The following is a 48,115-nucleotide window of genomic DNA, read 5'->3' on the forward strand; positions in this document are numbered from 1 at the left end:
CATGATGATGTCGGGCCGGAAATCCTGGATCAGCTGCACCTGCTTTTCGGTCTGCCCGCCCGACATGGGCACCACGGTGCAGCCCGCGCGCTCGGCGCCGTAGTGCGCGCCCAGGCCGCCCGTGAACAGGCCGTAGCCATAGGCCACATGCACCATGTCGCCGGGCCGCCCGCCCGCCGCGCGGATGGAGCGCGCCACCAGGTTGGCCCAGTTGTCGATGTCATTCAACGTGTAGCCCACGACCGTGGGCTTGCCCGTGGTGCCCGAGGAGGCATGCACGCGCGCCACCTTCTGGCGCGGCACGGCGAACATGCCGAACGGGTAGTTCTCGCGCAGGTCCTTCTTGGTGGTGAAGGGAAAGCGGGCCAGGTCGGACAGCGTGCGCAGGTCGGACGGATGCACGCCCTTCTCGTCGAAGGCGCGGCGGTAGTGCGGCACGTTGTCGTAGGCATGCTGCAGCGACCAGCGCAGGCGCAGCAGCTGCAGCGAGGCGATCTCGTCGCGGCTGGCGGTTTCGATGGCGTCGAGGTCGCCGGGGGCGGGGCGCTGCTGGGACATGGCGGACCTCTTCAGGCGGGCTCTGTCAGGCCGGGCACGGTGGGCCGGCCCTTGAAGCTGTGCGAGCGGCCACGTAACAGCGCGATCACTTCCTGGCGCTGGTTGGTGACCTGCACGTCATAGACGCCGGTGCGGCCTGCGCGCGAGACTTCGCGGGCCTGGGCCGTGAGCACGTCGCCGGGCCGGCCGGGCGCGACGAAGTCCACGCTCAGGCCCGAGGCCACCGTCATCTCGTTGCGCGCATTGCAGGCATAGGCAAAGGCCGTGTCGGCCAGCGCCGTGATGAAGCCGCCGTGGCAGATGTCGAAGCCGTTGAGCATGTCGTCGCGCACGGCCATCTCCATGCGCGCCGCGCCGGGGGCAATGTCCGTGATGCGCAGGCCCAGGCCTTGCGCGGCGCGGTCGCGCGCCAGCATGCCGTCGCGCACCTGCTCGGCCAGGCGCTGTGCGGCTTCGTCCGGGGTGTGGTTGTCTTGCATGGCGCCGCTCCTCAACGGTCCGAGAACACGGCAGCCCGCTTGCCCAGGAAGGCGGCCACGCCCTCCTGGTAGTCGTGGGCCGCGCCCAGCTGGCCCTGCTGGCGCGCCTCGCGCGTGAGCGCATGCTCGTAGTCCAGCAGTTGGGCCGAGTCCATGGCCTCCCGTGTGCGCGCCAGGGCCCGCACGGGCATGGCGGCCAGGCGTTGGGCCAGGGCCTGGGCCTCGCTGCGCAAATCGGCATCTTCCACGCAGCGCCAGATCAGGCCCATGCGTTCGGCCTCGGCCGCAGGCAGCTTGTCGCCCAGCAGCGCAAGGCCCAGGGCGCGCGCACGGCCCACCAGGCGCGGCAGCAGCCAGGTGCCGCCGCAGTCGGGCACCAGGCCGATCTTGGCAAAGGCCTGGATGAAGCTGGCCGAGCGTGCGGCCAGCACCAGGTCGCAGGCCAGCGCGATATTGGCGCCCGCGCCTGCGGCCACGCCATTGACGGCGGCCACCACGGGCACGGGCATGGACTTGAGCCGCAGGCACAGCGGCTGGTAGCGGCGCTCGATCAGGTCGCCCAGGTTCTGGTCGGGCGCGGCCTCGGGGTCGGACAGATCCTGGCCCGCGCAAAAGCCGCGCCCCGCCCCCGTGAGCACCACGCAGCGCACCGTGGCATCGCCGGCGGCCTGCTCCAGGGCCGAAAGCAGCTGCTCGTGCAGCTGCGCGTTGAAGCTGTTGAGCGCGTCGGGGCGGTTCAGCACCAGGGTGCGGACGGCGTCTTGCTGCTCAACCAGAACCAGCGATGGGGGCATGAAAGTCTCCGTGGCCTGTCTGCCGTCTTTATGCGGCAGATCAAACATAATTTACCGAATGGTCGGTAAATGTTAGTCGCCAGACCCTTTCCACCACAAGCGCCCAGGCACCGAGGAAACCCCTAGGCCCCATGAAAAATGACCCCCACGCTGCCCCCCGAGGGGGCGTTTTTCATCTTGGGGCGGCCCGGCGATGAAAAAAGGCCCGCACGGGCCATTTTTCTTGAAGGTTCAGGGCTTGAAACCCGAGCGCTGCACCACCGGCGTCCACTGCGCGCGGTAGGCCTTGAGCATCTCGGCCGTCTGCGCGCTGCTGCTGGAGACCGGGGTGAGCCGGCTGGCCTCGAATTTCTGGCGCGTGTCGGGCTCCTTCATGATCTCCTGCACCATGCGCGACAGGCGCTCGGCAATGTCGGGCGCCATGCTCTGCGGCGCGAACAAGGTGTTCCAGCCCATGCCCGACAGGTTCAGGCCCGATTCCTTGAGCGTGGGTATGTCCGGCGCCATGGTGCTGCGGCGTTCGCCCGACACGGCCAGCACGCGGATCTTGCCGGCCTCGTGCTGGGGCAGCAGCACGTCGAAGGTGTCGATGGCCAGCGGCACCTGGCCACCCACCAGGTCGGTCAGCAGCGGGGCCGAGCCCTTGTAGCCCACGGTTTCGGTCCGGACCTTGGCGGCCTCGCCCAGCATCAGCGAGAAGAAGTGCGGCAGGCTGCCCGTGGCCGGCACGCCCACGTTGGCCTGCTGCGGATTGGCACGCAGCCAGGCCAGCAGGTGCGACAGCTGCCTGACGGGCACGGCACTGGCCACGGCCACGCCGAATTCGTAGCGATTGACCTCGCTGACCGGGCGGAAGTCCTTGTCGGGGTCGTAGCCCGAGTCGGGGAACACCAGGGGCGCCACCAGCATCACGGCCGGGTTGGCCAGCAGCAGCGCGGGCTGGGAGGCCGGCGCGTTCTTCACATACTGGGCCGACAGGCGGCCGCCCGCGCCGGGCTTGTTCTCCACCACCACGGGCGAGCCCACGCGCGCCTGCAGCTTGTCGGCAACGATGCGCGCCACGCGGTCGGTGGCGCCACCGGGCGGGTAGCCCACGATGATGCGCAGCGGCGCCTTGCCCGGAAACAGCGGCTCGGCCGCCGTGGCACTTCCAGCCAGCCAGCTGGCGGCCGAAACAGCCGGGGCCAGGGCCAGGATCTGGGTCAGGGTTCTTCGCTGCATCGCAAACTCTCTCCTTGCATGGACGGATTCCCGTGCGGAACGCACGCCGCACAATGTAGCGGCCTCAAAAAGCCCGTTGCCGCCGATATTGACCAGGGTTAACCCGAGGCAAGACGCCCTGCGCTGCTCGGGCATCGCGACAGCCTGGCGAAGCCGACTCGGCGACAATCGCCCACCATGAGCTTCGCCCCCCTGACCAACGACACCTTCCTGCGCGCCTGCCGGCGCCAGGCCACCGACTACACGCCGCTGTGGCTGATGCGCCAGGCGGGCCGCTATCTCCCCGAATACAAGGCCACGCGCGCCCGGGCCGGCAGCTTCATGGGCCTGGCCACCAACGTGGACTACGCCACCGAGGTCACGCTGCAGCCACTGGAGCGCTTCCCGCTCGACGCGGCCATCCTGTTCTCCGACATCCTGACCGTGCCCGACGCCATGGGCCTGGGCCTGTCCTTTGCCGAAGGCGAAGGCCCGCGCTTTGCCAAGGTGGTGCGCGACGAGGCCGCCGTGGCCGAGCTGGCCGTGCCCGACATGGACAAGCTGCGCTATGTGTTCGACGCCGTGACCAGCATCCGCCGCGCGCTCGATGGCCGCGTGCCGCTGATCGGTTTCTCGGGCAGCCCCTGGACCCTGGCCTGCTACATGGTCGAGGGCAAGGGCAGCGACGACTACCGCCTGGTCAAGAGCCTGATGTATGCGCGCCCCGACCTGATGCACCGCATCCTGTCCGTCAACGCCGACAGCGTGGCCGCCTACCTCAACGCCCAGATCGATGCGGGCGCCCAGGCCGTGATGGTGTTCGACAGCTGGGGCGGTGTGCTGGCCGACGGCGCCTTTCAGGAATTCAGCCTGGCCTATACCAAGCGCGTGCTGGCCGGACTCAAGCGCACGGGCGTCGATGGGCAGGACGTGCCGCGCATCGTCTTCACCAAGGGCGGCGGCATCTGGCTGCCCGACATGAAGGACCTGGACTGCGAGGTGCTGGGCCTGGACTGGACGGCCAACCTGGCCCGCGCCCGCGCCATCGTCGGCGGCGAGGTGGGCGGACCCGGCAAGGCGCTGCAGGGCAACATCGACCCCAATGTGCTGTTCGCACCGCCCGAACGCGTGGCCGAGCAGGCGCGCGCCGTGCTCGACAGCTTCGGCGCTCCGCACACCGACAGGACCACCACGGGCCCCACGCACATCTTCAACCTGGGCCACGGCATCAGCCAGTTCACGCCGCCCGAGCATGTGGCGGCGCTGGTGGAGACCGTGCACAGCCATTCGCGCGCCCTGCGCCAGCGCTGAGCGAGCCGCCTCCCCGCCCCCGCTTCTCCCGAACCCCAGGGCCGGACGCCAGCGCAGCGCCGGCCCCTGCCGGGGCCGCCAACGGCCCGGCAAGGCCCCGCTGTCCACAAGCCGGGTACCCGACAGCCGCTTGCTGCACAAGATGGCCACAGACCATCTTATGCACAGAAAAATCCGAGCGAGGCCCTAGGAGTTGCAGTTGTCATCCGCGCCTGCACGCCGGCGACATATCGATATAAGCCATTGTTTTTGAATAAATTTTTTGATAGCAACATTTTCAGCATGCACCGATTGGCAAGGCCGGATAAGCAGGTGCATGCCCATAGATCCGAATAATCCCCACAAAGTTATCCACAGAAATTGACGATATACCCAGAAACCCGCAGTCACCGGCCGGGGCGTCTGGTGTAGAACGCCGCACCCAGGCTCCGGGCAGCGCCAAAGGCTTATGCTTGGCGGCTTGGTTGCCGCAGGCCCTGCCGTGCGGCGCCCGCGTTTTCAGGCCCCGCTTTCCCCGCATTCGCATGTCCCTCCCCGCCCACACCGTCCATGTCGCCGTCCAGACGCCGGCGCACAGCGCCGTGGGCGAACTGCTGAGCTACACCTGCGACCAGCCCCTGGAGGCGGGCACCCTGGTGCGCGTGCCCCTGGGTCGCCGGGACCTGCTGGGCGTGGTCTGGGACGCCCCGCCCCGCCCCCCCGCCATGCCCGAAGGCGTGGAGCTGCGCCCCGTCGCCGCCGTGCTGCAGGGCATTGCGCCGCTGCCGGCCGCCTGGCGCCGGCTGGTGGCCTTCGCCGCCTACTACTACCAGCGCAGCGTGGGCGAAATCGCCGTGACGGCCCTGCCCCCGCAACTGCGCGAGATGACGGCCGAGCAACTGGCGCGCCGGCTCAGGCCGACCAAGGCCGCGGCGAAGAGAGCGGCCAAGGCTGCAAAAGAGGAACAGGCGCAACAGGCGCCTGGCACTGCGCCTGCATCAGCGCCTGCACCGGCCCCGGCCGCCGCAGACATTCCCCCCATCGTCCTCAGCGCCGAGCAGGCCGACGTCTTCACGCAGATCGCCGCCCATCCCGGCCCCTTTCTGCTCTTCGGCAGCACGGGCAGCGGCAAGACCGAGGTCTATCTGAGAGCCACCCAGGCCGCGCTGGATGCCGACCCCGGCGCCCAGGTGCTGGTGATGGTGCCCGAGATCAACCTCACGCCCCAGCTGGAGCAGCGCTTCACGGAGCGCTTCGCGCCGCAGTACGGCGCCGCCTGCGTGGTCAGCATGCACAGCGCAATGACCAACCCCCAGCGGCTCAAGAGCTGGCTGGCCGCGCACACCGGCGTGGCGCGCATCGTGCTGGGCACGCGCATGTCGGTCTTCGCCAGCCTGCCGGGCCTGTCGCTCATCGTGGTGGACGAGGAGCACGACGCCAGCTACAAGCAGCAGGAAGGCGCACGCTACTCGGCGCGCGACCTCGCCATCTGGCGCGCGCGCGATACCGGCGCCAAGGTCATCCTGGGCAGTGCCACGCCGTCGCTGGAGAGCTGGCACGCCAGCCGCCCGCCCAATGCCGACGAGCCGCAGGGCGGCCGCTACCTGCGCCTGCACATGCCCAGCCGCATCGGCGCGGCCGCCCTGCCGCGCGTGCGCCTGGTGGACATGGGCCAGCAGCCGCGCAAGGCCGTGTTCTCGCCGCCGCTGATCGATGCCATCACCGAGCGCGTGCAGCGCGGCGAGCAAAGCCTGGTGCTGCTCAACCGCCGCGGCTTCGCGCCCGTGCTGTTCTGCGCCGACTGCGGCTGGAAAAGCGACTGCCCGCACTGCAGCGCCCACCAGGTCTTCCACAAGGCCGACCGCACGCTGCGCTGCCACCACTGCGGCTACACCCAGCGCGTGCCCATGGCCTGCCCCGGCTGCGGCAATCCCGACATCCTGCCGCTGGGCAAGGGCACGGAGCAGCTGGAGGAAGAACTGGCCCGCCTGCTGCGCAATGTGCAGCGTCCCGACCGCGAGCCCGCCCGCGTGGCGCGCATCGACGCCGACACCACGCGCGCCAAGGGCGCGCTGGAGGAGCAACTGGCCCAGGTGCATGCGGGCGACATCGACGTGCTGGTGGGCACCCAGATGGTGGCCAAGGGCCATGACTTCCGGCGCATCACCCTGGTAGCCGCCGTGCAGCCCGACAGCGCTCTTTTCTCCAGCGACTACCGAGCGCCCGAGCGCCTGTTCAGCCTGCTGATGCAGGCCGCCGGCCGCGCAGGACGCGACGCACACTACGTGGCCGCCCAGGGCAGCCACCCGGAGATGTGGATACAGACGCACGACCCGTCCCACCCCGTCTACACCGCGCTGCGCTCGCACGACTACCCGGCCTTCGCCGCGCGCCAGTTGCGCGAGCGGCGCGATGCGGGCATGCCGCCCTTCGCCTTCCAGGCCATCGTGCGGGCCGATGCGCGCACCCAGGAAGCCGCCCAGGCCTTCCTGTCCGCTGCGGCCGAGGCCGCCCGCCAGGCCGGCCTGCCCCATGTGGACGATGTCTTTCTCTACCCGCCCATTCCCATGTCCGTGCAGCGCGTGGCCAATGTGGAGCGCGCGCAGATGCTGATCGAGTCGGCCCAGCGGCCCGCCCTGCTGCGCTTTCTCTGGGCCTGGCAGACGCACCTGCACTGGATCAGGGCACAGCCCGGGCACCGCGCCCTGGTGCGCTGGCTGGTGGACGTGGACCCGCTGGCCATCTGAGCGTGGCACGGCCTTTGGAACGGCCCCAAAAAACCTCAAGCCTTTCAGGCCTTGGGCGCAATCCCGTAAAGCGTTCACCGCTCCTTTTTCGGAAGCGCTTTTAGCGCATTCGCCGCGCCGCTCCCATCGGGATTTGCGCTGATGCAGGCGGGGCATGTTTATTGCATCGTGCCGCATTCAGCCCACAAGGCTGGATCATTCAATGCCTTTCCAGGAGCGATACATGCCGTTCACCCCCTTCCGTATGACCTTGATGGCCGTCGCGCTTGCGCTGGCAGGCTGCGCGTCCCAGCCCGGCGCCAGCCAGGCCCCCGCAGCCGCAGCGCCCGCCACGGCGACCGCCCCTGCCCCCGCTCCCACCGCACAGGCCGGCAAGCCCAACGTGGTCGTCCTGGCCACGGGCGGCACCATTGCCGGCGCGGGCGCCAGCGCCGTCAACAGCGCCACCTACACGGCCGCCAAGGTGCCCGTGGACAAGCTGCTGGCCGGCCTGCCCGAGCTGAGCAACATCGCCAACGTGTCCGGCGAGCAGGTCTTCCAGATCGCCTCCGAGAGCTTCACCAACAAGGAACTGCTGACGCTGGCCCGCCGCGTCAACGAACTGGCCAAGCAGCCCGGCGTGGACGGCATCGTCGTCACCCACGGCACGGACACGCTGGAGGAAACCGGCTACTTCCTGAACCTGGTGGTGCCCACCGACAAGCCCATCGTCATGGTCGGCTCCATGCGCCCCGGCACGGCCATCTCGGCCGACGGTGCGCTGAACCTGCTGGGCGCCGTGGCCACGGCCGCGTCCAAGGACTCGGCGGGCAAGGGCGTGCTGGTCAGCATGAACGACAACATCGACTCCGCGCGCGATGTCGCCAAGCTCACCAACATCAAGACCAATGCCTTCGCCAGCCAGTGGGGCCCGCTGGGCATGGTGGTCGAGGGCAAGACCTACTGGTTCCGCGCCCCCGTCAAGCGCCACACCAGGGGCAGCGAGTTCAACATCGAGCAGATCACCGACCTGCCCGCCGTGGACATCGTCTATGGCTACGGCAACGTGCCCGCCACGGCCATCGACGCGCTGGGCAAGGCCGGCGTCAAGGCCATCGTGCATGCAGGCACGGGCAATGGCTCGGTGGCCGACCGCATCGTGCCCAAGCTCAATGAACTGCGCCAAAAGGGCGTGATCGTGGTGCGCAGCTCGCGCGTGCCGGCCGGCTTCGTGCTGCGCAATGCCGAGCAGCCCGATGACAAGTACGACTGGGTCGTCGCCCATGACCTGAACCCGCAGAAGGCGCGCCTGCTGGCGGCCGTGGCCCTGACCAAGACGCAGGACACGAAGCAGTTGCAGCGCATCTTCTGGGAGTACTGATAGCACCCCCTGAGGCGCTGGCGCGCCTTCCCCCTCTCTACCCGCTTCGCGGGGGAGGGGGACGACAGCCTCGCTGCGGGGCGGCCCTTGCTTGCTGTCCCTTGCTTTGGGCCTCGCCGGTTTTTTGCGCTGCGCCCACATGGCCCGGTCCATTTTTGGCCGGGCTTTTTCTATTGCCGCTTCTTAGTTCGATGTAAACAGCGGGGTCAGGGGGCCTTGGGCGATGTGGCAGTGCGCCTGTTCGAGGGCCTGGGCGAAGGCGTCGGAGCGCAGGTAGGCGTATTCGACGGCGCGCTGGGCGCCTATGGCGTCGCCCTGGACGGGGGCGGTGGCGGGGTGGCACATCATGAGGCTGCCGGGCTGCAGCTGGGCCAGCCATTGGGCCATGTGGCGGCCATAGCCTTCGGGCGTGGGCTGGTCGAAGGCGTAGACGCCGCCGAAGCCGTGGTTGAGCGGCACGCCCTGGCGGCGCAGGCGGCGGGTGGTGGTCCAGCCGCCCAGCAGGGCGATGATGGCGGCCTTGGGGTCGCGCCAGAGCTGGCCGGCCGGGGTGGTGGAGCGGACCCAGGGCAGGTCGTCGGCGTTGTCGCCATAGCGCTGGCGCAATTCCTGCACCAGCGCGGCGCGCACGCCGGGGAGCTGGTGCACGTGCTGGTGGCCGTCGATGAAGTCGGGGGCCATGCCCAGCGCGTCCTCGAAGGCGTCGAGCTGGCGGCGCCAGGCGTCGCGCATGGCGGCGCCGCCGAGTGCGCCGGCATAGGCGCGCGCGATCACGGCACCGATGCCGGCGGCGGGCTGCAGGCCGTGGCCTTCGGTCAGGTTGAAGTGCAGGCCCAGCGACAGGCGCGGGCGCAGCGCGGGCAGGCGCCTGGCGGCCTGCCTCCAGTGCGGCGAGGTGGTCATGCAGCTGGTGGCCGACAGCCGGCCCTGCAGCGTGAGCTGCTCCACGGCTTCATCGACCAGGGGGTGCAGCGCATAGTCGTCGGCGCACAGGACGACGGTTCTGGCCGAGGCCTTCTCCCCGTTGTTTCTGGCAGGTACGGTGTTCATGAGGATTCCTTGCGGCCGGGGGCCGCAAAGGCCCAGAACTTGGCGAAGACGAAGGTGCCCACCGCCACCAGCACCAGCACCAGGGCCAGGCTCCAGAAATAGTGCCAGTGCAGCCAGTGCAGGGCCACCCAGTACAGCAGCTCGTTGGCCACGAAGGAGGCACAGGCCACGGCGAAGTACTTGCCGGCCACGGCCCAGCCTTGCGCCCCTGCCTGCACGAAGGTGAACAGCGCATGGCCGTTGTAGCTGACCACGAAGGCCACGAGAAAGGCCAGCACGTTGGCATGCAGCGGCGCCATGCCCACCCGTTGCACCAGCAGGGCGACCACGGCCAGGTGCGTGGCGGCCGCGCAGCCCCCTACCAGCACGAACTGCAGCGCCTGCGGCAGGCGGCGCAGTTGTGCGATCACGTCGTGCATGGCTAGTCCCGTGGCGCCAGCGGGCTGCGGTCTTCGTCGCGCGCCAGCAGGTAGGTGGGACGGCGCTTGACCTCGTCATAGATCCGGCCGATGTACTCGCCCAGGATGCCGATGGACATCAGCTGCACGCCCGAGAACAGCATGATGCTGGCCGCCAGCGTGGGCCAGCCGTCCAGCGGGTTGCCGAAGATCAGCGTCTCCATGGTGATCCACAGGCCGTAGAGCAGGGCCGCCAGCGAGATGATCCCGCCCACCACGCTCCACACGCGCAGCGGCAAGGTGGTGAACGAGGTCAGCCCCAGCAGGGCCAGCGAGCCCAGGCGCCGGAAATTGAAGCTGGACGCCCCGGCCGTGCGGTCGGCCGGCACGAACGGCAGGGCCGCGGCCTTGAAGCCCACCCAGGCGTACAGGCCCTTCATGAAGCGGTGGCTCTCCGGCAGGGCCTTGAGCGCGTCGGCCACGCAGCGGTCCAGCCAGCGGAAGTCGCCGGCATTGGGCGGGATCTTCACCAGGTTGCCGGCATTCATGAGCCGGTAGAACAGGTTGGTGCCCACGCGCTTGGCGCCGCTTTCGGCGCCCCGGTCGGCGATCACGCCATAGACCATGTCGTAGCCGGACTGCCACAGCTCGCACATCTGGGGCAGCATCTCCAGCGGATGCTGGAAGTCGGCGTCGATCAGCACCACGGCGTTGCCGCGCGCATGGTCTATGCCGGCCGACAGCGCCGCCTCCTTGCCGAAGTTGCGCGACAGCGCCAGATAGCGCACGGGCAGTTCCTGGGCCATGCGCAGCGCGATCTCGTGCGTGGCGTCACGGCTGCCGTCGTTGACGACGATCAGCTCGTAGTCGGGCGTCAGCGTGCGCACCGTCGCGTCCAGGGCGCGCAGGAACGCCTCCAGGTTGCCCTCTTCATTGTGGGCTGGCACCACGCAGCTCAGCCGCAGCGGGGGGCGCGGCAGCATCCCCTTGGGAGCGGCCGGAGCAATGTCAGCATGCAATTCGGTCATAGGCCAGCATTGTCAGCGGGCTGGCTGCCCGCGCGCGGCAACACGTCAAAAACCGCATAGGCATAGGGACTGGGCCGAGGAAAACGCCAGCCCGAGCGTTGCACCGTGAGCACACGCGCCTCCTGCGGCAGGCCCAGCTTCGCCAGCCAGGCCTGCGCCTGCTGCTCGCAGTCGCGCGATTTCGCGGTCGGGCCGGGCTCGCTGGCCACCGGGCCGCGCGGGCACAGCAGCAGCCCGGGCTGCTGGCGCCAGTCCGGCAGCGCCAGCACGCGCGCATATTCGCTGTCGGGCAGGCCGGGAATGGTGCGCAGATGCGGCTGGGCATAGAAAGACAGCATGGCGTTTTCCGCCCAGTCGCCGCCCACCCACTGCAGCGGCTGCTGCGGGTGGCGCTGGTTCCAGGACAGCACGATGGCCTGCGCCGCATCGGCCGCAGGGCGGTAGTAGTCGGAGCCGCTCTTGCGCGCATTGCCCCAGCCCACGGCCAGCCCGATCACCAGCACCACGGCCATGCTCGGCCACCAGGCGCGGCGCAGCGCGGCCAGCGCGGCCTGCGTCACGGCGGGCGCCTCGGCGTCCAGGTTGCGCAGCCACAGCAGCACGAAGGCATAGCCGATGGGAATGGCCCAGGGCGTGGACAGCTCCACCACGCCGGTGGCGCCAAAGCCCAGCGTCGCAAGCCAGGGCATGAGGGCCAGCCAGAACAGCGTGTCGCCGCGCCCCTGCCAGCACCAGCTGCGGCGCAGGAAACGCGCACTCCAGCGCAGCCAGCCGCCGCCTTGCTGGCGGGCCTGCATGAAGCCATACACCAGGCACACGGCCAGCCAGGCCGGCAGCCAGTAGAAGATGGGCGCCAGCGCAAAGCGCAGCACATAGCCCCACACCACCTGCCCGCCGCCCTGGTCCATGGCATAGCCCAGCGTCACCCACTGGTGGTGGGCAATCCAGGCCACATGCGGCGCCAGCGCCAGGCCAAAGGCTGCCAGCGCCACGTAGGGCCGGGGTGTGAGCAGCCACTGGCGCCCTTCACGCACCAGGAAGATGGGCAGCAGGAAACCGGCCAGGAACACGCCGCTGTAGTACTTGCTGAGCATGCAGGCGGCCGAGACCACGCCCAGCGCCACGCTGAAGGCCACGCCGCGCGCGCCCTTTTCCTGCCAGCTGGCCAGCAGCAGGGCCGCCGCCCAGGGCCACAGGGACAGCAGCTGGCTGTTGGCGTTGAACTTGCCGGCCAGCGTGGTATACGGAAAGCACCACAGCAACAGGGCCGCGCCCAGCGGCGCCAGGCGCGCCAGCCCCAGGCGCCTGCCCAGCACGTAGACGCCCCAGATGCCCACGCCCACATTGGCATAGGACAGCAGGCGATAGAAGCCGTCGTTCTGCGGGAACACCATGAACCACAGGCCGACCACCCAGGCGAAGAACGGCGGATGCTTGTGCGTGCCCAGCTGCAGCGGCTGGGCCCAGGCATAGTTCTCCAGCATGTCGTGGTAGCCGTCCAGATTGCCATTGGCCAGCCAGGACACCAGGGCCCAGAGCAGGCAGGCCAGCGTCACCATCCAGAGCAGGGCCGCGCCCGCGGGAACGCCTGCCGGGGCAGAGGGGGAGGATTTCATGCGATCCCGTCGAGGTGGTGAAAAAACATGGGCGGGATTGTAGTGAGCACCAGCATGCCCGTGCGCCCCGGGCCTGCCGCTCAGGTGTGCCCGGGGCCTGCTCAGGTCATCAGCGCCACGGCGCCCGAGAAGCTCAGGAAGGCCAGCACCGTGGACACCAGGATGATGCGGGCCACGCGCCCGCCGTGCGCCCCGAAGCGCTCGGTCAGCAGCGATACATTGCTGGCGCTGGGCAGCGCGGCCAGCAGCACCAGCGCCACAAAGGCCTCTTCGCCGAGCGGCAGGCCCAGCGCCATGGCCGCACGGGCCACGGCCCAGACCAGCAGCGGGTGGACCAGCAGCTTGGCCAGCGCAATGGGCACGTAGTCGCGCGCGGCCACGCGCTCGTGGCTGTTCATCTGCGAGCGCGCCAGCACGGCGCCAATGGTGAACAGCGCCACGGGCGAGGCCGCGCCCGCCAGCATGGCCACGGTGCGGTCGATGGGACCGGGCAGCGTCCAGCCTGCCCCCGAGGCCACGCCACCCAGCACGATGGCCCAGGGCATGGGATTGGCGGCCATGCCGGCAAACGCCCTGCGCAGCGCCACGGACATGCCATGCCCGCCCGGCAGCCCCAGGCGCGAAAGCGCAATGCACAGCGAAGTGGTCACCACCATGTCGATGGCCATGGTGACGATGACCGGGCCCGCCGCACGCTCGCCCAGCAGCGCCACCAGCATGGGCACGCCCATGAAGCCGGTATTGGGAAAGGCCGCCACCAGCGCGCCAAAGGCCGCATCGTTCCAGCCCACGCGCCGCACGGTCAGCGCCACGGTGGCGCCCACCATCAGCAGCGCGCACAGCAGGTAGACCACGGAGACGCCCACATCCAGCAACTGTGCAATCGGCGTCTGCGCGCCAAAGCGGAACAGCATGCAGGGCAGCGCGAAATACAGCACGAAGGCATTGAGCCCCGGTATCGCCGCCTGCGGCAGCACGCCACGCCAGGTGGCCGCAAAGCCGCAGGCCACAAGCGCGAAGAAGGGGAAGGTGATCAGCAGAACGGACAGCACGCGGCGATTCTGGCAGCAAGCCGGTGCCGCTGCCGCGCGCCCGTGTCACCGCGCGGACGCCGGGCGAAAAAAAACCTGCCGGAATACGCATCCGGCAGGACGGGCGTGAGCGCAACAAGCGCGTGCGCTTACAGCGCCAGGTCCTTCTCGACGTCCTGCACCTTGCGGCGGGCCAGCGCCAGATTGGAGCGGCTCTTGTCCAGCACCAGGTAGAAGAACACACCTTCATGGGCGGCCACGGGCCGGATGATGTGGTACTGGTGCGTCAGGGTGATCAGGATGTCGTCGATGGCGTCATCGAGCTTGAGCATGCGCATGGTCTTGAGCTTGGCGCGCACCACCTCCGTGTTGCCGGCAGCGGCCAGCTCCATGTCGAGGCCGGAGCCCACGCTGCCCATGAGCATGCCGCTGGTGCTGTCCACCAGGGCCGCGCACAGGGCGCCATCGATGCCCAGCAGGCCGTTCAGAGAATCATGTATCGAAGCCATATGCCACCTTTTCAAATAGCAAGGGCAGGCTGTGCGATGGACCACCGCGCCCGCTCCTCGGGGGAAGAAAACCAAACTTCTGCAGCGGATGCCGCGGATCAGGAACGGGACAGTTCGGAGGCCACTTCGCCCGCCGCCCACAGCGCGCGGCCCAGCAGGGCGCTTTGATCGACCACCATGCACAGGATGGCCGGCTGGTTGCCGGCCACGGCCTGGAAGAGGACGGTGCCCAGCTCGGTCTCGAAGGTCAGCCGCCGGCAGGACTTGTGGCCTATCTCGGTGGCCACGGCCCTGGCCATGGCCATGAGCGAGCCCGCCATGGCCGACAGGCGCTCCGTCGGCAGTTCGCTCCTGACCCGCAGGGAGGTGATCTCGAAGCCGTCAGGCGTGCACAGCAAGGCGATGTGCACGCCCTCCAGGGGCGCCACCACGCGGTGGAGCACATCGCTGCCAGCTTCGATCAGAGAGGGAGGAATCCGGGGAAGCGTTGGTGTCTTCATACCTGACTTTGCAAGGAAAGCAAGGAAACGAGCACCCCCAGCGCATCCAGCAACTGCTGCCGGTCACGGGGGTCCGCCTGGATGACAGGCACTATACCGTGACCTCTGTCCGCCAAGGCGCTGCTGAATGCTTCCTGCTGTTGCTCGCTGGCATCACGGCAACTGACCACCACCACCAGGGGCCCGGATTCCAGAGAGGCGATCTCGGCCAGGCACTGCGCCGCGTAGTCCGGTGCGCTGGCGTCGCAGACATCCACCATCAGCAGCACGCCCACCGAGGCATTGAGCACCCAGCGGCGCACGAAGTCGAAGCGTTCCTGCCCCGGGCTGCCCACCAGCTGCAGCCGCTCTCCACCGCCCAGGTCGATCTCGCCGAACTCGGCACCCACCGTGGTGAACTCCTTGGAATGGGAGGCCCGGTCCAGATTGGGCACATCCGCCGCCGCCATCAACGCGCCGCACAGGCTGCGCAGCGCCGTGGTCTTGCCTATGCCCATGGGGCCCACCAGGCTCACCCGTACCAACCCGGCAGCAGGCTGCGCGTTCATCCACAGGCTCATGCCACTCCTCCGCGCCGGATCCAGCCGGCCAGCTTCTGCACCCACTGGCGCGGCAGGCCGGCCACCGCGTCAGGCGCCTGTGCGCGGCTGCGGCGCAGCGGCGGGAGATCGTATTCGCGCGCGGGCCGCAGGCTGCACTCCAGCAGGCTGCGCAGCCGGGGATGGCGCAGCAGTTCGGCCACGGCGCGGGCCTGCATGCCGCTGTGCTCGCACAACAGGGCCACCTCCATGGGGCCACGGCACAGCATGGCCAGGGCACGCAGGCATTCGGAGTTGTTCCACGGCGCGGGCAGCGCCACCCAGGCCTTGAGCTGGAAGCGGTAGCGGCAGTCCACGCCCTGCTGCTGCAGATCGTCCAGCGCCCGCGCCAGCGTATGCGACGTCGCCACCTGCTGGCGCACCGTCCAGTCCATGAGGAAGACGGCCGCCCGGTCCAGCATGTCGATCAGGTCGGACAGCGTGAAATTCATGTCCAGATAGGTGGCCAGTCGCTGCTGCGTGCGCTCCAGGTGCTGTCCCTGGGGCACTCCACCCACGTAGACCACGCAGGGCATCCACCCTGCAGCCTCGGGCGCGGGCATGTTGCCATCCACGACCAGCACCTGGGCGCTGACTAGGGGCACCTGCCGCCAGCCGCGCAGCGACTTGCGGGACGCCACGGCGAACAATGCCTCAAAACGCTGCTTGAGCAGAGGAGACCACAGCTCGGCAGCCAGGCCGATCTCGTCTGTAGTGCGAGCCATCTTTGACACCTCACCGGATAGGAACTGAAATGGACAAACCAGATTCGCCCGTGACAGAACATCGGCGAAGACTGATATTTTGGATAGTTTTTACACATTACTCACTTGATTTAATGTGAACTTTTCTATTTAGACCAACGCCGCCACAGTACGGACCAGAGTGGCCGCGAGATTTGTCGCCGAATTCCAAGGGTGCTTACACATGGCCTGATGGCCTCGATCCCCGAAGCGGTATGCTCCCGCTTCCCTCACTTTCACGCCTTTCCCCGCGCAACGCACCCATGTCCGCAGGACTCAATCTGGCCCAGCTCCAGGCCGTCCACTACACCGAAGGCCCCTGCCTGGTTCTGGCCGGCGCGGGCTCGGGCAAGACACGCGTGATCACGCACAAGATCGGGCGCCTGATCGAGATGGGCATGGCGCCGCGCCGCATCGCGGCCATCACCTTCACCAACAAGGCCGCAGCCGAAATGCGCGAGCGCGCGGCCGGCCTCATCGGCCGCCAGGCCAAGGACGTGCTGGTGTGCACCTTCCACGCCCTGGGCGTGCGCATGGTGCGCGAGGACGGCCATGTGCTGGGCCTCAAGCCCCAGTTCAGCATCCTGGACGCCGACGACGTGACGGGCATCCTCAAGGACTGCTCGGGCGGCACCACCGACCTGGCCACGGCGCGCCAGTGGCAGTGGACCATCAGCAACTGGAAGAACGCCGGCTGGGACAGCCGCAAGGCCCTGGCCATGGCCCAGGACGACAACGAGCGCAGCACGGCGCTGATCATGCAGCGCTACGAAGAGCGCCTGACCGCCTACCAGAGCGTGGATTTCGACGACCTGATCGGCATGCCCATGCGCCTGCTCAAGAACCACATCGAGGTGCGCGAGAAATGGCAGCGCCTGCTGGGCCATGTGCTGGTGGACGAATACCAGGACACCAACGCCACGCAGTACGAGCTGCTCAAGATGCTGGTGGGCAGCCGCGCCCACTTCACCGCCGTGGGCGACGACGACCAGAGCATCTACGGCTGGCGCGGCGCCACGCTGGACAACCTCAAGAAGCTGCCGGTGGAGTTCCCGCAGCTCAAGGTGATCAAGCTGGAGCAGAACTACCGCTCCACCTCGGCCATCCTGCGCGCGGCCAACAACGTCATCCAGCCCAACCCCAAGCTCTATCCGAAGACGCTGTTCTCGGAGTTGGGCGAGGGCGAGCCCGTGCGCATCGTGGACTGCGACACCGAGGAGCACGAGGCCGAGCGCGCCGTCGCCCGTATCCAGAGCCTGCGCGCGGCCAGCAACCCGCCGCCGGACTGGAAGGATTTCGCCATCCTCTACCGCGCCAACCACCAGGCCAAGCCCTTCGAGAAGGCCTTGCGCAAGGCCAGCATTCCCTACAAGGTCTCGGGCGGCACCAGCTTCTTCGACCGCGCCGAGATCAAGGACCTGTGCGCCTGGTTCCGGCTGTGGATCAACAACGACGACGACCCCGCCTTCCTGCGCGCCATCGGCACGCCCAGGCGCGGCATAGGCCACACCACGCTGGGCAAGCTGGGCGAGTTTTCCTCGCAGCACAAGCTCAGCATGTTCGGCGCCCTGTTCGCGCACATGCTGGAAGCGGCCCTGCCCAAGAAGGCGCATGACAGCCTGCTGGAGTTCGGCCGCTACATCAACGACCTCGAGTACCGCGCCCGCCACACGCTGGGCGCCGAGCAGTCGCGCGGCTTCATGCTCGACTGGCTCAAGGAGATCGGCTACGAGCAGTACCTCTACGACAGCGAGGACAGCGAATCGGTCGCCGCCGCGCGCTGGAGCAACGTGCTGGAGTTCTGCGACTGGATGTCCCAGCGCGCCGGCGGCCAGATCGAGGATGCGGCGGGCACGACCACGCACACCGAGGTCAAGAGCCTGCTGGAAGTGGCGCGCAACATCGCCCTGCTGTCCACCATCAGCGAGCGCGAGAAGGAGCAGGACATGGTCATCCTGTCCACCCTGCATGCCTCCAAGGGCCTGGAATGGCCGCATGTGATGCTGGTGGGCGTGACCGAGGGCATGCTGCCCTTCAAGCTCGACGACGACAACGGCCGCCAGCAGAAGGTCAGCGACGAAACCGCCCAGCGCCTGCAGGAAGAGCGCCGCCTCATGTACGTGGGCATCACGCGCGCCCGGCGCTCGCTGGCCGTGAGCTGGACCAAGCGCCGCAAGAAGGGGCGCGAGATGGTCTCCACCCTGCCCAGCCGCTTCATCAAGGAAATGGGCCTGGACGCCGCCACCTCGCGCGAGGACCCGCGCGAGAAGCTGCGCCAGCTGCGCGCAGAGTTCGCCCTCAAGGCACAGCAGTCCACGCCCGCCGACTCCTGATTCCAGAAAGACACCGCATGCGTTTTTACCGCCCCGTTCTCAGCCTGGCGCTGGTGGCCGTGACCACCGCCTGCTCCAGCACGGACCTGCAGACCACCACCCGGCCCACCCTCCAGGCCGCGCCCAAGGCCGCCCGCGCTGCCACCGCCCTGCCACACGCCCCATGCCCCGGCGACGAGGAGATGAAGGACAGCCAGCTGCAGGGCGAATGGACGGGAACCGTCGAAGGCCAGTCCCAGCCCGTGCGCCTGCAGCTGGGGCCGCACCCCCAGTGGAAGGGCAACGTCAAGGGCACGATCGCGCGCGGCGCAGACACCCGCCCCATGGTCGGCGACGTGGCCGATGACCACATCACGCTGGAAGAAAGCGCCGACGGCAAGCGCATCACCGCCACCTGGCTGGGCGATGTCGTCGAAGGCAGCTGCGCCCGCGAGATCCGCGGCAACTTCATCGAAGGCGACGATGCGGCGCCCCGGCCCTTCGTGCTGCGCAAGCTCGCGCCGTGACCGGCCCCCGAGCCTGCACACGAGCCCCCTGCTCCCTCTTCACTCATTACCCCTTACTCTTCGCTCCTTCCATCACCGGACCCAAGCCATGACGACTCCTACACACCTGGATCGCCGCAAGCGCCCAAGCCGCACGCCGACACCCCTGCAGTGGGCCCTGGCCATGGGACTGGGCGCCACGCCCTGGCTCGGCGCCCAGGCACAGACCGCGCCCCGCCCCCTGTCCGAGGACGCCTGGCGCCAGTGCGCCGCCACCACGGACAACCAGTCTCGCCTGGCCTGCTTCGACACGTGGGCTCAGCAGCAGCAGCCGCTGACCGCGCCGCCGGCCACCGGCTGGAGTGCTCCGGCCGCCAGCGCCGCAGCCGATCCTGGCGCCCTGCCCACGCCCGCCCCCGTGGTGACGGCCGACAGCGGCCAGGGCCTGGCGCTGCCCACCACGCCCACCAACGGCGGCTGCCGCGACCCGCGCTACAGCGAGCTGTCGCGCTACTTCGAGCTGGAACCGGGCAGCGACTGCGGCACCTTCAGCTTCCGCGGCTACCGGCCCATGTCCGTGTCCGTGGTGACGGCCGACCATGTCAACCGGCAGCCCACCACGCCCGGCAAGGACCCTGCGCAGTCGCAGCCCTACAAGACCGAGGAAATGCGCGTGCAGCTGTCCGTGCGCACCAAGGTCGCCCAGGGCCTGCTGACCAGCAGCACCTCGGCGGGCAAGGACTCGCTGTGGGTCGGCTACACCCAGCAGTCGTACTGGCAACTGTTCAGCCCCGCCATCTCGCGGCCCTTCCGCAACACGGACCACGAGCCCGAGATCTTCTACGTCTACCCCACCGATGCCCGGCTGCCCTTCGGCTGGCGCTGGCGCTACAGCGGCGTGGGCCTGGTGCACCAGTCCAACGGCCAGAGCGATCCGCTGTCGCGCAGCTGGAACCGCTGGTATCTGATGACCGGCTTCGAGCTGGACAACCGCTGGCAGCTGCACGCCAAGGCCTGGCAGCGCATCCGCGAAAGCGCCGAGCACGACGACAACCCGCGCATCCAGGACTACATAGGCCGGGGCGAGGTGAAACTGGGCTGGAACGTCAATGCACAGAACTATCTGGGCTTCACTGCGCGCGGCTCGCTGGGCCAGGGCCGTGGCTCCGGCCGCGTCGAATGGCTGCGCACCCTAGGCGAAGGATGGAACGGTGGCAAGAGCAATTTGCGCCTGCATGTCCAGCTTTTCAGCGGATACGGTGACAGCCTGATCGATTACAACTACAAGCGCACCGTGCTCAGCGTGGGTTTCAGTCTTCTGGACTTCTAGAAGACCGGCCCTCGCGGGGCACGCTTTGCCGCTTGCCCTTCGCGGGGAAGCCCCGTCCCGCTGGCTGCATTGCCAGCGGCCGGGGCCATGCGTCAGAATGCGCCGATGCCCCGGGCCTTTTCAGGCAGGCCCGGAACCCGCCCCAGAACGAACCGCGGAGGTCCGCCATGGATTTGCAATACCAGCTCAAGGCCGGCAGTTACTGCCTGTACGACATGCGCGAGACGCCCAGTGCCATCACGGGCGAGCGCCGCTGCCGGCTCAGGACCGAGCTGGTGGCCATTGCCTTCGACCTGGTCACGGGCCAGGTCCATGAGCATGGCTCGCCCACGCGCATCCATGCCTGGGCGCTGTGCACGCGCAGGCGGCTGCGCGCGGCCGGCGACTGGGACCAGGCCGACAGCATCGTCGTGGTCTCCGGGCCCCTGCCGGTGGATGAGATCAACAAATGCCTGGGCATACGCGGCTACTGCCGCCGCATGTTCCAGCGCCTGGCCAGCCTGCCGCACGGCAAGCTGCAACCCCACGCGCATGCGCACGCTCATGGTGCCTACGGAGCTTACGGCGCCCATGCAGGCCGGCACCAGTCCCATCAGGGCCAGCAACGGCGGGCCGCCTGAAAGCCCGCGCGCGCGGCACCCCCTCACTCGGGACCCAGGTCCTCTTCCCCTTCTTCATCGTGCGGCTCGGCATGCTTGACGATGGTCACGGGCAGCCGGCTGTTGCGTGCCACCTCGCGCGAGACCGAGCCGATCAGCACGCGCCGCAGGCCGCCCTGGCCCAGTGCACCGATGATGATCTGCTCGCAGCCCGTGCTCTCGGCAATGTCGGCCAGCGCGGCGGCGGGCTCGCCCAGGCCGATCTCCACCTCGTAGGAAATGCCGGCCGCCCGCACCAGGGCCACGGCCGGCGCCACCAGGTGCATGCCGGCGTCCACGCTGGCGGCGGCAATCATGTCCGAGTCCTGCGTGGCCAGCTCGAACAGCGAGGCTTCCTGCTGCACATGGGCCAGCACGAAATGCGCCTGCAGGCCCTGGCGCACCAGGGAGATGGCGTGGTGCACGGCATCCAGCGAGGGCTCGGACCCATCGACGGCAATCATGATCTTCAGCATGCGGACCTCCTTTTTTGTAGCTGGCGAATCGCAACCACCCCAGTGTAGACGCGGGCCGGCTAAGCCAGACGGGCTCCGGGGACAGTCACGGAGCGTCCGACACGCACATGCGGCCATCTGGGACAATGGAGGGCTATGCTGCAATTCGACCTGCTCAAGACCGATCCCTCCAGCCACGCGCGCCGCGGCCAGCTCACGCTCAACCACGGCGTGGTGCAGACACCCATCTTCATGCCCGTGGGCACCTATGGCACCGTCAAGGGCGTGATGCCGCGCAGCCTGCAGGAGATGGGCGCGCAGATCATCCTGGGCAACACCTTCCACCTGTGGATGCGCCCGGGGCTGGACATCATGCAGAGCTTCGGCGGCCTGCACGGCTTCGAGAAGTGGGACAAGCCCATCCTCACCGACTCGGGCGGATTCCAGGTCTGGAGCCTGGGGGCCATGCGCAAGATCACCGAGGAAGGCGTGCACTTCGCCAGCCCGGTCAACGGCGACAAGCTGTTCATGTCGCCCGAAGTCAGCATGCAGATCCAGACCGTGCTGAACTCGGACATCGTCATGCAGCTGGACGAATGCACGCCCTACGAGACCAACGGCCACAAGACCACCGAGGCCGAGGCACGCAAGAGCATGGAGATGAGCCGCCGCTGGGCCAAGCGCTCCAGCGACGAGTTCCAGCGCCTGGGCAACCCCAATGCGCTGTTCGGCATCGTGCAGGGCGGCATGTACGAGAACCTGCGCGAGGAATCGCTGCAGGCCCTGGTCGAGATGGACTTCCCCGGCTATGCCGTGGGCGGCGTCTCGGTGGGCGAGCCCAAGGACGAGATGCTGGCCATCATGGCCCACACGCCCCACCGCCTGCCGGCCCACAAGCCGCGCTACCTGATGGGCGTGGGCACGCCCGAGGACCTGGTGCAGGGCGTGGCCGACGGCGTGGACATGTTCGACTGCGTCATGCCCACGCGCAATGCGCGCAACGGCACCATCTTCACGCGCTATGGCGACCTGAAGATCCGCAACGCACGCCACAAGACCGACCACCAGCCGCTGGACCCCAGCTGCACCTGCCATGCCTGCGCAGGCACCAGCGGCGTGAGCTGGGAGCAAGGCGGGCGCGACGGCTTCTCGCGCGCCTACCTGCACCACCTGGACCGCTGCGGCGAGATGCTGGGCCCCATGCTCACCACCATCCACAACCTGCACTACTACCTGAACCTGATGCAGGAAGTGCGCAATGCGCTGGAGGCGGGCAACTTCACTGAAATGCGCGCACGCTTCAAGGCCGAGCGCGCCCGGGGCGTCTGACGCCCCTCAGCCGATTACTCGAGTCGCTCAGATCACTCAGGTCGCCAGGTCCTTGAGCGACCAGGACACGCCGGTCTCGAAGCCGGCGCGCATCTCGTCGGCCACGCGCTCCAGTTCGTCCAGAAACAGCCGCATGGCGGCTGCCTTGGTGTAGCCGATGCGCTGGTACAGGCAGCCGGGCAACTGCGCACCTGCGTCATGCAGGGGCCGCCAGAGCAGGCGGCCGGCCGCCACATCCTCGGCCACGTTGTCGGGCACCAGGAATCCCAGGGCCGTGCTGCCGGCCACCAGGCGCCGCACCATGGGCACGGAGCTGGTCTCCACCAGCGGCCGCTGCTGGTGCAGGGCCGCGCTGTCCATCTGCTCCAGCATGCTGCGCAGCTCCATGCCCGGCGCCATCAGGATCAGCGGATAGTCCACGCAATCGCGCAGGCGCAGCAGGCGCGGCTCGGTGGCCAGCGGATGGCCGGGGGCCATCACCGCGCCCAGCGGCTGGGGCCAGGCGCGCACCTCCTGCACGCCCGGCGGCGGCGGGCGGCGCAGGCAATAGGCCACATCGATCTCTCCCTGCGCCACGCCGCGCAGCAGCTCCTCGCCCGTGCCCGAACGCACGCTGAAGGTGATGCCCGGATAGCGCCCGTGCAGGCTGGCGATCACCAGGGGCAGCAGGTACTCGGCCGTGGCATGGGACACGCCCACGCGCACATGGCCCCGGCGCAGGGCGCGCAGGTCCTCCACCTGGGCCAGCGCGTTGTCGAAGTCACGCTGGCTGCGCCGCACGGCCGCCAGCATCAGCTCCCCGGCCGTTGTCAGCTGCATGCCGCGCGGCAGGCGGTCGAACAGCGGCACGCCGACCTGGGCCTCCAGATTGAGGATTTGCTGGTTCACGGCGGCCGCCGTCAGGTGCAGCGTGACGGCGGCCTTGCGCACCGAGCCACGGCGCGCCACCTCGTCAAAACAGCGAAAGGCCTGGGAGATTGCGGGCATGGCGCGGAGTGTAAATTTTTATCTGACACCTCATCCAAAACAAACAGCTATTCCTGACGCTTGCGACTGCCTAGAGTGGCGCTCATTCCCGGCCTCCTTTGAAAGCAGCCCATGGCAAGCACCGTAGACCAAGTCACCCAGCGCCGCCGCGGCGTCGGACTCATCGCCCACGACCCCGCCCTCTCGGCCGGCGGCTACACCCTGATCGCGCCGCAGACGGCCGACGGCCATGTCTACCTGGTGGACATCGAAGGCCGCGTGGCCCATGAATGGAAGCTGCCCGTGCGCGCGGGCCGGCACGCCGTGATCCTGCCCAACGGCAACCTCGGCTACAACGGCAACCACCCCCGCTCGCCAGACCGCTATGCGCCGTGGTCCATGTGGCATGGCGGCGATTTCTACGAGGTCACGCCGCAGGGCGAGATCGTCTGGCGCCACGAGGACCCGGACCACCACCATGACGCGCAGTGGCTGCCCAACGGCCATCTGCTCTATGCCGCCTGCGCGCCCGTGCCTGCGGGCTTTGCCGAGCGCGTGCCCGGCGGCACCGCGCACGGGCCCGGCGAGGTGATGTACGGCGACGTGATCCGCGAAGTGGACCGCAGCGGCCGCCTGGTCTGGGAATGGAAGGCCTGGGAGCATCTGGCGCCCGAGGACTTCCCCATCCACCCGGGCTTCGGCCGCTACCACTGGCCGCTGGTCAACGGCCTGGGCGTGAGGGCCGACGGCAGCGTGCTCATGAGCCTGCGCACCACCTCCGGCATCATTGCCGTGGACAAGGCCAGCGGCGCGGTGACGCTGCACATTCCACCCTCGGTGGTCTCGCACCAGCATGCGCCCGTGGCGCTGGACAACGGCCACATCCTGGCCTTCGACAACGGCAACTTCCGCGAAGGCGCCCATGTGGCCTTCTCGCGCGTGGTGGAGATCGATCCTGCCGACCACCGCGTGGTCTGGAGCTACCAGGACGAGATGGTCAACGCCTTCTACACCGCCTTCATGGGCAATGCCCAGCGCCTGTGGAACGGCAACACCCACATCACCGAATCGGCCACGGGCCGGCTCTTCGAGGTCACGCCTGCGGGGGAGGTGGTCTGGGAATACATCCTGCCCTGGTTCGCCGAGTACCCCGATGCCGCAGCGCGCCGCACCGGCCCCGGACGGCTCAACAGCGTGTTCCAGACCTGGCGCTACCACGCGGACCAGCTGCCCTGGCTGGGTGCCGCCGGGAGGCTGTCATGAGCCTCAACCGCAGGCAACTGGCGGCCTGGATGCTGGGCGCGCCCTGGCTGTCATCGGCAGCCCGTGCGTCCACGGCGGGGGTCGACGCCTGGCCCAGCCAGCCGCTGACCGTGGTCGTGCCCTTTTCGCCGGGCGGCAGCGTGGACGTGGCCGCGCGCCTGGTCATGCCGCGCCTGGCGGAGCGGCTGCGCCAGCCCGTGGTCATAGAAAACACCGTGGGCGCCTCGGGCACCATCGCCACCCAGCGGGTGATCAAGGCCAGGCCGGACGGTCATACCGCGCTGTTCGGCGTGGCCAGCTGCGTGCTCATTGCGCCGCTGGTGTCGCCAGAGCGCTTCCGGTATGACGGCCTCAGGGAACTGCTGCCCGTGGCGCCCGTGGCCTCTTCGGCCTTCGTGCTGGCAGGCCGTCCCGACCTGCCGGCCACCACGGCGGCCGAACTGGTGCAGTTGTCGCGCCAGCAGCCGGGCCGGCTGACCGTGGGCACCGATGGCGTGGGCACCAGCCTGCACCTGACCGCAGAAATGCTCCAGCAACAGGCCGGCCTGTCATGGACGCATGTGCCCTACAAATCCGGCCCGCAGGCGCTGACCGAGCTGGCGGGCGGGCAGATCGACCTGGCCGTGCTGCCCGTGGCCCTGGTCCAGTCCTTTGTACGCGAAGGCAAGCTGCGTGGCCTGGGCGTGACCTCGCGCCTGCGCGCCGCCACCTTGCCGCAGATACCCAGCCTGCAGGAAACGCCGGTCTGGCAGTCCTTTGATGTCGAGGCCTGGCAGGGCCTGCTGCTGCCGGCCCGCACCGACGCCCGCATTGCCGAGCGCCTGGCCCGCGAGACCGCAGCCGTGCTGGCCGAGCCGGATCTGGTGCGCAAGCTCGCCGACGCCGGCTTCAAGCCCATGGCCATGGAGCAAGCCCAGTTCATTGCCCACCTGGAGAGGGAGAGAAAGCTGCTGGAGGCCACGGTGCACGCCGCCCGCATCCACGGAGCGGGCTGATGCAGCCGCGGTAGCCTCGGTGCGGCAGGTGCGGCCGGCCAGGCCCTACTGCATGGCGCCGGGCGCGGCAAACGAGAAGCTGGCCATCTGCACCAGGGCCCGGCCCCGGGTCAACAGGTAGGAATGCGCAGGGGACTGCGCGCGTGGCTGCAGCCTGAAGAAGGACTTGCCGCCACAGCACTGGCCCACCATCTCGAACTCCGCGCCCTCCAGCCGGCAGCCCACCTGCAGGCCGGGCGCAGGCTCATGGGTGATGGCGGACAGCTGCGACACGCGCAGCAGCGCATCGGGCTCGGGCAGCACGGTGCGTTGGGCACTGCCATCGGCATGCTCCACATGCACGGACCGGCCCGCCAGCGCATTGCGCGGATAGACGATCTCCAGCCCTGCGCATCCACCGCGCAGGCCGCGCTGCAGGCCTCCCTCCATGCCATCCAGGGCGCGCGCCCAGGCCGTGAAGCCCAGCCCGCGCGCCGACCCCGCGATGCGCACGCGCCATGCCAGGCGCAGGGCACCACAGTCCACCGCGGTTTCGTAGAGGACCTCGAAGCGGTCGCCTTTCTCGCGCAAGCTCAGTTCGCCGCTGCCATGCACGCAGCGGTCTCCCTGTTCATCACGCACCGCAAAGGCCACGGAGCGCAGGACCTCCAGGCTGCCGTAGCGGACGCTGCGCAGGCAGCCATCGGCCAGTTCAGCACTGAGCGGCCCGGCCTGCAGCTGGCGGGGCCTGGACGACAAACGCCCTTCCCAACCCGCAATGTCTACGGCCATGTTCCCGGCGATGTTGCCGGCGGTTTCAGCGATCCATTGATTCATATGCACATCCCAGCCCGTCCTGGACAGGGTGCCGATGCTATGGACGATCCGTGCGAATGAATAACGATGTTTTCTGGCACTCGTCGTGAGCTGCACTCACAAGCCACACGCCACAGGCAGTCAGGCAGGCGTTGCGCTGGGGGCCGGCCGGGCCTGCTGCGGCTCCAGCACGGTGCAGTTGCGGCCCTGGGCCTTGCCACGGTAAAGCGCCGCATCGGCACGCGCAATGGTCGCCTCCACCGACTCGCCCGCGCGGTACTGCGCGGCGCCCAGCGTGCAGGTGACGCGGGCGCCCTCGCCCAGGGTCTGCGTCCACGGGGCTTCGGCAATGCGCAGGCGCAGGCGCTCCAGCAATTCGCTGGCCTGGGCGAGGTCGGTGTCGGGCAGCACCAGCAGGAACTCCTCACCGCCATAGCGGCCCACGCCATCGGCACTGCGCAGCTGCGACTTCAGCAGCGTTCCGAAGGCGCGCAGCACGCGGTCGCCGCCCTCATGGCCAAAGCTGTCGTTGATGCGCTTGAAGTGGTCTATGTCCAGCAGCGCCACGCACAGCACCGTGCCACGGTCGTGGGCGGCGGTGCGCACCTCGTGCAGCCGCTCGATCACGCCCCGGCGGTTGCTGACGCCGGTCAGGTCGTCATGGCGCAGCAGGGCCTCGATCTGCGCCAGCGCCGTGGCCAGCTTGTCATTGGCGATGCCCAGCCGGTACTGCATGCTGCGAAAGAAGGTGGCCTGCACGCTGCAGCGCACCACGGCACCGAGCACCACGCCGAAGGCCAGCAACTGGCCTGCAGCCGTGTCCGTGGTCATGCGCATCAGCGGCCCCCGCCAGAGAATGATGGCCGCCACGGCGATGAGCGTGCCTATCCAGGTCAGCCAGAAGCTGGTGCGGCTGCGCGCCAGGAAACCGTCGGCGCTGAAGGCGATCAGCATCACCATGGACTGGAACGCCAGCGCAGGGGCGGCCATGACCATGCCCAGCACGCCGATGATGGACACCAGCTGGTGCGTGAGGAACATGCCGGGATCGCGCAGCCTGTGGCACCAGTCGCTGGCATAGGCCCAGGTGATGAAGCCCATGCCCGCCACCACCCACAGGCCATAGCCCAGCACCACGGCCCAGGGCGCATAGCCGGCCCAGGCATGGCCCAGAAACAGCAGCAGCGCATAGATATGGCTGACCAGCACGGAGATGTGCAGTTGCCAGGTGCGGCGCTTCCAGCGCTCCAGGTGCAGCGCCTCGTCCACCAACGGCGACGCCGGCTTCGGCCCCCACAGGAGACGGTCCGGGAAATTCCGAGAAATGGAGGAAAGCACGGGCATGCGAAGAAGCGCGGCGGGCCGGCGGCCCTCATGGGCGCCCATTGTGACCGCATCCGGGAAATCCCGGGGATTGCATCCTTCTCGCCTAGGAGGTACGTGGCGGCCGCACGTCCTCGGCCACCACGATCTGGTTGCGCCCGCAGGCGCGGCCATGCGCGAGGGCCGCTTCGGCACGCTGCACCAGCCGCTCCGAGGTTTCGCCCGCCTGGAACTCCGCCACGGCCAGGGTCAGGGTCAGCGGGTCCTTGTCGGGGTCGGGGATGGGCTTTTCGCTCCAGTGCTGCTGGCGCACGCCCTCGCGCACGCGCTGCAGCGCCCAGACGGCCTGGACGGAGGCGGTATCCGGCATCACCAGCATGAAGGTGTCATCGCGGTAGCGGCCTATGCCGTCCACCGTGCGCAGGTGGGTGACCAGCAGGCCGCTGAGCATGAGCAGCACCCGGTCCTGCAGCGATGGTCCCTTGTGCGGCGGGTGCACGCCCGCACGCTCCACCCAGGGGTCCAGCTCCAGCAGCACCACACAAAACGGTTCAGGCTTGCGCGCATGGCGTTCGCGCAGGCCATCGACGGCATCCATCAATCGCGAGTAATTGGCCACGCCGGTCAGCGTGTCGCGCCCCGTGGGCAATTGCAGCGAGCCCACGCGGGTCTGCAGCTGCTGCACATCGTCGGCCAGTTGGCCGCAGTAGCTGGACAGCTGCGCCAGTTCCTCGGTGTACTGGCGCTGCATGCGGCTCAGTGCCTGCCACAGGGCCAGCGCATGCACGGCCAGCGGCAGCAGCACGCTGGCCAGCCACAGAATGCGCACGGCGACCGAGCCCGGTGCCATCTGCGGCATGGGCCTGGCCACCACCACGGCGCAGAGCATGGCCAGCATGGCGCACAGCAGCACGATCTGGCCTGCGGGCAGGTGCAGCGCCTGCTCGCGCTCGCCATCCCAGGGCAGCCAGGCGATGGCGGCCAGCCACAGCAGGGCAGAGGCCCAGGCCAGCGAGGGCTGCCAGGCCGCCAGCAGCAAGGCCATCGTGGCCTGTATCCAGCCGTGGCCGCGCAGCGTCCGGGTCAGCGGCAGGCCGGCAGCATGGCAGCGCCAGACCCAGGCCATGCCGGCCAGGGCCGACAGCGCGGCGTAGGCCGCCCAGGCTTTCCATGAAGAAGGGCCGGCCAGCACATGGCCGGCCAGCAGGGCAGCCCCCACGGCCCAGGCCGCCAGGGGAAGAAGATGGGCGGACGCGCCGGCCGGTGGGTGGGCGGGCTGCGCTGGCGTGTGTTGTGGGGGATACGGCAGCTGGCGTGACATGGCATCCTCGCTGAAGACATCTGCGCCCCGGCCGAGCGCGCAAGCCATGGTGTACCACAACCCCGCGCAGCTTCAAGGGTCTTGCCGGCTCCGGCCGACACCGCCACGGCCGTCGCCAGGGCCACTTCAGGCGGGGGTCAGGCGGGCTCAGCCAGACTCAACCCGGTGCCGGCCCGGCCTCCTGCACGGGAGGCAGGGGAGCCACGGCAGGCGCAGCGGACGTGGAAGGCAGCACGGCTCCCGGCTTCCTGCGGTTGCCATCGGCCTGGGTGCCGCAGCTGTGGCAATAGTGCACAAAGGCGCTCTTGCGGGTATTGCAGCTGCCGCAACGGTCGAACAGGCCTATGCCGCAGTGGGGGCAGAAATCGATGGCGCCGTCCTTCAGGTCCACGGGGCGCTCGCAGCCCGGGCATACGCCCTTGGCCAGGCGGGCCAGGGCCACGTCGTAGCCCAGTTCCTGGCGCCGCTGCGTCTCGGGCAGTGACTCCTGCTGCTTTTGCCGCTCCAGGTAGCGGTTCAGGCCCAGAATGGCCGCACGCCCCAGCAGCACCGTCACCACGATGCCGACCACATAGCGCACGTAACCGCCGTAGTCGGGCAGGTAGGGCACGAGTTCGACGAAGAAGGCGAACAGCGCAAAGAAGATGAAGCCCCAGACAAAGGGCCACCAGGTGCTCTTGCGTTGTTTGGCGAACAGCCAGCCGGCCACCAGCAGCAGGGGCAGGGTCAGCGCCAGGCGGTAGAGGAAGACGCGCAGCTCGATGGCGCGCATCTCCTTGCGCCAGGCCTCCATGGCACCGTCGCGCAGCCCGTCCCACTGGCGGTTGGCCGCGTCCAGGCGCTGGCGTGCCTGCAGGCTGGCATCCTGCAGCCGCTCCACGGAGGCGCGTGCGGTGTTCTCTTCCTGCTTGATGGCATCCAGCGCCTGGGTGCGCGACAGCAGCTCGCTGTCCTGCTCGGGCCGGGCCGTGGCGCGGCGCGTGGCCACCCAGTTGTCGAAGGTCTCGCGCGCCGAGCGGTAGCGCGCCTGCGTGGCCTGGTACTTGAGGCGCGCGTTCTGCAGCGCCGTCTCCGCCTTGTCGTGATCGGCATCGGCGGCCTTGATCTCGGCCTTGACGGGCTCGGCCGCAGCGGGTGCGATGAAGTCCTCCACCGTGCGCGGCGACTCGACCTGGGGCAGGTCCCCCACCACCAGGCCGCCCAGGCCGATGAGGAACGAGGCGAACACCACCGCCACCAGCCACAGGCCTCGGCGGAACCATTTCTCGGGCAGACGCAGGGCCTTGCTCATGGGGAAACTCCTGTTTCAGTGTCCTGCGGCCGGGGAAGACCGCAGGCGGAGGAAAAGCCGGCCTGGCTCAGGGCAGCACGCGCACCGGACCCGCCAGCTGGCTGCGCTGCAGCCACTGCGTCACCGACTCCACGGTCACGGTCTCTATGCGGCTGGCATAGCGCTTGTCGTTGGGATGATCGTCGAAGGCGATGTTGGCAGCCGTCACGCGCCCGCCCAGCCGCGACAGGGCGCGGATGACCAGCACGCCGGGCTCGTAGCCCTTGAACTGCAGCCAGGCCTGGGCCTGCTCGCGCCGCTGCACCGTGGCCGGCTCCATGGCGGCGGCCAGGGTTTCGGTGGCCCACTGGTTGGACTGCTGGTAGCGCTGGCCCCAGGCATAGCTGACCATGCTGTAGGGCTCGTGCTGCAGGCGCAGCACGGTCTGGGGCTGGGTCAGAAAGGTCCACAGCGCCTGCTGCACGGCGGGCGTGGGCACCTGAACGCCGGCCTCGTAGCGCCACAGGTCGTCCAGAAAGAACTCGCCCAGGCCCTGGCGGTAGACATGGCCGCCTGCCGTGCCGCATTCGTTGAGCTTGTGCGCCACGCGCCAGGGGCCTTCGGGGGTCCTGTAGGCCCAGCCGTAGTGGGAATAGTGCAGGTCGTACTTGCTCAGGTCCTGGCCCACGCGCGCCAGCAGCACGACACGGGTGCCGTTCTTCGCATATTCGGCATCCAGCGCCTGGGATGTGCGCTGGGCCAGGTCCAGCCCCTTTTGCAGGGATTGGGGGGTGAGGGGCTTGTCCTCGCAGCTGCGCCCTGCATGGGCCGTGCCCAGCGCAGCGGCCAGCAGCAGCACCAGGCAGGCGGCACGGGCCACAGGGGAAGGGGAAAGAGGCGGTTTCATGGCGGGCATCACAGGCGTTCGTTGTGCAGCAGGGCCTTGCCCATCTCGTTGGGAATGAAGGCCAGCACCTTGCCGGCCGCCGAGATGACAACGCCTGCGCCGATCACGCTGCAGGTCAGCACCGTGCCCACGGCATAGGCCGAGGCGGAGGCGCCCCGCCCCACCACTTCCACGCTGGCCTGGGCGCCGTCGGAGGCACGCTCGAGCAGATAGACCGTGCCCGTGGCCGAGGCCTGCACCGCCTTCACGGTCAGCACCGCGCCGCCCACCGACAGCGCGGCCGGCAAGGCCACCACGGCGCCAGCGGCCGTCGAAGCCACCGAAGCCGTGCCCACCACGGAGGCCACGGGCAGCATGGACAGCGCCACGGAGGCCTCGCTTTGCGCATGGGCAGGCGCCATGGCCAGGGCTGCGCACAGCGCACCAGCGGCCAGCAGGGCACGCGGCAGGCGCGCGAAAACGGATTGGTTGACCATCATTGCTTGGACTCCTGGAAATGCGGGGAAGGGGTGGACATCACTCGGCGTCGGCCGGTTGCGCGGCCTCGCGGCGGCCATGCATGCGGGCCTGCGCCAGGTCGGCCTCGTGGCGGTCACGCAGCATCTTGGCCAGCGTGAAGGCGGTAGTGATGAGATAGAGCCAGCTCACGCCCAGGAAGGCCTTGTAGGTCACGTTGATGTCCATGCTCACCAGCCCCCAGCCGGTCAGCGCCATGGACACGGCAAAGCCGGCCCAGACCACCAGCTTCCACATGGGCGTGTCGCCTGCGCCGCTGCGGCCGCCCTCGTTGTCCCGCACGAACTTGGCCAGCACGAAGGCGGCCGAGAGGCAGAACACATAGCCCATCACCATGAAGGCCTGCTCCAGCTGCTCGCCGGGCAGCCATGCCAGGCCGATGGCGCACAGCGAGACCGCAATGCCGAACGACACCCACACCTGCAGTTGCCAGGCCCGGGTATCACGCTGAACGACGATGGGAGAAGAGGACATTTGCCGAGGTGCCCCTCAAGGGCATTGGTTGAACACGGGACGCATGGTGCCCAGACGTAACTTGCGTGTCTGCATTCAACCGTAACAGTGGCTAGACACAGGCCATTGAGTATCTCCAAACGGTACTTTTCAAGTTTTTGACTGTTGTTTACGCCCCAAAAAGTTCCTGCACGTGACACCAGCACACAGAACATCGGGCACGGCACCTGGGCGACAGGAACCCAGCGGCGCGCCACAGACAATGCGCCCACCCCGGCTGCAGTGCAGCGGGCAATCGCACGTTCGCCACGCTGATTGATGGAGATCTCCCATGACCAAACCCTTTGACCTCGTCGTCCACGGCGCCACCGGCTTCACGGGCCGGCTGGTGGTGGAGTACCTGCTCAGGCGCTACCCCGCAGGCAGCGGCCTGCGCTGGGCCATGGGCGGGCGCAATGCCGCCAAGCTCGCGGCCGTGCGCGACGAGCTGGGCGCGCCCGCCGATACCCCGCTGGTGGTGACCGACACCGGCAATCCCGCAAGCCTGCAGGCGCTGATGGAGCAGACCCGCCTGGTGCTGACCACGGTCGGCCCCTACCAGCTCTACGGAAACGAACTCGTGGCCGCCTGCGCCAGCGCCGGCGTGGACTATGTGGACCTGTGCGGCGAGCCAGCGTGGATGCGCCAGATGATCGATGCCCACGAGGCCGCAGCCAAGGCCAGCGGCGCGCGCATCGTGTTCTCCTGCGGCTTCGATTCCATTCCCTTCGACCTGGGCGTGTTCATGCTGCAGCGAGAGATGCAGGCCCGCTTCGGCCAGCCCGCCCAGCGCGTGCGGGGCCGGGTGCGCAAGATGAAGGGCACGTTCTCGGGCGGCACGGCAGCCAGCCTCAAGGCCACCATGGCGGCGGCCGCCGCCCAGCCGGGCGTGCTGGAGCTGCTGCGCAATCCGTTCTCGCTCACGCCGGGCTTCGAAGGCCCGCGCCAACCGTCCGGCAGCAAGCCCATGGTGGACGAGGTGCTGGGCCTGTGGGTGGCGCCCTTCGTGATGGCGGCCATCAACACGCGCAACGTGCACCGCTCCAACTTTCTGCTGGGCCATGCCTATGGCGCCGACTTTGTCTACGACGAGATGATGGTCACAGGTGCGGGCGAAAAGGGCGAGGCCCTGGCCAACGCCGTGGCGGCCGACAAGTCGCTGGGCGCGGACGACGGCCCCCAGCCTGGCGAGGGGCCATCGCGCGAAGAGCGTGAATCGGGCTTCTACGACGTGCTGTTCATCGGCACCGACACGGCCGGCCACAGCCTGCGCGTGGGCGTCAAGGGCGACCGCGATCCGGGCTACGGCTCCACGTCCAAGATGATCACCGAGGCCGCCGTCTGCCTGCTGCAGGACGCCCCGGACACGCCCGGCGGCATCTGGACCACGGCGCCCGCCATGGGCAACGCGCTCATCGCCAGGCTCAAGGCCAATGCCGGCCTGAGCTTCACGGTAGAGGAACAGAACCCCTCTTAAGCCGCCAGCAGCCGCTGCACGCGCTCGCGCAGCAGCGCGGGCTGCACCTCGGCCTGGGCCATGGGCTGGCCCACGTTCAGGCCCACGCGGTTGAACAGGCCACGGCGGAAGGGCCGCACCATGGCGCCGCCCTGCTCGATGCGGCTGAAGTACGAGCCCCAGAGATTGGTCAGCGCCATGGGGACCACGGGCACCTGCAGGCCATCGGCCTGGGCACGCTCGATGATCTTCATGATGCCGCCCCGGAACTCCTGCAGCTGCCCGTCGCGCGTGATGCCGCCCTCGGGGAAGATGGCCAGCAGATCACCCTCGCGCAGCACCTGGGCGGCGCGCTCGAACGCAGCCTCGTAGGTGGCGGGATCTTCCTTCTGGGGCGCGACGGGGATGGCCTTGGCCAGGCGGAACAGCCAGCCCAGCACGGGCACGCGGAAGATGCGGTGGTCCATCAGAAAGTAGATGGGCCGGGGGCTGGCGGCCATGAGCAGCACGGCATCGACAAAGCTCACATGGTTGCAGGCCAGGATGGCCGCGCCGGAGGCCGGAATGTGCTCGTCGCCCTGCACCTTGAAGCGGTACACGAAGCGCGAGGCCACCCAGGCCACGAAGCGCAGCAGGTACTCGGGCACCAGCAAGAAGATGTAGGCCGCCACCACGGCATTGGCAATGCCCGTGATCAGGAACACCTGGGGAATGCTGAAGCCCGCCGCCAGCAGCGCGCCGGCCAGCACGCTGGAGGCGATCATGAACAGCGCGTTGAGGATGTTGTTGGCCGCGATGATGCGCGCGCGGTGCGTGGGCTGGCTGCGCATCTGGATCAGCGCGTACATGGGCACGCTGTAGATGCCGGCCGACAGGGCCAGCATGCCCAGGTCGGCCATCACACGCCAGTGCGCGGGCTGGGCAAAGAAGGCACCCACGCCCATCAGCTCGGAGGCCGGCAGCGCGCGCGAGGCAAAGAACAGGTCCACGGCGAACACGCTCATGCCGATGGCGCCCAGCGGCACCAGGCCGATCTCCACATGGCGGCGGCTGAACACCTCGCACAGCAGCGAGCCCGTGCCGATACCCACAGAGAACACCACCAGCAGCAGCGAGGCCACATGCTCGTCGCCATGCAGCACCTCCTTGGCAAAGCTGGGGAACTGGGCGAGGAACACGGCGCCGAAGAACCACATCCAGCTGATGCCCAGCAGCGAGCGGAACACGGCGGGCTGCTCGCGGGCCAGCTGCAGGTTGCGCCAGGTTTCGGTAAAGGGGTTCCAGTTGATGACCAGGTGCGGGTCGGTGGCCGGCGCATTGGGGATGAACTGCGCAAAGATCCGCCCGATCACCGCCAGCGCCAGGCAGGCCACGGCCACCTGCATATGCCCCACCTCGGGCACGGCCACCAGCAGGCCGCCTGCCACGTTGCCCAGCAAGATGGCCACGAAGGTGCCCATCTCCACCATGCCGTTGCCGCCCGTCAGCTCGCGCTCGCTGAGCACCTGGGGCAGGTAGGCGAATTTCACGGGGCCGAACAGCGTGGAGTGCAGGCCCATCAGGAAGACGCAGCCCAGCAGCAGCGGCACATTGGCCTGGATGAAGCCCCAGGCGGCCAGCGCCATGATGGCGATCTCCAGGTTCTTGACCAGGCGGAACATGCGGGTCTTGTCCCACTTGTCCGTCAGCTGGCCCGAGGTGGCCGAGAACAGCAGGAACGGCAGGATGAACAGCGCCCCGATCACCAGCCCCGCCATGGCCGAAGGCAGCCAGGAGACGCTGAGCTGGTAGGTCACCATCACGGTGAGCGCGAACTTGAAAAGGTTGTCGTTGGCCGCCCCCGAGAATTGCGTCCAGAAGAACGGCGCAAAGCGCCGCTGGCCCAGCAGGGCGAACTGGTTGGGGTGCTCGTGCGCGGCCGATGGCACGGCGCCGGCCGTTGCGGTGGGGGCAGACGGGCTGCCGGTCTCTTGCTGGAACATCTTGTCTTCCCTCAACGGTTGGTGGCGCCGCCGTGGCCGCACGCATCGGCGCACATTGTGCCCGTACTGGCCATGCGCGCCGTGCCGGCCGCACGCAGCGCGGCGATCACGGGCAGGGCGGCGGCCGCCGCCACCACATGCTTGAGGCTGTGGCCGGACACCAGCCCGCCCGTGGCCTCGAACACGGCCGCATCGCCCCACTCCAGCAGCTTGGCCGCGCCATACCAGGCAATCACCACGCCCAGGCGCAGCGCCAGCGCGCCATGGCGCGGCGCCACGCAGGCCAGGCCCAGCACCGCCAGCATGCCGCCGCCCTGTACCAGCGCCCAGGGCAGCAGGTTGCCGCCATGCAGCCAGACCAGCACCGAGGCCACGGCGGCGACCAGCATGGCCACTGCGGCGCGCACGGCCACGCGGTCGGCAATGCGCGATTGCAGCGCCAGCCCCAGCATGCCGGCAAAGGCCATGGACATGCCCAGCCGGTCGCCGGCCAGGGTGGCATCGTGGGGTGCCCAGTGGTAGACGGACGAACCTATGGCCGAACACGCCAGCCCCGTGAAGAACAGCGCGGCCAGCCAGCGCAGGGCCGGCGCCAGCGCCTGGCTACGCCGGTCCAGCAGCAGGCGCGCGCCCGCCACGGCGGCCCAGGCAAAGCCCAGGTTGCTGAGCACATCCAGCGCATGGGGCAGCGCCCCCCAGGCGCGCTGATCGGCAAACGCGTGAAAGTCCTGCGGCTGCGGCACGGCGGGGCCAAGCCAGGCGGCCAGCAGCAGCAGGGCAGCGCCCCAGTACAGCGCGCGCAGGGCGGCGGCCGGTGAAATCGATACGGATGGCATGTGTTGCTCCTCGTGAAAAGTGAGGCGGAGTGTGGCGAGCCATCGGCCCTTCCAGCATCGTTTTTCTGCACCCGCTGCGCAAACCAGCACCTCAGGTATCGATAATCGCTACCCATGAGCACCACCGCCGACCTCGTCATCGCCCTCAAGAAGGAACTCAAGGCCGCCCAGATGACTTATGCCGACCTGGCGCGTGCCCTGGGCATGGCCGAGTCCAGCGTCAAGCGCATGCTGGCCAAGGGCGACATGCCGCTGTCGCGCATCGATGCCATCTGCCGCGCGCTGAGCCTGGACTTCGCCGACCTGGCGCGCCGCGTGGCCGACAGCCAACCGCTGCTGCAGGAGATGACGCCCGAGCAGGAGAACGCCGTGGTCGCCGACCGCAAGCTGCTGCTGATGGCCATCTGCGTGCTCAGCCAGTGGACGCTGGAGCAGATCGTGGCCACCTACCGCATGACCGAGGCCGAAGGCATCCGCTACCTGGCCCAGCTGGACCGCATCGGCATCATCGAACTGCGCCCCGGCAACCGCTACCGGCTGCGCCTGGCCAAGACCTTCCGCTGGCGCGCACGCGGGCCGGTGATGGAGTACTTCCGCGAGAACGCCGTGCTCGACTACTTCGGCGGCGGCTTCGACCAGCCGGGCGAAGGCATGCTGATGGTGCACGGCTCCATCGGCCGGCATCTGGCGCCCAGCTTCGTGGAACGCATACAGCGGCTGGCCCATGACTTTTCCCAGCAGCACCTGCAGGACCAGCGCCTGCCGCCGGGCCAGCGCGAGGGCTACACCCTGGTGCTGGCCATGCGCAGCTGGGAATTCACGGCGTTCACGGCGCTTCGAAGAGGCACTGTCTGACGGCGGCTGCAGGACGGCAGCCCGCACTGCAGCGCCTGGCAACAAGGCTTCACCAAGGCGATACACAAGATTGCAAGACTTCGCGGCGCGGCAACCCGGGATTGACGATGGACCTGCACCATGCAGTCATGGATTCCTTTCACCAGGACTCCAGCCCGATGAACCAAGGACAAGGAGCCGCCATGATTTCCCTTCGCACACCGCTGATCGCCGCCACCCTGGCCCTGGCCGGATGGGCCGGCACCGCGCAGGCCCAGGCCAACGTGACCTATGCGGCGCCGGGCGCCGCCATCTCGGTCCAGTTCGGCGCGCCGCCTCCCATGCGCTACGAGGCGGTTCCTGCACCGCGCCGCGGCTACGTCTGGGCACCCGGCTACTGGCGCCCGCAGGGCCACCGCCATGCCTGGGTGGCCGGCCACTGGGTCAAGGCGCGTCCCGGCTATGTGTACCGCCAGCCCGTGTGGTCGCAGCAGGGTGGCCGCTGGGGCTACGCACCCGGCCGCTGGGACCGTGACCGCGACGGCGTGCCGGACCGCCATGACCGCCGCCCCAACAACCCCTACCGCCATTGATGGGTGCTTGCGCCCGGCATGAAGCCCGCCCCATCGGCGGGCTTTTTGCTGGCAGCCCCGGGCATGCCCACACTGGCTTCATACCAACATATGCATATAAAAGTGGCTCATTAAGTTCTCAGGAAAATATGGGAATTGATTCACCGGATTTCCCTGCACACCATGCGCCCCTCGTTTTTCCGCTCCTGGATTCCCGCCGCCGCCGCGGCCCTGGCCGTCTTCGGCTCCACCGCAGCGGTGGCAGCCGATTCGGCGGCTTCGTGGCCGCACCAGCCCGTGACCATGATCCTGGGCTTCCCGGCAGGCTCGGGCGTGGACGTGATCGCGCGCGGCGTGCAGGAGCCGCTGTCCCAGCGCCTGGGCCAGCCCCTGATCATTGACTACAAGTCGGGTGCAGCCGGCAACATCGCCAGCGAGATCGTGGCGCGCGCCAAGCCGGACGGCTACACGCTGGCCTTCGGCACGGCCGCCACGCACGGCAGCAATGCCGCGCTGTACAAGAAGCTGCCCTTCGATGTGGAAACCGACTTCGTGCCGGTGGCGCCGCTGATCGATGTGTCCAACGTGCTGACCATCAATCCCAACGTGATCAACGTCAAGAACCTCAAGGAGTTCGTGGACGAGATCAAGGCCAACCCCGGCAAGTACAACTACGCCTCCACGGGCAACGGCGCGGGCACGCACATGGCCTTTGCCGAGTTCAATGCGCGCCTGGGCCTGAACATGGTCCACGTGCCCTACAAGGGCGGCCCCGAGGCCATCACCTCGGTGCTGCGCGGCGAGACCTGCTGCATCATGAACCAGGTCCAGACCGTGCTGCCCCACTACAAGAGCGGCAAGGTGCGCCTGCTGGGCGTGACCACGGCCAAGCCCGTGGAAGTCATCAAGGAAGTGCCCACCATCGCCTCCAGCGGCCTGACGGGCACCAAGGGTTTCGACAGCTCGATCTGGTTCGGCATCTTCGCGCCCAAGGGCACGGACCCGGCCATCGTGGCCAAGCTCAGCCAGGCCGTGCGCGAGGTGCTGGAGCTGCCCGAGGTGCGTGCGCGCTTCGAGTCCCAGGGCAATGCCATCCGCATAGAAACGCCCGAGCAGTTCAAGAAAACCGTGCACAACGACCGCCTGAAGTGGGCACAGGTGGTCAAAGACGCGAAAATCAGCATCGATTGATGCCGCGCGCGCCCGCAGGCCCTGCCCCGCTGGCGCGCCTTTCCTCGTGAGTTCCTGGTGAGTCTATGTCCCTGACCGAACCGGCAGCCCCGGCCCCTGCGGGCCTGGCTGCCCTTGAAGAACGCCTGCGCGACGACCTCGTCGCCCTGGGCTGGCCTGCCAAGGCCTGGATTCCTCCCTCCACCCGCGACGGCAAGCCCGTGCACGATGTCCTGGTCATCGGCGCCGGCCAGGCCGGCCTGGCCCTGTCGGCCGCGCTGTCCCAGCTGGGCATCGCGGCCGTTTTGCTGGACAAGGCCCCGCTGGACTTCGAAGGCCCCTGGGCCACGACGGCGCGCATGGAAACCCTGCGCTCGCCCAAGGAGCTGACCGGCCCCGCGCTGGGCCTGCCCTCGCTGACCTTCCGCGCCTGGTTCATCGCCCAATGGGGCCGCGAAGCCTGGGCCGCGCTGGACAAGATCCCGCGCCTGCAGTGGATGGACTACCTGCGCTGGTACCGCCGCGTGATGCGCTGCGACGTGCGCAACGGCCACCAGGTCACCGCCATCCGCCCGCAGGCCGACGGCACGGTCGAGGTCGATGTGACGGCCGATGGCGCCTCGCGCACCTGGCTGGCACGCCGCGTGGTGCTGGCCACGGGCCGCGACGGCCTGGGCGGCCCGCAGATCCCTGCCTTCATGCAGGGCGTGGACCGCAGCCGCTGGGCGCACTCCTCCGACGTGCTCGACTACCGCCGCCTTGCAGGCCTGCACGTGGGCGTGGTGGGCGCAGGCTCGTCGGCCATGGACAGCGCGGCCACCGCGCTGGAGAACGGCGCCGCCAGCGTGGACCTGCTGGTGCGCCGCAGCGACCTGCCGCGCATCAACAAATCCAAGGGCTCGGGCACGCCCGGCCTCACGCACGGCCAGTTCCTGCTGCCCGACGCCTGGAAATGGCGCATACGCCACTACATCAACGTGCAGCAGGTGCCACCTCCGCACGGCAGCACGCTGCGCGTCTCGCGCCATGCCAACGCCCACTTCAACCTGGGCTGCGCCGTGCAGAAGGTGGAGCAGGACGGAGACCGGCTGCGCGTGGACACGCCGCGCGGCGTGTTCGTGCTGGACTTCCTGATCGTCTCCACCGGCTTTGCCATCGACTGGCGCCAGCGCCCCGAGTTCGCCGACCTGGCGCCCCATGTGCGCATCTGGAGCGACCGCTTCGTGCCCGAGACGGGTGCCGAGGACCAGGAACTGTCGGACTCGCCCGACCTGGGCCCTCTGTTCGAGTTCCAGGAAAAGACGCCCGGCGCCCTGCCCGGCCTGGACCATGTGCACTGCTTTTGCTATCCGGCCGCGCTGTCGCACGGCACGGTGTCGGGCGATATCCCCGCCATCAGCGACGGTGCGCGCAAGCTGGCCCAGGGCCTGGCCTCGCTGTTCTACCGCGAGGACCTGGAACACCACTACGCCCAGCTGCAGTCCTATTCCGAGCCCGAGCTCGACGGCAGCGAATGGACGCCCGCCGACCCCGAAGCCCGCGTGCGGGCCCTGGCAGACAAGACCTGAGATACCCATGACCACCGCCAACGACACCATCGACCGCCTGGCCGGCCTGACCGACCAGTCCCCCGTTTTCGCCACGCGCCGCCAGCGCGACAAGGTGGCCATTGCCACCCAGGCCTGCGAGGACCTGTTGCTGGGCGACGGCCTGGCCGACAGCCTGTCGCGCGCCGAGCGCCTGGTGCTGGCCAGCGAGCAATGCCGCGTCAGCGGCGTGCAGGCCCTGGCCGATGAATACCGCCAGCGTGCCGAGTCCCTGGGCGATGCCCTGACGCCCGCGCTGCGCACCGTGCTGGCCCAGCCCGGCGCCCAGACCGGCAATGCGCGCCTGGATGCGGCCCTGCACTTCGTGCGCACCCTGGCCCTGCACCCCGCCGAAAGCGACCGCGCGGCCCTGCTGGCCATGCCCGAGTCCGGCCTGTCCATCGACGACACCGTGCTGGTGGCCCAGCTGGTGGGTTTCATCGCCTACCAATTGCGCCTGTTCGCGGGCGTGCAGGCCATGGACGCGCTGGGCGGCCAGGCCAGCGCACCGGCTGCCGAGGCCGCCGCCGCACCCTTCGTGCACCCCGCCAACCTGCCGCCACCGGGCGAGCCGCTGCGCCGCAACGGCTACACCAGCGAGACGCTGGACTGGACGTCCTGGCTGCCCGTGCTCGACCCCGCCACGGCCACGGCCGAGCAGCAGGCCGTGCTGGACCTGAGCCACCCCAAGGCGCGCACTTCGGACTTCTACCTGCTGCTGGCCCGCCAGCCGCGCGTGCTGTCGGAGCGCTCGCAGGCCTTCAACGCCATCATGTACGCGCCCGGCGGCCTGTCGCGCGCCGAGCGCGAGGTGGCGGCCACGGCCGTCTCCCGCTCCAACGGCTGCGTGTACTGCGCATCGGTCCACGCCCAGCGCTTCGAGCAGCTGGCCAAGCGCAACGATGTCATGGCCCAGATGTTCGATGACCCCGACACGGCCGGCACCAATGCGCGCGAACGCGCCATCATCCAGTCCTCGCTGGCCCTGACGCGCGCACCGGGCAGCTTTGGCGCCGCCCAGCTGCAGCCGCTGCGCGATGCCGGCCTCACGGACCAGGAAATCCTGGACATGCTGCATTCGGCCGCGCTGTTCGGCTGGGCGAACCGGTTGATGCTCAATCTCGGGAAGGAAAAGTACATCACCCCCTGAGGCGCTTACGCGCCTTCCCCCGTATGCACGGCGCCCTCTCTCGCTACGCGGGAGGGGGACGACAGCCTCGCTGCGGGGCGGCCCTTGCTTGCTGTCCCCTGCTTTGGGGCCGCGCCGGTTTTATCCGCTACGTCCAGCATGCGCACCACGTTCAGTACACATCTCTTCTGTAACGGCCTTCGACGATCAGGTCTTCGACGGCGGTAGCGCCCAGGATGTCGGCCAGCGCGGCATCGACGCCTGCGGCCATGCCGTCGGCGCTGCCGCAGACGTAGAGCACGGCGCCGTCGGCGATCCAGTCGCGCAGGGGGTCGGCGGCTTCGCGCAGGGCGTCCTGCACGTAGCGGCGCCGGGCCTGGTCGCGGGAGTAGATGAAGTCGGCGCGCTGCAGCTTGCCTGCGGCCAGCCAGCCGGAGACCTCGGCCTCGCAGTACCCGTCATGGGCCCGCTGGCGCTCACCGAACAGCAGCCAGTTGCGGTGGCGGCCTGCGTGCATGCGCGCCAGCAGGTGGCCGCGCAGGCCGGCATAGCCTGAGCCGTTGCCGATGAAGATGGCCGGCGCATCGGGCTCGGCATCTGCCTCGTCGCGCGGCTCGAAGGCGCGGTTTTCCACCAGTCTCATGGCCACGGATGTGCCCGGGGCCGCATGTGCCGTCAGCCAGCCCGAAGCCACGCCCAGGCCGCCGTCATGGCGGGCCTGGCGCACCACCAGCCGCACATGGCCGTCCTGCGGCAGCGAGGCGACCGAGTAGCTGCGCGGCAGCAGGGGCCGCAGCGCATCGGCCACGGCCTGGGGCGCGGTGCCGGGGGCGATATCGCCCGGGGCCGGCAGCACGCTGGCGGCCAGCGCCTCACCCAGCGTGCAGCTCTGCTGGCGCCATTGCACGGGGGCCGAGCCGTCGCATTCCTGGGCGGCCAACCAAGCCTGCACGGTGGCTGCGCCATGGCGTGGAAGCACCTCGGCCAGCGCACCAGCCCGCCACAGCGGGGCCACGCCTTCGGGCGGCGACAGTTCCAGCACGTAGAGACCGGCGCCCTGGCTGCCCGCATTGCACAGGCTGCGCGCCTGCAGCGGCCATGCGGCAAAGGCCGTGGCATCGGCCAGCAGGCCTGCAGCGGACGCAGGCAGCGCATCCGATGCAGGCGGCATGGCCCCGAAATGTCCGGCCAGCGCCTGCTGCCAGGCATTCCAGGCTTGGGGTTGCTCGCCATCCATCTCGATCAGCGGAAACACGGGCTGTGCGCCCAGGCGGCGCAGTTGGTGGTCCAGCGCATGACCAAAGCCGCAGAAGGCCGCGTACTGCCGGTCGCCCAGCGCCAGCAGGCCGTATTGCAGGTGCGGCAGGGCCGAGCCCGAGGCCGCGCCCAGCAGGCGCGCAAAGCGGCGCGCGGCATCGGGCGGGTCGCCTTCGCCGAAGGTGCTGGCCACGAAGAGCACGCGCCGGTGGTGGCGCAGTTGCTCGGCATCCAGCGCCGCCACGGATTGCAGGCTGGCCGCCATGCCTGCACCGCGCAGCGCGGCCACGGTGGCCACGGCCAGGCGCTCGGCGCGGCCGGCCTGGCTGGCGAAGGCGACCAGCACGGTGTCCTGGCCCGCAGGGGCGGACGGTGGCGGGTCCGCCATCAGCGCCTGGCGCTCCTTGGCCAGGACGCGCGCCTTGCGCCGGCGGTCCAGGTAGAGCATCCAGCCCGTGATGGCGAACAGGGGCATGATCAGCGAGGCCAGCGTCATGAAGATGCGCCCCGGCATGCCGAAATAGGTGCCCATGTGCAGCGGGTAGATGGCGCCCACGGCGCGGCGGCCCGTGGGCAGGTCGGCATAGCGCTCGTCGCGCTGCACGGCGCCGTCGGGCAGCAGGGCCATCTGGTTGCGCGCGCGCTCATGGGCGGCTTCGGCATCCAGCCAGCTGATCTGCAGGGGCTGGCCCGCGCGCTCGGGCAGGCGCAGTTGGGCGAACTGCCAGCCATGGGCGATGCGCTCGAAGGCGGCCCAGCCGGGCGCGATGTCGATGGGCTGCTGCGCGCCAGCCGGCTCAGGCCGGCCGCCACCGGGTTTCGAGGACGGCGCCGCGGCAGCGGCCACACGCGGCGGCACGCCGGCCCAGCCATCCACCGTGCTGCGCACCACGCCGAAGGCCCAGTACATGCCGGTGCAGGTGAACACCACATAGGCCACCAGGGCCCAGGTGCCCGCCACCGAGTGCAGGCCCCAGAGGAAGGAGCGGCCCTTGAGCGCCGGATCGAAGGTCAGCCAGGTGCGCCATGACAGCGGCCGGCGCGGCCAGCGCAGGTACAGCCCCGACAGCGACAGCATCAGCAGCAGGCCGGCCAGCGTGCCCGTGATGGGCTTGCCGTCATCGCGCGACAGCAGCAGCCAGCGGTGCAGGCGCTCCACCCATTCGAAGAACTCCGTGCCGTGCTGCTCAGGCAGCTGCGCGCCCGTGTAGGGATCGACAAAGACCGTCTGGCCCCGGCGCTGGCCGGCCGGCGGCTTGAAGGCCACCTGGGCCGAGCGGCCGGGCTCGGCAAAGACGGTGATGCGCTGGACCACGCGCTGCTCGCCGGCCTCGCGCAGCGCCTGCGCAATCTGCGGCGGCGCCAGCGGCGCGGCATCGCGCGCGGGCACGGAGGCAGTGCCGGGATTCATCCATCCCAGGATTTCCTCGTGGAACGAGAACACCGCGCCCGACAGCCCGATGACGATGAGCACCGTACCGGCCGTAATGCCGACGAACCAGTGCAACTGGAACCAGATTTTCTTGAAAGTCATGGGGAACAGGCGAGCAGGCGACGTCGGTCGGAAATCCATTGCGGTGCGCAACGGAACATCAGGACAGAACGGTGCATGGAAGGCAGGCGGGCAGAGATGAAAGTGCGCGGCACCTGTGTATCGGCCCCGGGCGGCGTTGGCCGGGACTTGTCGACGGAAGGCGCCAATCAGCAAGAAATTCTAAATTGTTCTCATTTACGGCGTGTTGCACGCGCGATAGGCCCGCAAGGCGGCCTGGGGTTACGGACAGGCTTGGGCCGCCGGGATGCAGCGCCTGCGCCCAATGGAAATCGCCTGCCGAAACAGGTTCGGCAGGCGATGGTTCAGCTCCTCTTCAACCGTGTGTCAACCGCGTCTGCGACGCAGATTCCACAGGCCTGCGGCCAGCATCAGCAGCATGGCCATGGCGAGCATGCGCGGTTCGAGCGCAGGAATCGGCGTGGCATCCGGTGCCGCACCCACACGCGCCGGACCGCTGGGATCCACGATCACGCCATTGGCTGCGCGATCGTCATCACCCTGGCCGCCATCGGTGACCACCACCGAGGTCGTATTGCCCGACACCACCGCACCCGGAGGCTGATACCAGGAGTCCGCCGCCCCTGCGGACGCTGGACCGAACTTCCAGTACGCCATGCCGGTCACCGGACCCGGCCAGGTGACGCTGACCGTGATCGAGCTGCTGGCCGTACAGCCGCGGGCCACAAAGTGCACATTGCCGTACGGGAAGCTCAACTGGCCCGGCGCACCCGCCGCAGCCGCGACGAAGGACGACTGCGACACATCGAACCCGCAGCCCGCGCCACCACCGCTCAAGGTCGCCGTGGCATTGCCTGCCCCGGTGGCTGTCGGACCCGTGAAGGTCGTTCCGAGCACGTTGAGCGAAGTCGTTGTGGCAGGTCCGGTGTTGCCATTGCCGGGGTTGGTCTGGGTCGCGCTGATCGTGTGCAGACCCGGCGTCGGCAAGCCGCCGCCTGGCGTGCAGCTCCACGTCTGATCGGCCGCGACGATTGCCGTACACAGCGTCGTCGAGCCATCCTTCACCGTGATCGTGTAGCCCGGCGTGCCGGTGCCGGATATCTGCGGATAGCCTCCCACCGTGGTCGGCGAAACCGTCAGCGTCGGAGCCACCGGCACCTGCGTGCTGGGAGTGACCGGCGTTGCTGGTGTCGATGCACAGTTCACAGTGCACCCTGCCGTCGGATTGACCGGGCTGATGCCACCCGATGGATCGTAGGAGGCCGTGTTCGTGCTCGAACCCACAGCCGTCGGAACAGCTGGCAGATTGAAGCTGCTGTTGCTGCCAGCCGCCACCGGCGTGGTGAAGCTCACCGTGCAAGACAGGATCGCCGTGTCATTGCCCACGAAGGGGAAGGTATTGGGCGTGCAGGTCGCGCTGGCCACGTTTGCACCAGTCGGCACGCCCGTGATGCTGATGCCCGCTGGCACCAGGTCCTTGATGGTCACGCTGGTGGCGGGACCGAAGGCACTGGCAGCGTTGGACACGGAGAACGCGTAGTTGAAGGGCGTCCCCACGGCCAGGCTGCCGGGGTTGGCCTTGGTGACCGTCAGCGCTGGCGTACCAGGCGTGACCGGCGTGGAAGGCGTCGATGCGCAATCCGTCGTGCAACCCGCCGTCGGATTGACGGGGCTGATGCCGCCGGACGGATCGTAGGAGGCCGTGTTCGTGCTCGAACCCACAGCCGTCGGAACAGCCGGCAGATTGAAGCTGGTGGTGCCACCGGCCGCCACCGGCGTGGTGAAGCTCACCGTGCAAGACAGGATCGCCGTGCCATTGCCCGCAAACGGGAAGGTGTTGGGCGTGCAGGTCGCACTGGCCACGTTTGCGCCGGTCGGCGCACCCGTGATGCTGATACCCGCAGGCACCAGGTCCTTGATGGTCACGCTGTTGGCGGGACCAAAGGCACTGGCCGCATTCGCTACCGTAAAGGCGTAGTTGAACGCAGTCCCCACAGCCAAGCTACCGGGGTTGGCTTTGGTGACCGTCAGCGCAGGCGTACCAGGCGTGACCGGTGTGGTGGGTGTCGACGCGCAGTCTGTTGTGCACCCTGCCGTCGGATTGACAGGGCTGATGCCACCCGACGGATCGTAGGAAGCCGTGTTCGTGCTCGAACCCACAGCCGTCGGAACAGCCGGCAGATTGAAGCTGCTGTTGCTGCCAGCTGCCACCGGTGTGGTGAAGTTCACCGTGCACGTCAGCACGGAGCTGCCATTACCCGCAAACGGGAAGGTGTTGGGTGTGCAGGTCGCACTGGCCACGTTCGCACCGGTCGGCACACCCGTGATGCTGATGCCCGCAGGCACCAGGTCCTTGATGGTCACGCTGTTGGCAGGACCGAAGGCACTGGCAGCGTTGGACACGGAGAACACGTAGTTGAACGCAGTCCCCACAGCCAGGCTACCCGGGTTGGCCTTGGTGACCGTCAGCGCAGGCGTGCCAGGAGTGACTGGAGTCACCGGTGTGGAAGCGCAGTCTGTCGTGCAACCGGCTGTCGGATTGACCGGGCTGATGCCGCCGGACGGATCGTAGGAAGCCGTGTTCGTGCTCGAACCCACAGCCGTCGGCACAGCCGGCAGGTTGAAGCTGGTGTTGCCACCCGCTGCGACCGAAGCCGTGAAGTTCACCGTACACGTCAGCACGGAGCTGCCATTGCCCGCAAACGGGAAGGTGTTGGGCGTGCAGGTCGCATTGGCCACGTTCGCACCGGTCGGCACACCCGTGATGCTGATCCCCGCAGGCACCAGGTCCTTGATGGTCACGCTGGTGGCAGGACCGAAGGCACCGGCAGCGTTGGACACGGAGAACGCATAGTTGAAGGGCGTGCCCACGGCCAGGCTGCCCGGGTTGGCCTTGGTGACCGTCAGCGCTGGCGTACCAGGCGTGACCGGCGTGGAAGGCGTCGATGCGCAATCTGTCGTGCAACCGGCTGTCGGATTGACCGGGCTGATGCCACCCGCTGGATCGTAGGAGGCCGTGTTGGTGCTTGAACCCACCGCCGTCGGAACAGCCGGCAGGTTGAAGCTGGTGTTACCACCGGCCGCCACTGCCGCAGTGAAGTTCACCGTGCAAGTCAGCACGGAGCTGCCGTTACCCGCAAACGGGAAGGTGTTGGGCGTGCAGGTCGCACTGGCCACGTTCGCACCGGTCGGCACGCCCGTGATGCTGATGCCTGCCGGCACCAGATCCTTGATGGTCACGCTGGTGGCGGGACCGAAGGCACCGGCAGCGTTGGACACGGAGAACGCGTAGTTGAACGCAGTTCCCACAGCCAGGCTGCCCGGGTTGGCCTTGGTGACCGTCAGCGCTGGCGTACCAGGCGTGACCGGCGTGGAAGGCGTCGATGCGCAATCCGTCGTGCAACCCGCCGTCGGATTGACCGGGTTGATGCCACCCGCTGGATCGTAGGAGGCCGTGTTCGTGCTCGAACCAACCGCCGTC

41 protein-coding genes and 1 pseudogene are annotated in these 48,115 nt (G+C 68.8%); 16 read left to right on the forward strand and 26 right to left on the reverse strand.

From position 1 onward, the window contains the following. From ACM14_RS22755 to ACM14_RS22770, 4 genes and pseudogenes are all read right to left on the reverse strand, one after another. Window positions 1-558 (reverse strand): annotated as a pseudogene (locus tag ACM14_RS22755) (phenylacetate--CoA ligase); the annotation flags it as partial. An 11-nt stretch (window positions 559-569) separates the two neighbouring features. Beyond that, window positions 570-1,037: a hydroxyphenylacetyl-CoA thioesterase PaaI gene (gene paaI / locus ACM14_RS22760; protein WP_065347375.1), complete on the reverse strand. Its 468-nt coding sequence runs from the start codon at window positions 1,035-1,037 to the stop codon at window positions 570-572. An 11-nt stretch (window positions 1,038-1,048) separates the two neighbouring features. Continuing rightward, window positions 1,049-1,831, reverse strand: a complete 783-nt coding sequence (locus tag ACM14_RS22765; RefSeq protein WP_065347376.1) for an enoyl-CoA hydratase-related protein — start codon at window positions 1,829-1,831, stop codon at window positions 1,049-1,051. A 231-nt stretch (window positions 1,832-2,062) separates the two neighbouring features. After that, window positions 2,063-3,052 (reverse strand): tripartite tricarboxylate transporter substrate-binding protein, encoded by a 990-nt coding sequence (locus tag ACM14_RS22770; protein WP_065347377.1) that lies wholly within the window; start codon window positions 3,050-3,052, stop codon window positions 2,063-2,065. A 177-nt stretch (window positions 3,053-3,229) separates the two neighbouring features. Between ACM14_RS22770 and hemE the strand changes: the two genes are divergently transcribed. The 3 genes from hemE (at window position 3,230) to ACM14_RS22785 (ending at window position 8,428) form a co-directional block, all read left to right on the forward strand. Then, window positions 3,230-4,342 carry a uroporphyrinogen decarboxylase gene (gene hemE, locus ACM14_RS22775; protein ID WP_013800317.1) on the forward strand — a complete coding sequence of 371 codons (1,113 nt, stop codon included), beginning with the start codon at window positions 3,230-3,232 and terminating at the stop codon, window positions 4,340-4,342. A 524-nt stretch (window positions 4,343-4,866) separates the two neighbouring features. Beyond that, window positions 4,867-7,068: a primosomal protein N' gene (gene priA / locus ACM14_RS22780; protein ID WP_065347390.1), complete on the forward strand. Its 2,202-nt coding sequence runs from the start codon at window positions 4,867-4,869 to the stop codon at window positions 7,066-7,068. Between the two features lie 223 nt (window positions 7,069-7,291). Continuing rightward, the gene (locus tag ACM14_RS22785; protein WP_043824343.1) at window positions 7,292-8,428 is read left to right on the forward strand and encodes an asparaginase; all 1,137 of its coding nucleotides are present in this window, start codon (window positions 7,292-7,294) and stop codon (window positions 8,426-8,428) included. Between the two features lie 183 nt (window positions 8,429-8,611). On the opposite strand, the gene ACM14_RS22790 is transcribed toward ACM14_RS22785, so the two are convergent. The 9 genes from ACM14_RS22790 to ACM14_RS22830 form a co-directional block, all read right to left on the reverse strand. Further along, window positions 8,612-9,478 (reverse strand): ChbG/HpnK family deacetylase, encoded by an 867-nt coding sequence (locus ACM14_RS22790; RefSeq protein WP_043824320.1) that lies wholly within the window; start codon window positions 9,476-9,478, stop codon window positions 8,612-8,614. Continuing rightward, window positions 9,475-9,897, reverse strand: coding sequence for a GtrA family protein (locus ACM14_RS22795; RefSeq protein WP_012202494.1), 423 nt, complete (start codon window positions 9,895-9,897; stop codon window positions 9,475-9,477). Before ACM14_RS22795 ends, ACM14_RS22790 begins: the two co-directional genes overlap by 4 nt. Before the next feature lie 2 nt (window positions 9,898-9,899). Continuing rightward, window positions 9,900-10,904 carry a glycosyltransferase family 2 protein gene (locus ACM14_RS22800; protein WP_012202493.1) on the reverse strand — a complete coding sequence of 335 codons (1,005 nt, stop codon included), beginning with the start codon at window positions 10,902-10,904 and terminating at the stop codon, window positions 9,900-9,902. Next, window positions 10,901-12,520: a glycosyltransferase family 39 protein gene (locus ACM14_RS22805; protein WP_065347378.1), complete on the reverse strand. Its 1,620-nt coding sequence runs from the start codon at window positions 12,518-12,520 to the stop codon at window positions 10,901-10,903. Before ACM14_RS22805 ends, ACM14_RS22800 begins: the two co-directional genes overlap by 4 nt. A 101-nt stretch (window positions 12,521-12,621) precedes the next feature. Continuing rightward, complete coding sequence (locus ACM14_RS22810; protein WP_065347379.1) at window positions 12,622-13,572, reverse strand: AEC family transporter; 951 nt, start codon at window positions 13,570-13,572, stop codon at window positions 12,622-12,624. A 128-nt stretch (window positions 13,573-13,700) separates the two neighbouring features. Continuing rightward, window positions 13,701-14,060: a hypothetical protein gene (locus ACM14_RS22815; protein WP_012202490.1), complete on the reverse strand. Its 360-nt coding sequence runs from the start codon at window positions 14,058-14,060 to the stop codon at window positions 13,701-13,703. A gap of 98 nt (window positions 14,061-14,158) precedes the next feature. Next, a complete protein-coding gene (locus tag ACM14_RS22820; protein WP_012202489.1) occupies window positions 14,159-14,560 on the reverse strand; it encodes a roadblock/LC7 domain-containing protein in 402 nt (133 codons plus the stop codon). After that, window positions 14,557-15,120, reverse strand: a complete 564-nt coding sequence (locus ACM14_RS22825; RefSeq protein WP_043824315.1) for an ATP/GTP-binding protein — start codon at window positions 15,118-15,120, stop codon at window positions 14,557-14,559. The genes ACM14_RS22820 and ACM14_RS22825 overlap by 4 nt, the downstream gene beginning before the upstream one ends. Continuing rightward, window positions 15,117-15,863 carry a hypothetical protein gene (locus tag ACM14_RS22830; protein ID WP_065347380.1) on the reverse strand — a complete coding sequence of 249 codons (747 nt, stop codon included), beginning with the start codon at window positions 15,861-15,863 and terminating at the stop codon, window positions 15,117-15,119. The genes ACM14_RS22825 and ACM14_RS22830 overlap by 4 nt, the downstream gene beginning before the upstream one ends. Window positions 15,864-16,144: 281 nt before the next feature. Between ACM14_RS22830 and ACM14_RS22835 the strand changes: the two genes are divergently transcribed. The 4 genes from ACM14_RS22835 (at window position 16,145) to ACM14_RS22850 (ending at window position 20,649) form a co-directional block, all read left to right on the forward strand. Then, on the forward strand, window positions 16,145-18,214 hold the full coding sequence (locus ACM14_RS22835; protein WP_013800309.1) for an ATP-dependent helicase: 2,070 nt from the start codon (window positions 16,145-16,147) through the stop codon (window positions 18,212-18,214). 17 nt (window positions 18,215-18,231) lie between these two features. Beyond that, the gene (locus ACM14_RS22840; protein WP_013800308.1) at window positions 18,232-18,720 is read left to right on the forward strand and encodes a hypothetical protein; all 489 of its coding nucleotides are present in this window, start codon (window positions 18,232-18,234) and stop codon (window positions 18,718-18,720) included. An 88-nt stretch (window positions 18,721-18,808) separates the two neighbouring features. After that, complete coding sequence (locus ACM14_RS22845) at window positions 18,809-20,029, forward strand: phospholipase A (RefSeq protein ID WP_012202484.1); 1,221 nt, start codon at window positions 18,809-18,811, stop codon at window positions 20,027-20,029. A gap of 167 nt (window positions 20,030-20,196) precedes the next feature. After that, window positions 20,197-20,649: a hypothetical protein gene (locus ACM14_RS22850; protein WP_012202483.1), complete on the forward strand. Its 453-nt coding sequence runs from the start codon at window positions 20,197-20,199 to the stop codon at window positions 20,647-20,649. A 23-nt stretch (window positions 20,650-20,672) separates the two neighbouring features. Here the strand turns inward: ACM14_RS22850 and ACM14_RS22855 are convergent, their stop codons facing one another. After that, window positions 20,673-21,143 (reverse strand): universal stress protein, encoded by a 471-nt coding sequence (locus ACM14_RS22855; RefSeq protein WP_034397960.1) that lies wholly within the window; start codon window positions 21,141-21,143, stop codon window positions 20,673-20,675. A gap of 135 nt (window positions 21,144-21,278) precedes the next feature. On the opposite strand from ACM14_RS22855, the gene tgt reads away from it, so the two are divergent. Further along, window positions 21,279-22,451 (forward strand): tRNA guanosine(34) transglycosylase Tgt, encoded by a 1,173-nt coding sequence (tgt, locus tag ACM14_RS22860; protein WP_012202481.1) that lies wholly within the window; start codon window positions 21,279-21,281, stop codon window positions 22,449-22,451. Between the two features lie 36 nt (window positions 22,452-22,487). Here the strand turns inward: tgt and ACM14_RS22865 are convergent, their stop codons facing one another. Beyond that, window positions 22,488-23,438: a LysR family transcriptional regulator gene (locus tag ACM14_RS22865; RefSeq protein ID WP_012202480.1), complete on the reverse strand. Its 951-nt coding sequence runs from the start codon at window positions 23,436-23,438 to the stop codon at window positions 22,488-22,490. 111 nt (window positions 23,439-23,549) lie between these two features. On the opposite strand from ACM14_RS22865, the gene ACM14_RS22870 reads away from it, so the two are divergent. Beyond that, entirely contained in the window at window positions 23,550-24,680 is a 1,131-nt protein-coding gene (locus ACM14_RS22870) for an aryl-sulfate sulfotransferase (RefSeq protein WP_013800306.1), read from the forward strand. Further along, on the forward strand, window positions 24,677-25,675 hold the full coding sequence (locus ACM14_RS22875) for a tripartite tricarboxylate transporter substrate binding protein (protein WP_065347381.1): 999 nt from the start codon (window positions 24,677-24,679) through the stop codon (window positions 25,673-25,675). Before ACM14_RS22870 ends, ACM14_RS22875 begins: the two co-directional genes overlap by 4 nt. Window positions 25,676-25,720: 45 nt before the next feature. Here ACM14_RS22875 and ACM14_RS22880 read toward each other — a convergent pair whose 3' ends face one another. The 7 genes from ACM14_RS22880 to ACM14_RS22910 all read right to left on the reverse strand — a co-directional run bounded on the left by ACM14_RS22880 (window position 25,721) and on the right by ACM14_RS22910 (window position 32,281). Beyond that, window positions 25,721-26,491 carry a hypothetical protein gene (locus ACM14_RS22880; RefSeq protein WP_065347382.1) on the reverse strand — a complete coding sequence of 257 codons (771 nt, stop codon included), beginning with the start codon at window positions 26,489-26,491 and terminating at the stop codon, window positions 25,721-25,723. Between the two features lie 120 nt (window positions 26,492-26,611). Then, a complete protein-coding gene (locus ACM14_RS22885) occupies window positions 26,612-27,739 on the reverse strand; it encodes a diguanylate cyclase (RefSeq protein WP_254662117.1) in 1,128 nt (375 codons plus the stop codon). A 160-nt stretch (window positions 27,740-27,899) separates the two neighbouring features. Then, complete coding sequence (locus tag ACM14_RS22890) at window positions 27,900-29,114, reverse strand: GGDEF domain-containing protein (RefSeq protein ID WP_065347391.1); 1,215 nt, start codon at window positions 29,112-29,114, stop codon at window positions 27,900-27,902. Between the two features lie 157 nt (window positions 29,115-29,271). Then, window positions 29,272-30,405 (reverse strand): zinc ribbon domain-containing protein, encoded by a 1,134-nt coding sequence (locus ACM14_RS22895; protein ID WP_013800301.1) that lies wholly within the window; start codon window positions 30,403-30,405, stop codon window positions 29,272-29,274. A gap of 67 nt (window positions 30,406-30,472) precedes the next feature. Further along, window positions 30,473-31,291 carry a DUF2145 domain-containing protein gene (locus ACM14_RS22900; RefSeq protein WP_013800300.1) on the reverse strand — a complete coding sequence of 273 codons (819 nt, stop codon included), beginning with the start codon at window positions 31,289-31,291 and terminating at the stop codon, window positions 30,473-30,475. Window positions 31,292-31,299: 8 nt separating this feature from the next. After that, window positions 31,300-31,770: a hypothetical protein gene (locus ACM14_RS22905; RefSeq protein WP_013800299.1), complete on the reverse strand. Its 471-nt coding sequence runs from the start codon at window positions 31,768-31,770 to the stop codon at window positions 31,300-31,302. Between the two features lie 37 nt (window positions 31,771-31,807). Beyond that, window positions 31,808-32,281 (reverse strand): YiaA/YiaB family inner membrane protein, encoded by a 474-nt coding sequence (locus tag ACM14_RS22910; protein ID WP_065347385.1) that lies wholly within the window; start codon window positions 32,279-32,281, stop codon window positions 31,808-31,810. Between the two features lie 310 nt (window positions 32,282-32,591). Between ACM14_RS22910 and ACM14_RS22915 the strand changes: the two genes are divergently transcribed. Then, window positions 32,592-33,776 (forward strand): trans-acting enoyl reductase family protein, encoded by a 1,185-nt coding sequence (locus ACM14_RS22915; RefSeq protein ID WP_065347386.1) that lies wholly within the window; start codon window positions 32,592-32,594, stop codon window positions 33,774-33,776. Here ACM14_RS22915 and ACM14_RS22920 read toward each other — a convergent pair. Both ACM14_RS22920 and ACM14_RS22925 read right to left on the reverse strand, forming a co-directional pair. After that, entirely contained in the window at window positions 33,773-35,737 is a 1,965-nt protein-coding gene (locus ACM14_RS22920; protein ID WP_013800297.1) for an MFS transporter, read from the reverse strand. The genes ACM14_RS22915 and ACM14_RS22920 overlap by 4 nt on opposite strands. Window positions 35,738-35,748: 11 nt before the next feature. After that, on the reverse strand, window positions 35,749-36,573 hold the full coding sequence (locus ACM14_RS22925; protein ID WP_065347387.1) for a hypothetical protein: 825 nt from the start codon (window positions 36,571-36,573) through the stop codon (window positions 35,749-35,751). Between the two features lie 114 nt (window positions 36,574-36,687). Here ACM14_RS22925 and ACM14_RS22930 point away from each other — a divergent pair, with 114 nt between their 5' ends. The 5 genes from ACM14_RS22930 (at window position 36,688) to ACM14_RS30880 (ending at window position 41,885) form a co-directional block, all read left to right on the forward strand. Then, window positions 36,688-37,428 (forward strand): helix-turn-helix transcriptional regulator, encoded by a 741-nt coding sequence (locus ACM14_RS22930; protein ID WP_012202467.1) that lies wholly within the window; start codon window positions 36,688-36,690, stop codon window positions 37,426-37,428. Window positions 37,429-37,610: 182 nt separating this feature from the next. Beyond that, complete coding sequence (locus ACM14_RS22935) at window positions 37,611-38,000, forward strand: YXWGXW repeat-containing protein (RefSeq protein ID WP_013800295.1); 390 nt, start codon at window positions 37,611-37,613, stop codon at window positions 37,998-38,000. A 162-nt stretch (window positions 38,001-38,162) separates the two neighbouring features. Then, a complete protein-coding gene (locus tag ACM14_RS22940; protein ID WP_034368821.1) occupies window positions 38,163-39,170 on the forward strand; it encodes a tripartite tricarboxylate transporter substrate binding protein in 1,008 nt (335 codons plus the stop codon). 65 nt (window positions 39,171-39,235) lie between these two features. Beyond that, window positions 39,236-40,717, forward strand: a complete 1,482-nt coding sequence (locus tag ACM14_RS22945; protein ID WP_065347388.1) for a SidA/IucD/PvdA family monooxygenase — start codon at window positions 39,236-39,238, stop codon at window positions 40,715-40,717. Window positions 40,718-40,724: 7 nt separating this feature from the next. Further along, a complete protein-coding gene (locus ACM14_RS30880) occupies window positions 40,725-41,885 on the forward strand; it encodes a peroxidase-related enzyme (RefSeq protein ID WP_084027426.1) in 1,161 nt (386 codons plus the stop codon). A gap of 151 nt (window positions 41,886-42,036) precedes the next feature. Here the strand turns inward: ACM14_RS30880 and ACM14_RS22955 are convergent, their stop codons facing one another. Both ACM14_RS22955 and ACM14_RS22960 read right to left on the reverse strand, forming a co-directional pair. Beyond that, complete coding sequence (locus tag ACM14_RS22955) at window positions 42,037-44,655, reverse strand: sulfite reductase flavoprotein subunit alpha (protein WP_065347389.1); 2,619 nt, start codon at window positions 44,653-44,655, stop codon at window positions 42,037-42,039. A gap of 345 nt (window positions 44,656-45,000) precedes the next feature. After that, window positions 45,001-48,115, reverse strand: a 3,115-nt coding sequence (locus ACM14_RS22960; RefSeq protein WP_302621876.1) for a choice-of-anchor U domain-containing protein, incomplete at its 5' end; no start/stop codon positions are given.

This window comes from Delftia sp. JD2 (assembly GCF_001682645.1).
GTDB lineage: Bacteria > Pseudomonadota > Gammaproteobacteria > Burkholderiales > Burkholderiaceae_C > Comamonas > Comamonas acidovorans.

Bases quoted from the DNA above. Each gene is read 5' to 3' on its own strand.
- ACM14_RS22765 (WP_065347376.1), bottom strand. From the start codon at position 1,831: ATGCCCCCATCGCTGGTTCTGGTTGAGCAGCAAGACGCCGTCCGCACC.
- priA (WP_065347390.1), top strand. From the start codon at position 4,867: ATGTCCCTCCCCGCCCACACCGTCCATGTCGCCGTCCAGACGCCGGCG.
- ACM14_RS22920 (WP_013800297.1), bottom strand. From the start codon at position 35,737: ATGTTCCAGCAAGAGACCGGCAGCCCGTCTGCCCCCACCGCAACGGCC.
- ACM14_RS22935 (WP_013800295.1), top strand. From the start codon at position 37,611: ATGATTTCCCTTCGCACACCGCTGATCGCCGCCACCCTGGCCCTGGCC.
- ACM14_RS22875 (WP_065347381.1), top strand. From the start codon at position 24,677: ATGAGCCTCAACCGCAGGCAACTGGCGGCCTGGATGCTGGGCGCGCCC.
- ACM14_RS22785 (WP_043824343.1), top strand. From the start codon at position 7,292: ATGCCGTTCACCCCCTTCCGTATGACCTTGATGGCCGTCGCGCTTGCG.
- ACM14_RS22915 (WP_065347386.1), top strand. From the start codon at position 32,592: ATGACCAAACCCTTTGACCTCGTCGTCCACGGCGCCACCGGCTTCACG.
- ACM14_RS22955 (WP_065347389.1), bottom strand. From the start codon at position 44,655: ATGACTTTCAAGAAAATCTGGTTCCAGTTGCACTGGTTCGTCGGCATT.
- ACM14_RS22895 (WP_013800301.1), bottom strand. From the start codon at position 30,405: ATGAGCAAGGCCCTGCGTCTGCCCGAGAAATGGTTCCGCCGAGGCCTG.
- ACM14_RS22890 (WP_065347391.1), bottom strand. From the start codon at position 29,114: ATGTCACGCCAGCTGCCGTATCCCCCACAACACACGCCAGCGCAGCCC.
- ACM14_RS22770 (WP_065347377.1), bottom strand. From the start codon at position 3,052: ATGCAGCGAAGAACCCTGACCCAGATCCTGGCCCTGGCCCCGGCTGTT.
- ACM14_RS22840 (WP_013800308.1), top strand. From the start codon at position 18,232: ATGCGTTTTTACCGCCCCGTTCTCAGCCTGGCGCTGGTGGCCGTGACC.
- ACM14_RS22850 (WP_012202483.1), top strand. From the start codon at position 20,197: ATGGATTTGCAATACCAGCTCAAGGCCGGCAGTTACTGCCTGTACGAC.
- ACM14_RS22880 (WP_065347382.1), bottom strand. From the start codon at position 26,491: ATGAATCAATGGATCGCTGAAACCGCCGGCAACATCGCCGGGAACATG.
- ACM14_RS22905 (WP_013800299.1), bottom strand. From the start codon at position 31,770: ATGATGGTCAACCAATCCGTTTTCGCGCGCCTGCCGCGTGCCCTGCTG.
- ACM14_RS22940 (WP_034368821.1), top strand. From the start codon at position 38,163: ATGCGCCCCTCGTTTTTCCGCTCCTGGATTCCCGCCGCCGCCGCGGCC.
- ACM14_RS22845 (WP_012202484.1), top strand. From the start codon at position 18,809: ATGACGACTCCTACACACCTGGATCGCCGCAAGCGCCCAAGCCGCACG.
- ACM14_RS22945 (WP_065347388.1), top strand. From the start codon at position 39,236: ATGTCCCTGACCGAACCGGCAGCCCCGGCCCCTGCGGGCCTGGCTGCC.
- tgt (WP_012202481.1), top strand. From the start codon at position 21,279: ATGCTGCAATTCGACCTGCTCAAGACCGATCCCTCCAGCCACGCGCGC.
- ACM14_RS22930 (WP_012202467.1), top strand. From the start codon at position 36,688: ATGAGCACCACCGCCGACCTCGTCATCGCCCTCAAGAAGGAACTCAAG.
- ACM14_RS22815 (WP_012202490.1), bottom strand. From the start codon at position 14,060: ATGGCTTCGATACATGATTCTCTGAACGGCCTGCTGGGCATCGATGGC.
- ACM14_RS22805 (WP_065347378.1), bottom strand. From the start codon at position 12,520: ATGAAATCCTCCCCCTCTGCCCCGGCAGGCGTTCCCGCGGGCGCGGCC.
- ACM14_RS22910 (WP_065347385.1), bottom strand. From the start codon at position 32,281: ATGTCCTCTTCTCCCATCGTCGTTCAGCGTGATACCCGGGCCTGGCAA.
- ACM14_RS22835 (WP_013800309.1), top strand. From the start codon at position 16,145: ATGTCCGCAGGACTCAATCTGGCCCAGCTCCAGGCCGTCCACTACACC.
- ACM14_RS22795 (WP_012202494.1), bottom strand. From the start codon at position 9,897: ATGCACGACGTGATCGCACAACTGCGCCGCCTGCCGCAGGCGCTGCAG.
- ACM14_RS22855 (WP_034397960.1), bottom strand. From the start codon at position 21,143: ATGCTGAAGATCATGATTGCCGTCGATGGGTCCGAGCCCTCGCTGGAT.
- ACM14_RS22790 (WP_043824320.1), bottom strand. From the start codon at position 9,478: ATGAACACCGTACCTGCCAGAAACAACGGGGAGAAGGCCTCGGCCAGA.
- ACM14_RS22925 (WP_065347387.1), bottom strand. From the start codon at position 36,573: ATGCCATCCGTATCGATTTCACCGGCCGCCGCCCTGCGCGCGCTGTAC.
- ACM14_RS22820 (WP_012202489.1), bottom strand. From the start codon at position 14,560: ATGAAGACACCAACGCTTCCCCGGATTCCTCCCTCTCTGATCGAAGCT.
- ACM14_RS22800 (WP_012202493.1), bottom strand. From the start codon at position 10,904: ATGACCGAATTGCATGCTGACATTGCTCCGGCCGCTCCCAAGGGGATG.
- hemE (WP_013800317.1), top strand. From the start codon at position 3,230: ATGAGCTTCGCCCCCCTGACCAACGACACCTTCCTGCGCGCCTGCCGG.
- ACM14_RS22900 (WP_013800300.1), bottom strand. From the start codon at position 31,291: ATGAAACCGCCTCTTTCCCCTTCCCCTGTGGCCCGTGCCGCCTGCCTG.
- paaI (WP_065347375.1), bottom strand. From the start codon at position 1,037: ATGCAAGACAACCACACCCCGGACGAAGCCGCACAGCGCCTGGCCGAG.
- ACM14_RS30880 (WP_084027426.1), top strand. From the start codon at position 40,725: ATGACCACCGCCAACGACACCATCGACCGCCTGGCCGGCCTGACCGAC.
- ACM14_RS22865 (WP_012202480.1), bottom strand. From the start codon at position 23,438: ATGCCCGCAATCTCCCAGGCCTTTCGCTGTTTTGACGAGGTGGCGCGC.
- ACM14_RS22825 (WP_043824315.1), bottom strand. From the start codon at position 15,120: ATGAGCCTGTGGATGAACGCGCAGCCTGCTGCCGGGTTGGTACGGGTG.
- ACM14_RS22870 (WP_013800306.1), top strand. From the start codon at position 23,550: ATGGCAAGCACCGTAGACCAAGTCACCCAGCGCCGCCGCGGCGTCGGA.
- ACM14_RS22830 (WP_065347380.1), bottom strand. From the start codon at position 15,863: ATGGCTCGCACTACAGACGAGATCGGCCTGGCTGCCGAGCTGTGGTCT.